Source organism: Burkholderia sp. Bp8998 (genome assembly GCF_003854235.1).
Classification (GTDB): Bacteria; Pseudomonadota; Gammaproteobacteria; order Burkholderiales; family Burkholderiaceae; genus Burkholderia.
Genome location: NZ_QTQF01000013.1, coordinates 113,846 through 162,502, shown reverse-complemented (window position 1 = coordinate 162,502; position 48,657 = coordinate 113,846). Strand labels below are relative to the sequence as shown.

The 48,657-nt window shown below is 65.5% G+C and carries 45 protein-coding genes and 2 pseudogenes (1 of these 47 running past the window's edge); 25 read left to right on the top strand and 22 right to left on the bottom strand.

Annotated features, from left to right (window positions below):
• Positions 1 to 239 (top strand): annotated as a pseudogene (locus DIE06_RS15695) (hypothetical protein); the annotation flags it as partial.
• A 455-nt stretch (positions 240 to 694) separates the two neighbouring features.
• Here DIE06_RS15695 and DIE06_RS15690 read toward each other — a convergent pair.
• Positions 695 to 2,086 (bottom strand): PLP-dependent aminotransferase family protein, encoded by a 1,392-nt coding sequence (locus DIE06_RS15690; protein WP_124662201.1) that lies wholly within the window; start codon positions 2,084 to 2,086, stop codon positions 695 to 697.
• Positions 2,087 to 2,465: 379 nt separating this feature from the next.
• On the opposite strand from DIE06_RS15690, the gene DIE06_RS15685 reads away from it, so the two are divergent.
• From DIE06_RS15685 to scpA, 10 genes are read left to right on the top strand one after another with little or no spacing between them, the layout of a single operon-like run.
• Positions 2,466 to 2,948, top strand: a complete 483-nt coding sequence (locus tag DIE06_RS15685; protein ID WP_006405208.1) for an MSMEG_0572/Sll0783 family nitrogen starvation response protein — start codon at positions 2,466 to 2,468, stop codon at positions 2,946 to 2,948.
• 19 nt (positions 2,949 to 2,967) lie between these two features.
• A complete protein-coding gene (locus tag DIE06_RS15680) occupies positions 2,968 to 3,990 on the top strand; it encodes a Nit6803 family nitrilase (protein WP_124662200.1) in 1,023 nt (340 codons plus the stop codon).
• Entirely contained in the window at positions 3,983 to 5,053 is a 1,071-nt protein-coding gene (locus DIE06_RS15675) for an MSMEG_0568 family radical SAM protein (RefSeq protein ID WP_124662210.1), read from the top strand. Before DIE06_RS15680 ends, DIE06_RS15675 begins: the two co-directional genes overlap by 8 nt.
• A 2-nt stretch (positions 5,054 to 5,055) precedes the next feature.
• Positions 5,056 to 5,616 (top strand): MSMEG_0567/Sll0786 family nitrogen starvation N-acetyltransferase, encoded by a 561-nt coding sequence (locus tag DIE06_RS15670; protein WP_124662199.1) that lies wholly within the window; start codon positions 5,056 to 5,058, stop codon positions 5,614 to 5,616.
• Positions 5,613 to 6,599, top strand: coding sequence for a sll0787 family AIR synthase-like protein (locus tag DIE06_RS15665; protein ID WP_124662198.1), 987 nt, complete (start codon positions 5,613 to 5,615; stop codon positions 6,597 to 6,599). Before DIE06_RS15670 ends, DIE06_RS15665 begins: the two co-directional genes overlap by 4 nt.
• Positions 6,596 to 7,780, top strand: a complete 1,185-nt coding sequence (locus DIE06_RS15660) for an MSMEG_0565 family glycosyltransferase (RefSeq protein WP_124662197.1) — start codon at positions 6,596 to 6,598, stop codon at positions 7,778 to 7,780. The genes DIE06_RS15665 and DIE06_RS15660 overlap by 4 nt, the downstream gene beginning before the upstream one ends.
• Positions 7,781 to 7,789: 9 nt before the next feature.
• On the top strand, positions 7,790 to 8,074 hold the full coding sequence (locus DIE06_RS15655; protein ID WP_124662196.1) for an MSMEG_0570 family nitrogen starvation response protein: 285 nt from the start codon (positions 7,790 to 7,792) through the stop codon (positions 8,072 to 8,074).
• A 56-nt stretch (positions 8,075 to 8,130) separates the two neighbouring features.
• Positions 8,131 to 9,432, top strand: coding sequence for an MSMEG_0569 family flavin-dependent oxidoreductase (locus DIE06_RS15650; protein WP_124662195.1), 1,302 nt, complete (start codon positions 8,131 to 8,133; stop codon positions 9,430 to 9,432).
• 5 nt (positions 9,433 to 9,437) lie between these two features.
• Positions 9,438 to 10,271, top strand: a complete 834-nt coding sequence (locus tag DIE06_RS15645) for a Pnap_2097 family protein (RefSeq protein ID WP_124662194.1) — start codon at positions 9,438 to 9,440, stop codon at positions 10,269 to 10,271.
• A complete protein-coding gene (scpA, locus tag DIE06_RS15640; RefSeq protein WP_124662193.1) occupies positions 10,268 to 12,400 on the top strand; it encodes a methylmalonyl-CoA mutase in 2,133 nt (710 codons plus the stop codon). Before DIE06_RS15645 ends, scpA begins: the two co-directional genes overlap by 4 nt.
• A gap of 314 nt (positions 12,401 to 12,714) precedes the next feature.
• On the opposite strand, the gene DIE06_RS15635 is transcribed toward scpA, so the two are convergent.
• On the bottom strand, positions 12,715 to 13,302 hold the full coding sequence (locus DIE06_RS15635; protein WP_124662192.1) for a TetR/AcrR family transcriptional regulator: 588 nt from the start codon (positions 13,300 to 13,302) through the stop codon (positions 12,715 to 12,717).
• A 164-nt stretch (positions 13,303 to 13,466) separates the two neighbouring features.
• Between DIE06_RS15635 and DIE06_RS15630 the strand changes: the two genes are divergently transcribed.
• The 4 genes from DIE06_RS15630 to cynR all read left to right on the top strand — a co-directional run bounded on the left by DIE06_RS15630 (position 13,467) and on the right by cynR (position 16,774).
• Positions 13,467 to 13,715, top strand: a complete 249-nt coding sequence (locus DIE06_RS15630; protein WP_060121138.1) for a hypothetical protein — start codon at positions 13,467 to 13,469, stop codon at positions 13,713 to 13,715.
• A 126-nt stretch (positions 13,716 to 13,841) separates the two neighbouring features.
• Entirely contained in the window at positions 13,842 to 14,321 is a 480-nt protein-coding gene (locus DIE06_RS15625; RefSeq protein ID WP_124662191.1) for a DUF1348 family protein, read from the top strand.
• A gap of 642 nt (positions 14,322 to 14,963) precedes the next feature.
• Positions 14,964 to 15,464, top strand: coding sequence for a hypothetical protein (locus tag DIE06_RS15620; RefSeq protein WP_124662190.1), 501 nt, complete (start codon positions 14,964 to 14,966; stop codon positions 15,462 to 15,464).
• A 422-nt stretch (positions 15,465 to 15,886) separates the two neighbouring features.
• Complete coding sequence (gene cynR, locus DIE06_RS15615; protein WP_124662189.1) at positions 15,887 to 16,774, top strand: transcriptional regulator CynR; 888 nt, start codon at positions 15,887 to 15,889, stop codon at positions 16,772 to 16,774.
• 266 nt (positions 16,775 to 17,040) lie between these two features.
• Here cynR and DIE06_RS15610 read toward each other — a convergent pair whose 3' ends face one another.
• The 4 genes from DIE06_RS15610 to DIE06_RS15595 all read right to left on the bottom strand — a co-directional run bounded on the left by DIE06_RS15610 (position 17,041) and on the right by DIE06_RS15595 (position 19,335).
• Positions 17,041 to 17,298, bottom strand: coding sequence for a DUF4148 domain-containing protein (locus tag DIE06_RS15610; RefSeq protein WP_124662188.1), 258 nt, complete (start codon positions 17,296 to 17,298; stop codon positions 17,041 to 17,043).
• Between the two features lie 220 nt (positions 17,299 to 17,518).
• Complete coding sequence (locus tag DIE06_RS15605) at positions 17,519 to 17,998, bottom strand: DUF1348 family protein (protein WP_010808884.1); 480 nt, start codon at positions 17,996 to 17,998, stop codon at positions 17,519 to 17,521.
• A 145-nt stretch (positions 17,999 to 18,143) separates the two neighbouring features.
• Positions 18,144 to 18,614, bottom strand: a complete 471-nt coding sequence (cynS, locus tag DIE06_RS15600) for a cyanase (RefSeq protein ID WP_124657387.1) — start codon at positions 18,612 to 18,614, stop codon at positions 18,144 to 18,146.
• 61 nt (positions 18,615 to 18,675) lie between these two features.
• Positions 18,676 to 19,335 carry a carbonic anhydrase gene (locus DIE06_RS15595; RefSeq protein WP_059463702.1) on the bottom strand — a complete coding sequence of 220 codons (660 nt, stop codon included), beginning with the start codon at positions 19,333 to 19,335 and terminating at the stop codon, positions 18,676 to 18,678.
• Between the two features lie 152 nt (positions 19,336 to 19,487).
• Here DIE06_RS15595 and DIE06_RS15590 point away from each other — a divergent pair.
• Positions 19,488 to 19,912, top strand: a pseudogene (locus DIE06_RS15590) (LysR family transcriptional regulator); the annotation flags it as partial.
• Between the two features lie 201 nt (positions 19,913 to 20,113).
• Here the strand turns inward: DIE06_RS15590 and DIE06_RS15585 are convergent.
• The 8 genes from DIE06_RS15585 to DIE06_RS15550 all read right to left on the bottom strand — a co-directional run bounded on the left by DIE06_RS15585 (position 20,114) and on the right by DIE06_RS15550 (position 27,419).
• On the bottom strand, positions 20,114 to 20,941 hold the full coding sequence (locus DIE06_RS15585) for an ABC transporter permease (RefSeq protein ID WP_124662187.1): 828 nt from the start codon (positions 20,939 to 20,941) through the stop codon (positions 20,114 to 20,116).
• The gene (locus DIE06_RS15580) at positions 20,934 to 22,124 is read right to left on the bottom strand and encodes an ABC transporter substrate-binding protein (protein ID WP_124662186.1); all 1,191 of its coding nucleotides are present in this window, start codon (positions 22,122 to 22,124) and stop codon (positions 20,934 to 20,936) included. Before DIE06_RS15580 ends, DIE06_RS15585 begins: the two co-directional genes overlap by 8 nt.
• Before the next feature lie 11 nt (positions 22,125 to 22,135).
• Positions 22,136 to 22,930: an ABC transporter ATP-binding protein gene (locus tag DIE06_RS15575; RefSeq protein ID WP_124662185.1), complete on the bottom strand. Its 795-nt coding sequence runs from the start codon at positions 22,928 to 22,930 to the stop codon at positions 22,136 to 22,138.
• Positions 22,927 to 24,042: an acyl-CoA dehydrogenase family protein gene (locus DIE06_RS15570; protein ID WP_124662184.1), complete on the bottom strand. Its 1,116-nt coding sequence runs from the start codon at positions 24,040 to 24,042 to the stop codon at positions 22,927 to 22,929. Before DIE06_RS15570 ends, DIE06_RS15575 begins: the two co-directional genes overlap by 4 nt.
• Positions 24,015 to 24,581, bottom strand: a complete 567-nt coding sequence (locus DIE06_RS15565) for a carboxymuconolactone decarboxylase family protein (protein ID WP_124662183.1) — start codon at positions 24,579 to 24,581, stop codon at positions 24,015 to 24,017. Before DIE06_RS15565 ends, DIE06_RS15570 begins: the two co-directional genes overlap by 28 nt.
• Positions 24,582 to 24,703: 122 nt before the next feature.
• Entirely contained in the window at positions 24,704 to 25,663 is a 960-nt protein-coding gene (locus DIE06_RS15560) for an AraC family transcriptional regulator (protein ID WP_124662182.1), read from the bottom strand.
• Positions 25,664 to 25,848: 185 nt separating this feature from the next.
• Positions 25,849 to 26,259, bottom strand: a complete 411-nt coding sequence (locus tag DIE06_RS15555) for a DUF934 domain-containing protein (RefSeq protein WP_124662209.1) — start codon at positions 26,257 to 26,259, stop codon at positions 25,849 to 25,851.
• 251 nt (positions 26,260 to 26,510) lie between these two features.
• Positions 26,511 to 27,419 (bottom strand): LysR family transcriptional regulator, encoded by a 909-nt coding sequence (locus tag DIE06_RS15550; protein ID WP_124662181.1) that lies wholly within the window; start codon positions 27,417 to 27,419, stop codon positions 26,511 to 26,513.
• A gap of 128 nt (positions 27,420 to 27,547) precedes the next feature.
• Here DIE06_RS15550 and DIE06_RS15545 point away from each other — a divergent pair, with 128 nt between their 5' ends.
• The 4 genes from DIE06_RS15545 (at position 27,548) to DIE06_RS15530 (ending at position 32,659) form a co-directional block, all read left to right on the top strand.
• Entirely contained in the window at positions 27,548 to 28,435 is an 888-nt protein-coding gene (locus tag DIE06_RS15545) for an NAD(P)-dependent oxidoreductase (RefSeq protein WP_409364505.1), read from the top strand.
• A 54-nt stretch (positions 28,436 to 28,489) separates the two neighbouring features.
• Complete coding sequence (locus tag DIE06_RS15540; protein WP_124662179.1) at positions 28,490 to 30,007, top strand: aldehyde dehydrogenase; 1,518 nt, start codon at positions 28,490 to 28,492, stop codon at positions 30,005 to 30,007.
• Between the two features lie 48 nt (positions 30,008 to 30,055).
• Positions 30,056 to 31,390: a DUF3100 domain-containing protein gene (locus DIE06_RS15535; protein WP_124662178.1), complete on the top strand. Its 1,335-nt coding sequence runs from the start codon at positions 30,056 to 30,058 to the stop codon at positions 31,388 to 31,390.
• A 78-nt stretch (positions 31,391 to 31,468) separates the two neighbouring features.
• Positions 31,469 to 32,659: a M20 aminoacylase family protein gene (locus tag DIE06_RS15530; RefSeq protein ID WP_124662177.1), complete on the top strand. Its 1,191-nt coding sequence runs from the start codon at positions 31,469 to 31,471 to the stop codon at positions 32,657 to 32,659.
• A gap of 132 nt (positions 32,660 to 32,791) precedes the next feature.
• On the opposite strand, the gene DIE06_RS15525 is transcribed toward DIE06_RS15530, so the two are convergent.
• The 3 genes from DIE06_RS15525 to DIE06_RS15515 form a co-directional block, all read right to left on the bottom strand.
• Positions 32,792 to 34,108 carry an aspartate aminotransferase family protein gene (locus tag DIE06_RS15525; RefSeq protein ID WP_260433625.1) on the bottom strand — a complete coding sequence of 439 codons (1,317 nt, stop codon included), beginning with the start codon at positions 34,106 to 34,108 and terminating at the stop codon, positions 32,792 to 32,794.
• Between the two features lie 125 nt (positions 34,109 to 34,233).
• Positions 34,234 to 35,328, bottom strand: a complete 1,095-nt coding sequence (locus DIE06_RS15520; protein ID WP_221624053.1) for a phosphotransferase — start codon at positions 35,326 to 35,328, stop codon at positions 34,234 to 34,236.
• Between the two features lie 143 nt (positions 35,329 to 35,471).
• Entirely contained in the window at positions 35,472 to 36,140 is a 669-nt protein-coding gene (locus DIE06_RS15515) for a haloacid dehalogenase type II (protein WP_124662206.1), read from the bottom strand.
• A gap of 347 nt (positions 36,141 to 36,487) precedes the next feature.
• Between DIE06_RS15515 and DIE06_RS15510 the strand changes: the two genes are divergently transcribed.
• From DIE06_RS15510 to DIE06_RS15490, 5 genes are all read left to right on the top strand, one after another.
• Positions 36,488 to 36,979: an Lrp/AsnC family transcriptional regulator gene (locus DIE06_RS15510; protein ID WP_124662176.1), complete on the top strand. Its 492-nt coding sequence runs from the start codon at positions 36,488 to 36,490 to the stop codon at positions 36,977 to 36,979.
• Between the two features lie 887 nt (positions 36,980 to 37,866).
• Positions 37,867 to 38,670: a transporter substrate-binding domain-containing protein gene (locus tag DIE06_RS15505; protein ID WP_124662175.1), complete on the top strand. Its 804-nt coding sequence runs from the start codon at positions 37,867 to 37,869 to the stop codon at positions 38,668 to 38,670.
• Between the two features lie 4 nt (positions 38,671 to 38,674).
• The gene (locus tag DIE06_RS15500; protein WP_124662174.1) at positions 38,675 to 39,409 is read left to right on the top strand and encodes an ABC transporter permease; all 735 of its coding nucleotides are present in this window, start codon (positions 38,675 to 38,677) and stop codon (positions 39,407 to 39,409) included.
• Positions 39,406 to 40,173: an ABC transporter permease gene (locus DIE06_RS15495; RefSeq protein WP_124662173.1), complete on the top strand. Its 768-nt coding sequence runs from the start codon at positions 39,406 to 39,408 to the stop codon at positions 40,171 to 40,173. Before DIE06_RS15500 ends, DIE06_RS15495 begins: the two co-directional genes overlap by 4 nt.
• A gap of 26 nt (positions 40,174 to 40,199) precedes the next feature.
• Complete coding sequence (locus tag DIE06_RS15490; protein WP_124662172.1) at positions 40,200 to 41,582, top strand: LLM class flavin-dependent oxidoreductase; 1,383 nt, start codon at positions 40,200 to 40,202, stop codon at positions 41,580 to 41,582.
• Positions 41,583 to 41,873: 291 nt separating this feature from the next.
• Here DIE06_RS15490 and DIE06_RS15485 read toward each other — a convergent pair whose 3' ends face one another.
• The 5 genes from DIE06_RS15485 to DIE06_RS15465 all read right to left on the bottom strand — a co-directional run.
• Entirely contained in the window at positions 41,874 to 42,704 is an 831-nt protein-coding gene (locus tag DIE06_RS15485) for an aldo/keto reductase (RefSeq protein ID WP_124662171.1), read from the bottom strand.
• 62 nt (positions 42,705 to 42,766) lie between these two features.
• Positions 42,767 to 44,545 carry an FAD-binding protein gene (locus DIE06_RS15480; RefSeq protein ID WP_124662205.1) on the bottom strand — a complete coding sequence of 593 codons (1,779 nt, stop codon included), beginning with the start codon at positions 44,543 to 44,545 and terminating at the stop codon, positions 42,767 to 42,769.
• A gap of 324 nt (positions 44,546 to 44,869) precedes the next feature.
• Entirely contained in the window at positions 44,870 to 45,712 is an 843-nt protein-coding gene (locus DIE06_RS15475; RefSeq protein ID WP_124662170.1) for a shikimate dehydrogenase, read from the bottom strand.
• Positions 45,709 to 48,264, bottom strand: a complete 2,556-nt coding sequence (locus DIE06_RS15470) for a branched-chain amino acid ABC transporter ATP-binding protein/permease (RefSeq protein WP_124662169.1) — start codon at positions 48,262 to 48,264, stop codon at positions 45,709 to 45,711. Before DIE06_RS15470 ends, DIE06_RS15475 begins: the two co-directional genes overlap by 4 nt.
• Positions 48,261 to 48,657 carry the 3' end of a branched-chain amino acid ABC transporter permease gene (locus tag DIE06_RS15465; protein WP_124662168.1) on the bottom strand. The gene runs 473 nt beyond the window's last position, so 397 of the gene's 870 nt are visible here — the last part of the coding sequence; the start codon falls outside the window, past its right edge — the gene reads right to left on this strand; its stop codon occupies positions 48,261 to 48,263. Before DIE06_RS15465 ends, DIE06_RS15470 begins: the two co-directional genes overlap by 4 nt.

The following is a 48,657-nucleotide window of genomic DNA, read 5'->3' as shown; positions in this document are numbered from 1 at the left end:
GGCTGCGGGCGGCATTCGAACGGGTTCGAATGCGAACGGCGAAGCGGCGGGCTTGGGTCCGCCGCTTGCGCATGGGGCGCACGGCGACCAATGTGCTGGGTAATGCCGTCGCCTCGGCCGCCGCCGCAAAATGGGACGTGCTCGCGCCGTCGTCCGCGGATGTTTCGGTCGATGATGCCGGCGGACATCACAACGACGGGATTCGCTCGGACGACGAGGGGGCTATTGCTGGAGTGTGAGGCGCTGCTCCAACCACTCTATAAGCGTAGGCTGCCGAAAAGGCTGCGTTGTGATCTGCTGTGACGCCCGCCTTCCGCTGTGGCTAGAGTGTTGATTTTCACGGAGCCTTAACCGACCCGGGTTCGCCCGTTGGGCTATCCGACGGAGAATTCTCTGAACGCGTGCTGTAACGAATTCGAGAAGAGCGGCGATCTGCAGAGGGGGTATGTTCGCGTAGAGCCGATGTACTCCGAAGAACATAGCACTCGAGCGTAACCTCATGAGGTTGCGAGCGGCGCGCGTCTACCGCTCAACGACGACCGGCGAAGTGACAACTTCACGTTGCAAATGGTGACGGCTTCATTCTGGTCTCAGGAACCCGATGCTGCTGTTCCGCGCCACACCGGCGGCATAAGCGGGCGGACACGTAGTACGGCGTCGGGTCCGTGCGTTCAGTCCGCCACGCGGGGCGCGGCTACATCGCCGCACTGTAAAGATGATGTGCGTCGGCCAGTGCATCGGCGACGAGTTGCAAGCCGTCCCGGCACCGCTCCCGGTCCTGCGGGCCGCCGAGGCAGATGCGGATCGCGGCTGGCGGGTCGCCGTCCGTCGAAAACGCCGCGCTTGCCACGGCGGCGACGCTTCGACTCCGCAGATGCTGCGCCAGATCCGGTGGTGTCCATAGGCACTCGCGCGGAATCGGCAGCCAGAGATGGAAACCGTCGGGATGGGCATCGAACGGCCACGCGCCGAGAATCCGGCCTGCAATCGCCTGCCGTGCATGCGCCTCCGATCGAATCGCGGCCAGCATCTCGCTTGCCGTGCCGTCGTTGACCCATTGAGTGGCCAGCAGCATCGTGAACGGGCTCGGCATCACGGTCGTGGCGCGCAATGCGCCGGCGATACGCTGTGCTTCACGTACCGTCGGCGCGTGCAGATACGCGATGCGCAACCCGGCGCCGAAGTTCTTCGACATGCCGGTCACGTAGTAGGTCAGTTCGGGCGCCAGCAACGCCAGCGGGGGCGGTGCGCTCTGCGGCAGAATCGCATACGCGTCGTCCTCGATGATCGGCACGTTGTAGCGCATCGCGACATCGGCCAGTGCTTCGCGGCGCCTGAACGGTATCGTGAGCGTGCTCGGATTCTGCAGGGTGGGATTGCAGTACAGCGCGGCCGGCCGTCCGCTTTTGCAGAGCGATTCGAATGCATGCGGCAACGGACCGTCGTCGTCCCGCGGCAGCGGCTGCAATTGCACGCCCAGTTGCGATGCGATTGCCTTGATGCCGGGGTAAGCGAGCGAATCGAGGCAGATCGCATCGCCGCGGCGCGCAAGCGTCGAGACGAGCGCGACGAGGGCGCTGTGGATGCCCGGGCAAACGAGCACGGTATCGCCGCGGCAGCCGGGCAGGCGATTGGCCAGCCACGCACGTCCGGCGGCGCGATCCGCCGGTGTGCCGCCGAAATCCTGGTATCGCATCAACTGGTAAGGATCCGCTCCATCGAACAACGCCGCCGCCGACTGTTGCAGCCGCCTGGCCATCTCGGGCGGTTCGGGCGGCATGTTCATCGACATTTCGATGCTGCTCCCGCCCGACAGTGGAATCGTTCGCGTCGGGCCGCGCACGAACGTGCCGCTTCCCGCGCGCGTATCGAGCAAGCCGCGTCGGCGAGCTTCCGCATATGCGCGGGCCACCGTCGTGTAGTTGAGGTTCAGCGCACTGGCGAGATCGCGCAGTCCGGGCAGGCGGTCGCGTGGTTTCAGATGGCCCGCGGCGAGATCTTCCTCGATGAGATCGGGAATCAGCAGGTACGCCGGTTTCCTGCCTTCAGATAGTCGCTTCGACCAATGATGGATTGCGTTATCCATACCTGTTTCCGGTTAATCGTTCCGCACGACGTTAGCATCGCGCAGTAATCGTAAATATATATATCGTCCGTTTGCGGGCAGGTGATTGCATTGATCGCATCGTGTATCGGATTGATGCATCGATGCACGGTCGATGCGCACGGACCCCTTCGCGCTGCATCAGTCCGGTGCGCTTCCCGCGCTGGGCGGCCGCTTCCCGTCCGAGCCCGATCCGGTCACGCAAGGATCGGACCGACGGCATCGTCATTTATCGATTGAATGATTGGAGAGTGATTGCATCGGGTGGGGCCCGATTGGCATATGCGTTGCGTTAATGAGTTCGCCCGGATTCGAAAGCGTTCGGGAACATCGTTCAACTCATTTTCAAACGGAGCGTGCCATGCCCGCAGTCAATCAGCCTCTGCACAAGAAGGGAGATTTCCTCGTCGATTACGAAGAAAAGGTTTTCGAAGACGTCAAGGCGGAACCGGGCGAGAAAGCGCTCGTGACGTTCCATACGGTTGCGTTCGAGGGATCGATCGGCTTCGTGAACCTGCTGCAGGCGACGCGCCTGCAACGCAAGGGGTTCGAGACGTCGGTGCTGCTCTATGGCCCCGGTGTGACGCTGGGCCTGCAGCGCGGGTTTCCGACACTCGGCGACGAGGCGTTTCCTGGCCACCTTAACTTCAACAAGCAACTCGTCAAGTTCATGGAAGAGGGCGGGAAGGTCTACGCGTGCCGCTTTGCATTGCAGGCACTTTACGGGCATGGCGAGGCGTCGCTGATCGAGGGCATTCGACCGATCAATCCGTTGGACGTGCTGGATATTCAGCTGCTTCACCGCAAGGAGAATGCGCTGGTCATCCATACCTGGACCGTTTGATCGAATGACGGGTGCCATCATGTCCGACAAACGCATCGTCCGGGCGGCAGCCGTCCAGATCGCTCCCGATCTGGAACGGGCCGGCGGTACGCTCGACAAAGTTTGCGCGGCGATCGACGAGGCCGCCGGCAAGGGTGTCCAGCTGATCGTCTTCCCCGAAACATTCGTGCCGTACTACCCGTACTTCTCGTTTGTGCGGCCGCCGGTCGCATCCGGCGCCGATCACATGCGGCTCTACGAGCAGGCCGTGGTGGTGCCCGGGCCCGTGACGCATGCGGTCGCCGAGCGCGCGCGCCTGCACGGGATGGTCGTTGTGCTCGGCGTGAACGAGCGCGACCACGGCAGCCTGTACAACACGCAGCTGATCTTCGACGTCGACGGACGGCTCGCGGTCAAGCGCCGCAAGATCACGCCGACGTTTCACGAGCGGATGATCTGGGGGCAGGGCGACGCGGCCGGGCTCAAGGTCGCGCAGACCGGTGTCGGCAGGGTCGGCGCGCTCGCGTGCTGGGAGCACTACAACCCGCTCGCCCGTTATGCGCTGATGACGCAGCACGAGGAGATTCATTGCAGCCAGTTTCCCGGATCGCTGGTGGGCCCGATCTTCGCGGAACAGATCGAGGTCACGATTCGTCACCACGCGCTGGAATCGGGCTGCTTCGTCGTCAATGCGACCGGCTGGCTCACGGATGTCCAGATCGAGTCGATCACGGGCGATCCGAATTTGCAGAAGGCCCTGCGCGGCGGATGCAATACCGCGATCGTGTCCCCGGAGGGTCAGCATCTGGCCGAGCCGCTGCGCGCGGGCGAAGGGATGGTGATCGCCGATCTTGACATGTCGCTGATCACCAAACGCAAGCGAATGATGGATTCGGTCGGCCACTATGCGCGTCCGGAACTGCTGAGCCTTGCCATCAACGATCGGCCGGCGACGACGGTGACCCCGATGGGGATCAGCGGGTCGGCCGCACGCGACTTCGAGGGAAACTGCCATGAGCGCGAATGCGAAACCGTCGGTGCAGAGCCGGCAATTGATGACTGAACTGCAGTCGGTCGGGCTGCGTCTCGCCGATCCACGCGTCGGCGCCGCGAGCCGGCGCGGCGGCGCCGGGCCGTCCGATCACAAGGCCGTGACGGTCGACGGCGTGACCATCATGGTGCCGGTGCACACGAGCACCGCGTGGGATTCGCCGTTCGTCGCGGCGGAGCCCGACGCGGCGGGCGTCAGCCAGCTCTCGCGCGGCGCCATCCCGATCGCGAGCATCAGCTTTCCGTCGAACCCGCGCTTCTACGCATTGCAGACACTGGAGGGCGTGCCGTATTCGCACATCGCGACGCTGCATGGTGCCGACGTGCTGGCGACCACGGTGTTGCAGACCTGCATTCGCTACGAGAGCCGGCGCAAGACCTGCCAGTTCTGCTCGATCGGCCAGTCGCTTGCAGCCGGCCGGACGATCGCCCGCAAGACGCCTGAACAGCTCGCCGAGGTAGCGCGCGCGGCGGTCCTGCTCGACGGCGTCAAGCACATGGTCTTGACCACCGGCACGCCGCCGACGCCGGATCGCGGCGCCCGCATCCTGTGCGAAAGCGCGTTCGCGGTCAAGGCGGCCGTCGATCTGCCGATCCAGGCGCAGTGCGAGCCGCCCGACGACGACGGCTGGTTCGACCGGATGAAGGCAAGCGGGATCGATACGCTGGGCATGCATCTGGAAGCCGTGACGCCGGCCGTGCGCGAACGGATCATGCCGGGCAAGGCGAGCGTGCCGTTGTCCCGGTATATGGCGGCGTTTCGCGCGGCCGTCGCCGTGTTCGGCCGCGGACAGGTCAGCACCTACATCCTCGCCGGGCTGGGCGACAGCGAGGCCGCGATTCTGGACATGTCGCGCGAGCTGATCGGCCTGGGCGTGTATCCGTTCGTCGTGCCGTTCGTGCCGATCAGCGGCACGCCGCTGGAGAGCCATCCGGCACCGTCGCCGGACTTCATGCGCGCGGTGCTCGCGCCGCTCGGCGCGATGTTGCGCGACGCCGGCATGCGCTCCGCCGACATCAAGGCCGGGTGCGGAAAGTGCGGCGCCTGCTCGTCGCTGTCGACCTACGAGGCGTGACCATGTACTGCGTAGAGATGGGGCTGGCCGACAACCTCGACACGTACCGGCCTGCCGAATACCGGATCAAATGGGCGGAGCTTCCGTGGGAAATCGACGAAGCGTACAAGCTGCGCCGGGCCGTATTCTGTATCGAGCAAGGGATCTTCGTCGGCGACGATCGCGACGATATCGATCGCCACGCGCAATTGCTGGTCGCGGTCAGCTGCTGCGCCGGGCTGCCGGAGCAGGTGGTCGGTACGGTGCGGATTCACGAAACCGTGCCCGGAACCTGGATGGGGTCGCGGCTCGCGGTGCATCCGGCGTTTCGCCGGCAGGGCAGGATCGGCTCGATGCTGATCGCGCTGGCCGTCAGCAGCGCGCATGCCGAAGGTTGCCGGACCTTCGTCGCACACGTGCAATCGCAGAACGTGCCGCTGTTTCGCCGGCTTCACTGGGATGCGCTCGGCGAAGAATCGTTGTTCGGACGTCCTCATCAACTGATGCAGGCCCAGCTTGCACACTATCCGCCGTGCGGCACGCCGTTCGAGGGTTTCGTCCTGCGCTCGGAGGTGCGGCCATGAGCGTCGAGGATCGGATCGCGACGCTGCGCGCAAGCCGCGGCTTCCGGCACAAGCACGACATCTCCGGCGTGGTGGCATCGCTCGCGGCGGCATTGCCGAACGGCGAACGGGATCTCGCACAGGCGGTTGCACTCGGCGACGACTGCGCGGCGATTCCCGACGCGGACGGCTACCTGCTGTTTGCGATCGAGGGCATGGTCGGCGATTTCGTCGAGTCGATGCCGTGGTTTGCCGGGTACAGCGGCGTGATGGCGAACGTCAGCGACGTCTATGCGATGGGCGGGCGACCGCTCGCCGTTGTCGATGCGTTGTGGAGCGACGGGATCGACGCCGCGCAGCCGGTGCTCGCCGGGATGGCCGCGGCTGCGTCGGCGTATGGTGTACCGATCGTCGGCGGCCACAGCAACACGCGCAGCGCGCACGGGCAACTGGCGGTATCGATCCTGGGCCGGGCCCGCACGCTGCTGTCGAGCTTCAGCGCGCGGCCGGGCGATCGCCTGATGATGGCGGTCGACCTGCGCGGCGCATTCGAGGAGCCGTATCCGTTCTGGAATGCGTCGGTCGGCGCGCCGCCGGCCCGGCTGCGCGGCGATCTCGAGATCCTGCCGACGTTGGCGGAAGACGGGCTGTGCGATGCCGCGAAGGATATCTCGATGGCCGGCGTGCTCGGGACGGCGCTGATGCTCGTCGAATGCTCGCGCGTCGGTGCGCGGATCGCGCTCGACGCGATCCCGCGGCCTCCCGGCGTCGACTTCGATCGCTGGCTGACGGCCTTTCCGAGCTACGGGTTCCTGATGGCGGCGCGGCCGGCGCATGCCGACGCGATCGCGGAACGCTTCGCTGCGCGCGGGCTCGCGTGCGCCGTGATCGGCGATATCGACGCAACGCGCGAGGTTGTCGTCGAAGAGGCGGGCGAAACGGCGGTGCTGTGGGATTTCCGGATCGAGCCGTTCATTACCGGCGCCGACGGAGGTGTTCGATGAGCGGCGATACGTTGCGCATCGCGCTGCTGACCCACTCGGTCAATGCGCGCGGCGGTGTCGTGCACGCACTCGAACTCGCGAGGGCGCTGCACGAAGCGGGAAGCGACGTCACCGTGTTCGTGCCGGCCGCGCCGGGCGAGACGATGTTCCGCGATGTCCCGTGCCGCGTCGTGCTGGCGCGCGTCGATGGCCGTCCGCGCGGCGTCGCGGAAATGGTGCGCGAGCGCATTGCCGCGATCGGGCACGCGTTGCTGGAGCACGATGCGGGCGGGTTCGACGTTCTGCACGCGCAGGACAGCATCACGGGCAATGCGCTGGCGGAACTGAGGCAGTCAGGCGCAATACGCGGATTCGTACGGACCGTGCATCACCTCGACGTATTCGACGACCCGCAGCTCGAACGCTGGCAGGAACGCGCGTGGAGCGAGGCAGACCAGGTGCTGTGCGTGAGCGCCGCGTGGGCGGCCACGATGCGCAAGACGTTCGGGGTGGAAGCGAGCGTGGTGCCCAACGGCGTGGACGTCGCCCGGTTCGCTCGCGCGAACCAGACGGAGATGCAGGCGGTGCGGCGGCGCTTCGGCCTGCACGGCGCGCCGGTCGTCCTGGCGATCGGCGGGATCGAGCAGCGGAAAAACTCGATCGCGTTGCTCGAGGCGTTTGCCCGGCTGCGCGGCACGATGCCCGACGCACGGCTCGTGATCGGGGGCGGCGCGAGCCTGCTCGATCACGACGCTTATGCGCGCCGCTTCGTCGCGCGCGCCGCCGCGCTCGGGCTGGGGATCGGCGTCGACGAAGCCGTCGTGCCGACCGGGCCGCTCGACGATGCGGCGCTGGTCGCGCTGATGCACTGCGCCGACGTGGTGTCGATGGTGTCGATCCGCGAGGGATTCGGTCTGGTCGTGCTCGAGGCGCTCGCGTGCGGCAAGCCCGTCGTCGTATCCGAAATCGAACCGTTTACCGAGTATCTGGACGAGCACGCGTGCGTGTGGGCCGATCCCGCCGACGTGGATTCGATCGCCGACGCGCTGCGCGACGCGCTCTCGGGGCGGCGGGCTCCCGATTTCACCCATGCCGTCCCCGCACTGCTGAGCCGCTTCACATGGGACGCAAGTGCGCGCAGGCATCTGGACATCTACCAGGACAGGCTGGCGCAGCGTGCGCAAGCATCGTCCGCCGAGTAAGGAGGCATCATGCCGGTCATGCATTTTCGGGTCCGTTGGCCCGACCAGTCGGAAACCAATTGCTATTCGCCGTCGACCGTGGTGGCTGAATTCTTCGCGCCCGACACGCAATACGCGCTTGACGATTTCGTCGAGCGCGCGCGGCGCGCACTGGGTATCGCGTCCGATCGCGTACGCGAGAAATACGGGTTCGCGTGCTCGGCCGCGATGGACGAGCTGTCACGGATCGAAGCGCATGCGGAACGATTTGCGCCGCAGGGCGACGCGACCGTGACCGTCATCGAGCTCGTTTAGGGCGTCCGGCACGCCGGAATCCATTGTCGTCTTCAACACACATTCAGGACTGCATCATGTCAAGCGAACCCGTTGTTTCATCCAGCCTCCCGGTTATCGATTCCCATCTCGGCGTAGTCGTCATCGGCGGCGGGCAGGCCGGCCTGTCGATCAGTTACTACCTGAAGCAGGCAGGCATCGATCATCTCGTATTCGAAAAGGAGACCGTGACGCACACGTGGCGCAGGCAGCGCTGGGACGCATTCTGTCTCGTGACGCCGAACTGGCAGTGTGCGCTGCCGGGCTATCCGTATCGCGGCGCCGATCCGCACGGCTTCATGACGAAGGACGAGATCGTCGAGTATCTCGACGGCTTTATCCGCAGCGTCGATGCGCCGGTGCTGGAACATACGGCCGTCGAGCGGGTGACGCGTGACGCGGACGGGCGCTATCGCATCGCGACGTCGCGTGGCACGTACACGGCGGATCAGGTCGTCGTTGCATCGGGCGGCTACCATCGGCCGATCGTGCCACGGATGGCCGAGCGGTTTCCCGCAACGATCGTGCAGATCCAGTCGTCGGAATACCGGAATCCGGCCGCCTTGCCGGACGGACCGGTGCTCGTGGTCGGATCGGGACAGTCGGGTGCGCAGATCGCGGAAGACCTCCACCTCGCCGGGCGAAAGGTGTTCCTCGCGGTGGGCGATGCCCCTCGCTGTGCCCGTTTCTACCGGGGCAGGGACGTCGTCGACTGGCTGGCCGACATGCAGTACTACGACATGCCGGTCGATGCCCATCCGCTGCGCGAAGGCGTGCGCGACAACACCAACCACTATGTGACCGGCCGCGACGGCGGCCGCGATATCGATCTGCGCCGCTTTGCCGCCGAAGGGATGGAACTGTACGGCCGGCTGGAGGATTTCGCGGACGGGCAGTTGCGATTTTCCGCGGATCTGTCGGCACAGCTCGACAGCGCGGACGATACGTACAACCGGATCAACGCTGGCATCGATGCCCATATCGAGAAGAACGGGATTGCCGCGCCGCCCGCGACGCGCTATGAACCCGTGTGGCGTCCGGCCGGCGAGCGCACGGCGCTCGATCTCGCGGCCAGCGGCATCGCCTCGGTCATCTGGTGCATCGGCTTCACCCCCGATTTCAGCTGGCTGGATGCGCCGGTCTTCAACGGTCGCGGCTATCCCGCGCACCGGCGCGGCGTGACGCCGGTGCCGGGACTCTACTTCGTCGGGCTGCCCTGGCTATACACGTGGGGTTCGGGGCGATTCTCCGGGGTGGCGCGCGATGCCGCCCATATCGTCGACCAGATCCAGGCCGAGATGACGGCCGCGCGGCGCTCGGCCGACAGCCTGGCCGCCTGACGCCGATGCATACCGCCATCCATCGCTATCGGGCCGGCATGCCGCAACTCGCGCACACTGGGCTCGCGGAAAACTGGCTGCTCAAGGAGTGCGGGCAGCGTCACTGGGACGCGCTGGCCGCGCATAGCGGCCGCGATGCACCCGAGTTCTTCGACGACGAGGGGCGGCGTGCATATGCGTCGTTCGTTGCGGTGCGCGTCGACATGAACGGCCGTCACGCGATTCGCGAGAACGACACGTTCGCGCTTCATGTCGCGCTTCACAGGGTCGGCCCGATTCGCCATTTCAGCGAACAGCGGATCCGGCACGGCGACGACGAAGTCGGTATCGTGCGGATGATGTCGACGTTCGTGACGCGCGAACACGCCGGCAGCAACCGCTCGGTGGTGAAGGCGCGAATGACTGGGATCGACGGCCGCACCGGCCCGGTCCCGGCCGATGCGCTGTCGATGGCGGAACGGGCGAAGAAGTTGCGGGTGCGGGATGCGTCGATCGTGCCGGCGCTCGCCGGCCTCGCGGAGGACGATGGCGCAAGCGTCTCGTTCCTGCCGTGCCCGAACATGGATTTCAATGGCGCGGACCTGCTTTACTTCGCCAGCTTCCAGGCATTCGTCGACCGCGCGGAATGGCAGCATTTCCGCTTCGGGCACGCACCGGTGCTGGCGGCGCGCCAACTGTACTTTCATGGAAATCTCGACATCGGCGATGCGTTGACCGTGCGTTTCGTACGGGCCCGGCCTGATGCGGGTGGCCTGTTGCACTGGAGCGAAATCGTGCGCGACAGCGACGGGACGAAGATTGCCGATGTGATCACGCAAAAGCGCTGGAGCCAGGCATGAACGAAGCGCCACTCATGGAGCCGGGCGCGGACGTGGAGTACGTCGCGTCGAATGGTCGAGGCGCGCGCGCGGTGCCGCTGCGGACACTCTACACGCAGCGCGATCTCGAAGCCGTCGCGCATCTCGACAGCATGCCCGGCGCGTGGCCCTACGTGCGCGGGCCGTACGCGTCGATGTATACCGATCGCCCATGGACGATCCGGCAATACACCGGGCATGCGGACGCGGCGGATTCCAATCTCGCGTTTCGCACGGCGCTCGAGGAGGGCGCGCAGGGACTGTCCGTGGCATTCGATCTGGCGACGCAGCGCGGCTACGACTCGGATTGCGCCGAGGCGCGGGCCGATGTCGGCGTGGCCGGCGTCGCGATCGATACGGTGGAGGACATGGCGCGGTTGTTCGATGGCATCGTGCTCGACCGCACGACCGTGTCGATGACGATGAATGGCGCGGTCCTGCCGATCATGGCAGCCTTCGTCGTGGCCGCCGAGGAGCAGGGCGTGCCGCCCGAGCGGATCGGCGGGACGATTCAGAACGATATCCTGAAGGAGTACATGGTCCGCAATACGTGGATCTTCGGGCCGGAGCCGTCGATGCGGATTGTCGCCGACGTCGCGCTGTGGCTGGCGCGGCATGCGCCGCGCTTCAATGCGCTGTCGGTATCGGGATATCACTTCCAGGAAGCAGGCGCCGATGCCGTGCTCGAACTCGCGTTGACGCTGTCGAACGCGCGTGCGTACGTCGACACGCTGGCCGCACGCGGCATGCCCGCGGATGAAGCCTGCTCGCGTCTGAGCTTCTTCTTCGGCGTCGGCAGCGATTTCTATACGGAAATCGCCAAGCTGCGCGCGGCGCGTCTGCTGTGGGCGGACATCGCACACGCGTGCGGCGCGCGTTCGCCCCGGGCGTGTGCACTGCGCATGCATTGCCAGACATCGGGCTGGTCGTTGACGGCACAGGAGCCGGAAAACAACATCGTTCGCGTGACGGCGCAGGCGATGGCCGCGGTGTTCGGAGGCACGCAGTCGCTGCACACGAATGCGTACGACGAAGCGCTTGCGCTGCCCTCCGCGGAGGCGGCGCGCCTTGCTCGCAACACGCAGCTGATTCTGCAGCATGAAACGGGACTGTGCGACACGGTCGATCCGTGGGCCGGTTCGTACATGATGGAGTCGCTGACGGACGGCATCGCGACACGCGTGCGCGCGGAGCTCGTTGCCATCGACGCGCAGGGCGGCGTGATTGCCGCGATCGAGTCCGGCTGGGTCAAGCGGCGCTTGCTGCGTGCCGCGGCCGCGACGCAGGCGCAGGTCGATTCCGGGCGCCGGACCGTGGTCGGCGTGAACCGTTTCGTCGCGAGCGATCCGACGGACGCGTTGATGGTGCGCGAGACGGACGGCCGTCACGTTCGTGCCGGGCAGGCGCGGCGAATCGCGGCCGTCAAGGCCGCGCGCGATCCGGCGCGGGTTGCGACGGCGTTGCAGCGGCTCGCCCACGCGGCTTGCGACGGCACCGGAAACCTGCTCGCATTGGCGATCGACTGCATGCGGGCACGTGCGACCGTCGGGGAGTGTACGCGCGCGCTGGAATCGGTGTGGCCGCGGCATGCCGCGGCGGTGAAGGCGGATGGCGAGGGTGCTTACGGCGACCATCGGCGAGGCGACGCCGCATGGCGGGCGGCGCAGGGCCGCGTCGACCGGCTGGCGAAGCGCGTGGGACGCAGGCCGCGCATCGTGATCGCCAAGCTCGGCCAGGACGGACACGACCGCGGTGCGGCCGTCGTTGCGGCAGCGCTTGAGGACGCCGGATTCGGCGTCCTGCGCCTGCCACTTTTTCAGCAACCTGCATCCGTGGCGGCGGCCGCGCAGGCGCATGGCGCCGATATCGTGGGCATCTCGTCGTTGTCGGGCGCCCATCTCGAACTCGTCGAAGGGCTGCTCGACGAACTGGCATTGCGTCGCGCCGGGATTCCGGTGGTGTTGGGCGGAATCTTTCCCGCTGCGGATGCGCGACATCTGAAGGCGAAGGGCATCGCGGCGACTTTCGGGCCCGGCACACCGCTCGACGCGATCGCACAAGCGCTGTGCGCATGTATCGAGCAGGTTCGGTGTGCACGCCCGGCGGATTGATCTCGGATCTTACGAACCGGCCGCCGAGGTGAAGGGCCATCCGCAGCGATTCCCTCAGGCACGACGTTGAGGCTGGGTGAGAACCCTTCAGGGGCATGAGACACGCGCTAGAGGACGGTAGCGTCGCTTTTCACCGCTGGCTACTGACGGCTTCCGGTCACCAGGCGACATTCGATCATCCCTTCGTTCGGACATGCAGACGTCGGCTCCTCGCTGCAAAGCGGACGAACAAGGAAAATTGGCTATGCAATCCCATACTGCAAAAGAGTGTCCCGACCGTGGCCCTCGCGGCGACTTTGCCCTAGGTGTCAGTGTCAGGCAGCTTTGGACCTGCGCCTTGTTGAGGCGCCTTCTTCGATTCTCGCCAGTACGCGCTTGCCCGAATCCACCACTGTCGAATCATGTGTCACCTGATAGCGCACAATCATGCCTTCCACGCAGAGCATCGCATCTGCGGCGACGGTAGCAGGCGACTGGAGCCCGAGGCGGCCAGCAAGTTCGGAAATGTACTGCTCAAGTGCGTGCTTATGGGATACGGCCTGCTGAAGGTGCCCCGGGTCTCCCGTCGATCCGGCTTCGGCGACCACATTGATAAAGGCGCAACCACGGAAGTCTTCCTGCTCGAACCATTCACCCAAGGCTTCCGCGATGACGGACAGCTCGGCACGCTGAGCAAAACGAGCCTCCACCTCTTCGACAAACCAGCCCATCCAGAACTCATGACGACGGTCCAGGAACGCTGCAATAAGCTCGCTCTTGGAGGCGAAGTGCCGGTAAAGCGACATTTTTGCGACGCCTGACTCGGCGATGATCTTGTCGATGCCCGTGGCACGGAACCCGTCCTGATAGAACAGGCGCGCCGCGGTTTCCAATATCCGGTCGCGTGCGGAGGGTTGTGACATTTCGGCCCCTTTTTTACGAAATCTAGCTTCCATTATGGCAGACAGACCTGTCTCTGCAAAGACATCGGGATGCACAGAAATTTCTTGACAGACAGACCTGTCTACACCAATATTGAGACAGACCTGTCTCAATCATTCAAGGTCGGTACGTCAAGGAGACTGTCATGTGCCCCTCGGATTGCGAAGTCACTGCCCTTCATCAAGCTCTGCAGGCCGATAAGTCGAATCCGGCCACATGGCGCTGGTACAGCGAGTTGGTCGACCACCAACGACTCGCGCTTCGCCTCAAAGAAGACCAGTGGGTCGTCGCGATTGACGGCAGCGACTTTGCATGCGCCGAGGGCCTGCACGCGGCCGTGCGTTGGGCGCACATCATGACGCACTCGGGCGGTTACATCACCTTCGCGGTGTAAGCGAGCGAAGTCCGCCATGCACACGGGCTAATCGCCAGACTAATCGATCGAGAACACGCAGCACTGCTCTTATCCACCCTTCGGCCCGGTATCGGGTCTTCATCCACCAGCCACTGAGGTAACACCATGTCGACTAACACTGAACTCCGTCCGCCGCTTCCTCCTTTCACACGCGAATCCGCCATCGAGAAAGTCCGTCTCGCGGAAGACGGCTGGAATTCGCGCGACGCCGCCAAGGTCGCGCTCGCCTATTCGCTCGACACGAAATGGCGCAATCGCGCAGAGTTCGCGAACAATCGAGCGGAAGCGCAGGCGTTCCTCGAGCGCAAATGGAAGAAGGAGCACGAGTATCGTCTGATCAAGGAACTGTGGGCATTCGGCGGCAATCGCATTGCCGTGCGCTACGCCTACGAATGGCACGACGACTCGGGCAACTGGTTCCGCTCCTACGGCAACGAGAACTGGGAGTTCGGCGAGGATGGCCTCATGCAACGCCGCTATGCGTGCATCAACGATATGCCGATCAAGGAATCCGAGCGCAAGTATCACTGGCCCCTGGGCCGTCGGCCGGATGATCATCCCGGCTTGTCGGATCTCGGCCTCTAATAGCTAGGCTGATCGTATCGCTTCAATTGGAAGCACGCGGGGAAACGAAGACAACGGTGAGGCAGTCTCTGCGACGACTGCCTCCCGAAGCTTGGTATGACGGAGCAACCCCACCCAGCTAGGGAATTTCAGGGTGTCTCGCTGTCCTTCTCACCTAGCCTGCCCTCTAGCGATTGCTGCCCACTCCATGTGGGCAGTAAGCCTTGCAGCCCTTGCTTCTGGAATCCATTGCGTCTCCTCGGGTGGATAACATACGGACTGAATGGCATCCTGTTTGCATTCGGAACGGAGAACCTTGGTGGGAAGGAGCTTCCGCGAACACCAGGCTTCGGCAGCGGGATGGCTTGTGGTGCTGGCCGTGCGAGTGGCAAGGCACAGGATGCGGGATACAGGCGGATGCACGCCCATAGACCCCACTCGCTCTCTCACTCGAATCCAAGGGTTGACCAAAAAGAGCGCAACGGGGCTTTTCGCACGTCTCCACAACAGCCGCTCAATGTCGCGCGTCGCTTTGCAGACGTCGCAAAACAGCAGGATAACGAAATAACGCGGCACAGCGACATTATGGTTGGTGCGTCCAAACTCGTGCAATACGGGTCGCGCCTTGCTTGCGCGGCGCGCTCTACTTCCGAGTCGGTATAGTTGGTGCCGATCGACTCAATTATGTCAAACGAAAATATTGAATCACCGCTCGACCACTTCCTTGGCTGGTACTCCTCACTGCCGACGGAACAGCAAGAAATCATCGCCTTGAGTGCGCATTTCATTCCAGGTTTCAAGATTGACGTCGCAGAAGCGATCGAAAAGAACAACGCAGCAGTTCTCTTTGCTGATCGTGTTGTGTCATATAGAGACCGTTCATCGAGCGAACGCTGTGCAGCAACGGTCCTTCACTTGTGCCTCGAACATATCGCGTTTGCTAACCAAGGCACCGGCAATTGGCGTGAGCAACAGGCAGCCCTTCGCGAGTATGCCGACGACTTTGGATATCCGGCGCTTCACGATGCAGCAAACGCTGCGCAATTTAAGCACGCGCAGTGGGTGCAAACTCGCAAGAAGTGGAATCAGCTGAAAGCGGGTCCGTTCTCCATTGATGCCATCTCCAACTTTCGGGTCTTCGGTCCAGGTGGAGCAGCCTCCTGAAACACCGGACACGGTCACCCACCTACGATAACGGGCAGGCATACGACTGTGGTTTTGACCAACACTGATGTAAGACTCGGGCAACACATCGCCCGGCGTTTCGCCGCCGAGCAAATGAACGATCGAAGATGCGCGCGACCGCACAACATCGAGCGGGAGGTCGATGGCAAGCAGAAAAGGCGGACACGATGATCGCTCGAACGAAGATCATTAGAAAAGCATACGAACAAAAAAATTTCCCTCAGCGCGAGCGTACTAACGGCCGGGTTCAACGTATCCGCAACACGTCGACGACCTCCCTCACGATCGGATCGGGTGCGGGAGTTGATTCGATGGATGAAGGATGAACGCGAATTTCAATAGCGCCCAAGACTGGTTTTCGATAGATTCGATAGGAATAGCCAATAGGTGAGGGGATTCCCGTGCTGCTACGTCATATCCGTTACTTCCTTGCAGTGGCAGAACAGAAGAATTTCACGCGCGCTGCCGAGGCCCTTCATGTGTCGCAGCCGACCTTGTCGCAGCAGATTCGGCAGCTCGAGGACACCTTGGGAACACAGCTGTTCGACCGTTCAGGCAGAACCGTTCAACTGACCGACGCGGGAGAGGCGTGGATGCGTTACGCCAAGCTCGCGCTACAGGACCTTGACGCAGGTGTGAGGGCGATACACGACGTGGCGGAACTGAGCCGGGGCAGCCTGCGTTTCGCAGTAACGCCGACCTATACGGCTTCCTTGGTCGGGCCGGTCGTCGATGGCTTCCACCAGCTGCATCCTGGCATCAGGATCGATATCCGCGAACTCACACAGGATCAGATGGAGGCGCAGCTTGCAGACGACAGGCTTGATATCGGTGTCGCATTCCATCCGGCCTTGTCGGTCGACATCGAAAGCCAACCCCTCTTCGCGGAAACGCTGAGCCTGGTGGTAGGCCGCAACCACCCGCGTGCCGCACGCCGCAAGGCACTCGCGGGGCCTGACTTTGGCAAGGAGCCGTTGGTCTTGCTGAACGACACATTCGCGACGCGCCGGTTCATCGATGAGCATTTTGCGCGTCACGCTATTCGACCGCTTGTCGCAATCGAAGTGGATACGATCGGTGCAATCGTTGAGATCGTGCGTCGCGGGCAGCTGGCGACGGTTCTCCCTGATCACATCGCACGCGTGCAAGAGGGCCTACATCCCGTGCCGCTCGATCCCCCTCTGCCAACGCGTACGGCTGCCGTCTTGGAGCGCAAGGGTGCGTATCGCACTGCGGCAAGCAGGGCGTTCTTACAACTGCTGACTGAGCGGTTTGGAAAGCCGACGTGACCACCACCGACATCGACGGCGTTGCGTAGTTGAGTAACTTGCTTCGAAGCTGATGCAGCGCGAGCGGATTGGCCCGCAACAGCGTCGGCGGCATCGGCAAAGCCGATATGGGCGGCGATCGAGGAAACGTTCACGATCGAATTCGACATGATCGTTGCCGCATTGGATGCTGCAACCGACGATCCGCCGGACATAAACACATCGAGGCGACTCCCCCTTTGTGAGGCGGCGTACGACTCGCTTCGTCGCAGCCGCTTGGTCTGGCGTCACGAGCCGTGGAAAACCGTATCGTCCAGGCGTTGCCGCGTACCGTCCTGCTCGGCCTGGATCAGCTCGTTGATCACGTCGCGGCGGGTCAGCGTGCGCTGAGCTTCCGGCGCCGCATTCCGCTGACTCAACGGCGCAGCGGAGTGGTAACCCGGTGAAGCGGCTTCTGCGGAGGACGCAGCAAACGCGGTCGTGGTGGAAGCAGCCAGCGTGAGTGCCGACAGGACGTAAGAAATGTGACGGATACTCTTGTTCATGGTGTTTTCCTTTCCTTGTTTCGATATAAATTAAATAGTACTAACGGTAATGATGTCGCGGTTCAAAGTTTCTGCTGGCCGAATCACCGGACGAGATTCGCGCACCACCCGACACAACTAGCAGTACCAGTGAACTTCAATACACGCCCAACAATCCGTCGTTCTTCGCAACCGGATCGTTGGGCGCGAGCCGCTCATCGCGGCTGTAACGATCCGGGCTTCAAAGCCCCAATTCGCTCAGTCCCGGATGATCGTCCGGCCGACGGCCCAAGGGCCAGTGATACTTGCGCTCGGATTCCTTGATCGGCATGTCGTTGATGCACGCATAGCGGCGTTGCATGAGGCCATCCTCGCCGAACTCCCAGTTCTCGTTGCCATAGGAGCGGAACCAGTTGCCCGAGTCGTCGTGCCATTCGTATGCGTAGCGCACGGCAATGCGATTGCCGCCGAACGCCCACAGTTCCTTGATCAGACGATACTCGTGCTCCTTCTTCCATTTGCGCTCGAGGAACGCCTGTGCTTCCGCTCGATTGTTCGCGAACTCTGCGCGATTGCGCCATTTCGTGTCGAGCGAATAGGCGAGCGCGACCTTGGCGGCGTCGCGCGAATTCCAGCCGTCTTCCGCGAGACGGACTTTCTCGATGGCCGTCTCCAGCGTGAACGGGGGAAGCGGCGGGCGAATTGCTGCGGGTGAAGTCATTTCGGATCTCCTTGTGGAGGACAGCGCGTTGTTGGTGCTCGACGTGGAGCGCGGCCCCGTCATTGTGCAACCCGAGAGCGCAAGGCCGCCCGAAGCAAGCGCGGCACCGGTGCTCAGTAAGAATTTTCGTCTTTGCATCATGGGTTCAGAACGGCTTGGTCGGCAGATACTTGCCGTTGAGCGTGATGACGGCACGCTCGCCGCCTTCCGGGTCCGGAACCTTCTGGATATCGAGTTTGAAGTTGATCGCGCTGATGATGCCGTCGCCGAATTTCTCGTGAACCAGCGCCTTCAACGTCGAGCCGTACACCTGCACCATTTCGTAGAAGCGGTAGACGGTCGGATCGGTCGGCACGCCACCCGGAATGCTGCCCCGCACGGGAATGGTTTGCAGCAGGCGCACGGCGTCGTCGTCGAGCCCGAGGCGTTCGGCGACGAGCTTCGCCGCATTCTCCGGCAGCGCATGCTGACCGAGCAGCGCGGCTGTCGTGTATGCGAGGCTCAGGCCCGTGCCTTCGTTGATGGCTTCGAACGTGAGGTTCTTGCGCACCTTCGCGTCGACGATCGTTTCCGTCAGAGCTTCGCGTGCGTTCGGTGTGACTTGCGATTGGGTCATGATGTTGCTCCTTGAGTAAATCAACCTAGTGAGATCGGCAGTCGGTGTGACGAGCCGGGAATCAGAGCGCAGCCACGCACTCGGCGGGCGTCGCGGTGACATCGGGATGCGCGGCGAGCGGCACGAACTGGCGAGTCGCGGCGTCGAGCGCGTCGATCGAGCCGGATTCGATGTCGTAGACCCATCCGTGCAAATTGAGGCGGCCTTGCGCAAGTCCCAGTGCAACGGAGGGATGGGTCTTGAGGTTGTCGAGCTGTGCGATGACGTTCTCGCGCACCATCGAGTCGACGCGCTCGCGCTCGCCTGCATGTTCACGCGCCTGGTTGACGAGCTTCGCCGAGTCGGCGTAGCGCAGCCAGTTGGCGACAGCGGGCATATGGTCGAGGCATTTGCACGTCGCGACGGCCGTCATCGCTCCGCAGTCCGAGTGGCCACAGATCACCACATCCGTCACACCGAGCGCGGCCACTGCATATTCGACGGTAGCCGACACACCGCCCGGCTCGGGACCGAACGAAGGCACGATGTTGCCGGCGTTGCGGATCACGAACAGATCGCCCGGTTCGCGCTGCGTGACCAGTTCGGGAACCATGCGGCTGTCGGAACAGGAAATGAACAGGGTGCGCGGCGTCTGGCTGGTGGCCAGCTTGCGGAACAACTCCCTGCGCGCGGGCATGATGTCCCGTTGAAATTTCAGAAAACCGTCGATGATCTCTTGCATGGTCAGCTCCATTCAGTCTGGCGTTCGTCGCCGCGTCGGTCAGTGCGATGCGTTGAACAGAGAATGGACCTGTTGCGTCATAGTGTCCAAGACGGGTTTGTGATGCTAACCATAGGCGAAACCAATTGTTGTCGGGCACGAGGGAATTCGCCGTGCTGTTGTGTGATGTCCGTTACTTTCTGGCCGTCCCGGAACACCGCAATTTCACGTGCGCCGCGGAGGTGCTGCACGTTTCGCAGCCCATGCTGTCGCAGCAGATACTGCAACTGGAAGACAAGCGGCGCACTCAGTGGCTGGACCGTTCGGGCGGAACGTGCAACTCATGGATGCCGGCGCGGCGTGGATGCGCTATGCGAAGCTCGCGCTAGAGGATCTGGATGCGGGCGTGCGGGCGATACATGACGTCGGCGAACTGAGCCGCGGCAATCTGCGCGTTGCCGTGACGCCGACCTTCACGGCGTATCTCGTGGGGCCCGTGATCGATCGCTTTTATGGGCTGCATCCTGGCATCGTGATCGACATTCAGGAAATCACGCGGGATCAGATCGGAGCGCAGCCCGTTGATGACAGCCTCGACGGCCGTCGACGGTGTCGTGGCGCGAGGCATTCGCGGACATCTTCGCGATCGGCTATCGGTGAATGGCGCCTGTTTACGCGACGAGAAAACGATCGGGGGGAGGGCCGCGCAGAATCTGGCACCGAGTCGACCGCTCCAATCCGGCGCCAGCCCACGGGACCTTTCGATGCTTTTCATGCTCCTGCGGCTGCGGTCGAATCGCTAGCGATCGGTCGCGAGCACGGCCCGCGCCAGAAGGCGGGCGGTACCGTCGAGCGCGAACCCGAGTGAGCCGATGACGAGAATGACTGCCGTCAGTTCGGAATACGCGAGCCGGTCGCGCGTATCGAGGATCAGGTAGCCGAGGCCCGCGTTGACGCCGAGCATCTCGGCCGGCACGAGCACGATCCACAGGATGCCGATCGCGAGCCGGATGCCGTTGAGCAGCGGCCCCGCGATGGCGGGCAGCACGATATGCGCCAGGAGCTCGCGGCGGGTGGCCGCGAGGCTTGCGCCGAGCTGCAGCCAGCGCCGGTCGATCTGCGTGACGCCGGCCGCCGTGCTCATCAGCACCGGCCACAACGCGGCGAACCCGAGCAGGAAGTAGATCGCGCGATCGCCGATGCCGAACGACATGACCGCGAGCGGCATCCACGACAGCGGCGACACCATGCGCAGAAACTGGAACGTCGGCGACAGCATTCGCTCGACCCATTGCACGCGGCCGATCAACAATCCGAGCGGGACGCCGGCCAGCAGCGCCGCACCGAGCCCGACGCCGATGCGTCGCAGGCTGACGAGCGCGTGTTCGACGAGATGATCGTCCGCGCACAGCGATCTCAGGCTGGCGAACGCGCTGTCCGGCGCGAACTGCCGGCCGAGCGAGCCGGGCTCGGTCAGCACGTGGATCGCGGCCCACCAGACGGCGACCGTCGCCACGAGCCCGGCGACGCCGAGCCATCCCGCGGCAACGCGTGCCGGGTAGCGGGAGCCGCCGCTCCGGCGCGTGTCGGGTGCGGACGAGCGGCGGGTGGCGAGCGCGTCAGACAACGATGATCTCCTCGCGCTGGAACGCACCCGACTGACCGAACGCGGTCAGCCCGCCGACCGCGTCGATGCTCCTGCGCACGAACCGGTCGTCGACGAGATCGCGGGCCGCGAACGCCGGGTCGAGCGACGCGAGGAATGCGCTGTCGCCGTCGACCACCGTGCGCTTCAGCCGCTGAACCAGCTCCTCGGTATAGCTCGGGAACGGATACGGCTGGAAGTCGATTCGCTTCGCGTGCCAGTCGGCATGGCGGATCGCGCCGCTCGCCCGATAGGTGTCGGCCAGCGACGACGACGGCACCAGCACGCGGTCGAGCGACGCGAGCGTATGCGGCGAATAGCGGTGCGCGCCGTCCTTCGACAGCAACTGCGCGGTGTCCTGCGGATGTGCGCGCGCCCACAGCTGCGCCTTCACGATCGCGTTGACGACCTTTTGCGACCACGCGGGGCGCTGCGTCAGATCGTTCTCGTGCATGAACACGACGCAGCACGCATGGTTCTTCCACACATCGCCGGTGAAGCGCAGGATCTTGCCGATCTTCATCAATTCCGCGGTCGCGTTGAACGGCTCCGCGACGATGTACCCGGCGATCTGGCGCGCGGCGAGCGCGGGCAGCATGTCCGACGGCGCCATCACGACCAGGTTGACTTCGTTCGCCGCCGGCGTGCCGCGCCGCTTGAGCACGGGGACGAGCCCCTGCTGGCGCAGCATGTCCTGCAGCACGACGTTGTGAATCGAATACCAGAACGGAATCGCGACGGTCTTGCCGCCGAGATCGCGCAGCGAATCGATGTCGGGTGCGACCGTGAGCCCGGAGCCGTTCACGTGGTTCCACGCGACCACCTTCGCCGGCGCGCGGCTGCCGTAGCGTGCCCACAGCGTCATTGGCGACAGCAGGTGCACGACGTTGACCTGGCCGGACAGGAACGCTTCGACGAGCTGCGCCCAGCTGCGCAGCAGCTTCGGTTGCTCGACCGTCAGCCCTTCGGACGCGAAATAGCCGTTGTTGTGGGCGACCAGCAACGGCGCTGCGTCGGTGATCGGCAGGTAGCCGATGCGAACCGGCGCATCCGGTTCGGCCGCGGCGTGCGCGTTCGCCATCGACAGCAACGGGGCGGCGCCCGTCGCGGTGAACAGGGCCGCAAGCTTCAGCCATTCGCGGCGCGACATCGGAATCTGGCACATGGATAGACAGGTCAGTTCAAAGGATGGAGTTCGGACGCATGCGGGCGCTTCATGCCGGCCTGCAACGCCTTCAGGATGTCGATGCGCATCGCGCCGAGTTCGCTGACGAACGCGTCGCGCGGATGCGGGAAATCGACGTGCCACGCGTCGATGAAGCGGCCTTGCGTGCCGAGCAGCACGATGCGATCGGCCACCAGCAGCGCCTCGTCGATATCGTGGGTCACGAGCACCGTCGCGCAGCGCGTCGTCGATACGATGTTCACCAGCAACTGCTGCATCGCGGCGCGTGTGACTTCGTCGAGCGCGGAGAACGGTTCGTCGAGCAGCATCGCGTGCGGCTGACGCGCGAGTGCGCGCGCCAGCGCCGCGCGCTGCGCCATCCCACCGGAAAGCTGGGCCGGACGCAGCGACGCGGCGGCTTCGAGTCCGACCACATGCAGCGCCGAGCGGACACGTTCGCGTTGCTGTTCGCGTGTGAGGCGCGCCTGATGTTCGAAGGCGAGCCCGAATGCGACGTTCCTTTCGGTGGACAGCCACGGCAGCAGGCACGGATCCTGGAACGCGATCGCGATCCTCGGGTGCGGGCCCTGCAGCGTCGTACCGTCGATCGACACGGTGCCGGATTGCGGCCTCTCCAGGCCCGCCAGCGCCCGCAGCAGGCTCGACTTGCCGGTGCCGCTCGGGCCGATCAGCGCGACGATTTCGCCGCGCTCGACCGACAGCGAGACATCGGCAAGGACGGTATTGCGACGCTTGCCGTCGTAGCCGAGCGTCAGATGGCGCGCGTCCAGCAGCGGGGGCGTCATGCGGCGATGCTCCGCGTCTGTGCGGTGAGTTGTGCCTTCAGCTGCACCACGCTCGGCGTGACGATCGGAATGAACGCCGCTTCGCGCCAGCGTCGCTCGAAGCCGAGCCCCGCATCGCGCAGATAGCCGCGGCCGCCGCTTGCTTCGAGTTCGAGGTTCACGGCGCTGGCCACGTGCGTCGCGAGCGCGATGCGCAGCTCGAACAGGCGGTTGGGATGCAGGCGCAGGCTGCCGTCGGCGATGCCGGACGACAATTGCGCGCATGCGGCGGCCAGTTCGGCCGCGCAGGATTCGACTTCGGGGCCGAGAATGCCGCGCGTCGTTTCCGCCGCGCGCCGCGCTTCGGCCAGCGCACGCCGTGCGAGCCCGATCGACAGCCCGCACTGCAAGCCGAGGAACGCCGGTCGCACGGCGGGCAGGAAGATTTGCGCATCCGGATGGATCAGCCACGCGGTGTCGCTCGGCACGCCGTCGAGATGCAGCGCGGCGGTGTTGCTGCCGCGCAGCGCGATCAGGTCGAGATCCGAGCTGCGGGTCAGGCCGGGCGCGTCATCCGGGATCGCGACGATCGCGGAGGGACGGCCATCGTCGAACGCAACCGCGGCCGCGACGACGAACCGTTCCGCGCGCAGGTTCGTCACCCACGCCATCCTGCCCGTCAGCCGCCAGTCGTCGGCGCTTTCCGCGTGCGGCGTCGCGTCGATCTGAAGCGACTCGATGCCGGACAGGTACTTCATCGCGTTCGACAGGCCGCTGGCGCCGGCGCAACGGCCGTCGAGCAGCGCCGGCAGCCAGCGTTCGCGCAGCGCGGTGTTCGGGCTTTGCAGCAGATATTCGATGAAGCTGCGCTGGCCCCACAGCACGAAGGCCGCGGTCAGCGAATGCTCGGCCACCGCGGCGATGCCGGCAATGGCGTCCGCGGTCGTGCCGCCCGCGCCGCCGAGGCTCGCCGGCACGCCGGTCCGGAACAGTCCGGCGGCCGCAAGACGCGACACGACGTCCGCTTTCAGCGCGGCGCTCGTGTCGAGCTGCGTGGCGTTCGCGTCGAGCCAGTCGGCGAGCGACGCGTCGAGTGCGGGCGCCGTCAGGCGGCCTGTGTCCGGGGTTCCCATCGGTATGCCGCCAGTTCGGGGTTGAGTTCGTTGCGCGACAGATTGTTCGCGAAGTTGCACAGCGTCGCGAGGCTCACGCCCAGCACCACTTCGAGCGCGTTCGCTTCGGTGAAGCCGGCGGCCAGGAACGCGTTCAGTGCGTCGTCGGTCACGCCGCCGCGCGTCGCGATCACGGCGCGCGTGAAGGCGGCGACGGCGTCGAGCCGCGGATCGGCGACGGGCTCGCCGTCGCGCAGTGCGTCGACGTCGGCGTGATCGACATGGGCTTTTTTCAGTGCCGCCGCGGTGTGTCCGGCCACGCAGAACGCACAGCCGTGGACGGCGGCCGCGGTGATCTGAACGGCTTCGCGCTCGGCGAACGTCAGGCCCGCGCGGCTGTTGATCTCCGCGACGGTCAGATAGGTTTCGAGGGCGACCGGCGCGTTCGCGAGCGAGCGCACGAGATTCGGCAGGAAGCCGTTCGCGCGCTGCGATTTTTCGAGGAACGGCTGGCTGGCCGCGGGGGCGGTTTCGACGGTGGGCAAGGGCAGGCGGCTCACAGGATTCTCCGGAGGGGCAGTGAGTTCATTGTCGAGGCGGCGCTGCCGCCGGACAATGCGCGAACATCCGCGATTCCTGTGCGTTCGTCCCGCGCCGCGCGTCGCGACGTCGCGCCGGCCGGCTAGTGCAGGCGAGCCGCCGATTGCGACGCGTTGTCGCGGTCGCGACGCCACGCGCCGGGTTGCATGCCCATCGTGCGCTTGAACGCATGCGCAAACGCCGACTCCGACTGATAGCCCACGAGTTCGCCCGCGCGCGAAATGGGCAGGCCTTGCTGCAACAGGTCCGCCGCGAGTCGCATTCGCACCATCGTGACGAACTGCATCGGCGGATGTCCTGACGCTTCGCTGAAGTGCCTGCAGAACGCCGTGCGCGACATGTTGGCGAATGCGGCCATCGATTCCGTGGTCCATGCGTCGGCAGGCGCGTCGATGATCGCGGCGACGAGCATGCCGAAACCGGTCCGCTGCATCAGCGACGCGAGCCCGCTGGCGACGGTATCGTGCCCCGCGGCGTCCCGCACCGCATAGAACAGCAGCAGCTCGACCAGCTTGTCGATCAGCGGGGACGGCGCATCGACGCCATGACGGCCTTCGGCGCGAATCAGGTCGAACAGCCCATGGATGCCGCGATACGCGTCGTCGCCGCGCCGCACGATCAGGTATTCGGGAAAGAGCGACACGATCGCGCGCGACACGGTGGAGTGGAATTCGATGAAACCGCACGCAAGGCCGACGCTGCCGTCGACCGACGGGTCGAGCGGTTGCATCGACCCGCGTCGCTCGAGCGGGTGGACGCCAGCGACGGCGCAGGCCTGCGGGTTGACCGGGCTCGGCGACAGCCCGTGCGGCACGTCGCGCAACAGAAAGACGGCTTCACCTTCGGCGACCGGGATGCTGTCGCGCCCATCGGCGAAGTGAAGCCATGCCGATCCATGCAGGATGACGTGGAAGCTCGCTTTGGCACGGCCGGCGGTGGACGCCTGCCAGTCGCCGCAGTACTGGCCGACATGAAAAAGCTGGCTTTTCGGCTCCAGGCTGGACAGCAGCCAATGGACGACCTTGTCTGTTTGCGCGGACATTCCGATGCTGGAGGATGGGTGACGCGCCCATGCTACGGGCTGCGCCGCGCGGCTCAAACCAACGATTCGTGAAATGCATTTTCCCGCCAGGACCACGCCGGTGTCGAACTGAAGGACGTCTGGTAGGCGGAATATCCCATTACTGATTGATGTCGCGCCGCGAACGCACATGAAGCAGTAGTCGTTCAGCGATCCACGTCGTTTTCACGACAAGGTGCTGCTCGCGCGACATCGCCCTGATAGAACGCCGCGAATCGTTCCAACTGCCGCCGGGCGGCTTCGCTGTCGGAGCCTTCCCTCAGTACCGCACTCGAAAAGCCCATGCGTTTCATCTGCTGCAATTGATCGACGAGAACCTCACCAGTGGCCCGCAAGTCGCCCTTGAAGCCGAGCCGTCGGCGCAGGTAATAGGCCTGGCTATACGCGCGTCCGTCAGTAAACGACGGGAAATGCAAATCGACGCGCGTCGCGGTCGCGATCTCGAGCGCGTACACGCGCGGGTCGGCATCGTTCGACAACGCGAGTACGGATGGGGCAGCGTGGTCATGCGTTAAGCCCCGGCCATCTGGCCCACGATGCCGTTGTCGCTCGCGCATGGCGAGCACCCGCTCGCCCTGTGCCGGCGCGTGGCCGTCATAGCGAATCAGCCCAGCCAAGCCGCACATCAGACGGTCACGCCCAGTTGAACGGGGGCGAGCAACAGCGTGGTCCACTGTTGTTGCAGAGCGAAGTGACATTTTTGCTTCGCGAACGTGACAATTTTATTTTTGTCTATGGCCGGCGACACCTGAAAAAACTCATTTTGTTAAGACCTCTTAGCCCGGTTTCGCGTCGCGGGAAGGAGCCGTTAGCGGAACGCCCGCATCTGCCCCGTCATCATCTGCAGCATCTTGTTGGCGGCCACCGAGAGCTTGCGCCCCGCGCGCGTGACCATGTGCGCCTCGGCATTCACGAGGATCGGATGCGCGATCTCGAGCGCGAATAGATCCTTGGTCTGCAGTTCGGCCGCCACCGCGAAGGCTGGCATCACCGCGATGCCGAGTCCCGATTTCACGAACTCCTTGAGGATCGCGAATGAATTGGTGGTGATGATCGGCGCGAGCCGTACGCGCTCGGCGTATTCCACGGCCTCCATCATCTGTCGCGTGCCGTAGGACGGGTGAGTGGCCGCCAGCGGGTAGGTGGAGAGCTGCTGCACTGTCAGCACCTTATGGCTGCGGCGGGGGAAGTCGGGGCCGACGATTGCCATCATCGGCTGCCGCTTCGAGGCGCGCGACACCAGCTTGGGCTCGGCGGGAGGGTTGTAGACCAGGCCGATCTCGCCCTCGTCGTTCGAGATTTTGCGGATCACGTCGTTGGTGCTCCCCACGTCGAGGTTGACACGGATCCCGGGGAATTGCCGGCAGAACTGCTGCATTGGCCCGGCCAATAGATCCGACACGAAGCCCTCGCCGAGCACCAGGCTGACCTGGCCGGTCTTGAGCCCGCGCAGCTCCTGCAAACGCGAGATCAGATCGTCGCGGTGCGCGAGCTGCTCGCGGAAATACTCGATCACGCAGCGTCCCGCCTCGGTGGGCGTCACGCCGCGCGCGTGGCGCTCCATCAGGGTGGCGTCGAGCTCCTTCTCCAGCAGCCCGATCTGGCGGCTCACGGCCGAGGGCGCCACGTCGAGCCAGTCGGCCGCGGCGCGGATCGTGCCGCAGCGCACGGCCTCGTAGAAATAGACGATCCGGCTGTCGGTAAGGGTTTCGCTCATGATCCTGGTGTTCTAAAAAAGAGAACAATATCAATATTGGCGTTGATTGATTATACGGGTCGGCGGACGGAACATCGTTGGCATGCAAGGCGGGCGCATGCTGGCGCGCCAGCCTCGAACCAACAGCTATCAGGAGTCGTCGGATGAAAACGGTGGGCGTGATCGGTCTGGGCAACATGGGGAGTGGCATGGCGGGTTCGCTGCGGCGCGGCGACTACACAGTGCTCGGCTATGACGCGGCGCCCGGCGTGGCGCTCGAGCTGGCCGGGCAGGCGGTGTTGTCGGCGCGCGATTCGGTAGCCGAGATCGCGCGCGACGCCGACGTGTTGCTGCTGTCGCTGCCGACCTCGGCGGTGGTCGAGGCGGTGGTGCTGGGCGCGGGTGGCGTGCTCGAGAACGCGAGGCCGGGCAGCATCGTGATCGATACCACCACGGCCGATCCGGACAGCACGCGGCGCGTGGCGGCGGCCCTGGCCGAGCGCGGCATCGGCTTCGTCGACGGCCCGGTGAGCGGTGGCCCGAAGGGCGCGGCCACCGCCACCATGACCATGGTGCTGGGCGGCTCGGACAGCGATATCGCGGCCATCGAGCCGATCCTCGCGGTGATCAGCGCCAAGCGCGTGCATGTGGGCCCGGTGGGCGCCGGCCACGTTACCAAGCTGCTCAACAACCTGCTGACCGGCGTGCACCTGCTGGTCGCCAGCGAGGCGATGCGCACCGCGCGCGCGGCCGGCGTCGATCCGGAAAAGCTGGTCGAAGCGCTTAACGGCGGCTCCGGCCGCAACAGCGCGACGCTGACCAACTACCCGACCTGGATCTTCAACGGCAAGTTCGATTCCGGTTTCACCATGAAGCTGATGCGCAAGGACGTGCGGCTCGCGCTGGGCCTGCTTGACCAGTTCGACAGCGTCGCGCCGGTGGCGCGCGAGGCGGCGCGCGTGTGGGCCGCCAGCGAGGGTTCCGTCGCCGACGCAGAGGACTTCAACCGCATCGTCGACTTCCTCGACCCTGCCTGAGGCCGGGCAGCCCGCGCCACGATCCCGCTCGACTCACCTATACGGAAACCTGACATGACCCAGCACGCAGACCAGTTGCTCGTCGCCTTCGCGCATTTCTTCCCCGGTGCCGCCACGATCGGCTCGTATATCGACGGCGAGCTCGTCGCCGGCCAGGGCGACACGATCCAGCTTTACGATGCGGCGACGGGCGAGGCCACGCTCGCCTATCGCGACGCCGGCGCAGCCGTGGTCGACCATGCCGCCGAAAGTGCGCGCCGCGCGCAGCGCGAATGGTGGGCGCTCACGCATGCCGCGCGCGGCCGCGTGATGCAGGAAGTGGCGCGCGCGATCCGCGCCGAGGCCGAGGCGATCGCGCGGCTGGAGGCGCTGGGCTCGGGCAAGCCGATCCGCGACTGCCGGGGCGAGGTGGCCAAGGTCGCCGAGATGTTCGAGTACTACGCGGGCTGGACCGACAAGTTCTACGGCAGCGTGATCCCGGTGCCGACCTCGCACCTCAACTACACGCGCCGCGAGCCGGCCGGCGTGGTGCTGCAGATCACGCCGTGGAATGCGCCGGTGTTCACCTGCGGCTGGCAGGTGGCGCCCGCGGTGGCGATGGGCAACGGCGTGCTGCTCAAGCCCTCGGAGCTGACGCCCTTCACCTCGCTGGCGGTCGCCAGGCTCGGCGAGGGGGCCGGGCTGCCGCGTGGCCTGGTCAACGTGCTGGCCGGCTTCGGTCACACCGCCGGGCAGGCCGCGATCGCGCATCGCGTCGTGAGCAAGGTGGTGTTCGTCGGCTCGCCGGCCACCGGCGCGCGCATCGCCGAGGCCGCCGCGCGCCGCGTGCTGCCGTGCGTGCTGGAGCTGGGCGGCAAGTCGGCCAATATCGTGTTCGCCGATGCTGACCTCAAGCGCGCCGCGCTGACCGCCCAGGCGGCGATCTTCGCCGGCGCAGGCCAGAGTTGCGTGGCCGGCTCGCGTCTGCTGGTACAGCATGCCGTCTACGACGAATTCATCGCGATGGTGGCTGCAGGGGCGAAGAAGATCCGTGTCGGCGCGCCGCTCGACGATGCGACCGAGGTGGGCCCGATCAACAATCGCAAGCAGTACGACCACGTGATGTCGATGATCGCGCGCGGCGTGGCCGCTGGCGCCACGCTTGCCTGCGGCTCGGCCGAGCGCGTCGAGGAAGGCCGCGGCGGCTACTTCGTGGCGCCCACCGTGCTGGCCGGCGTGTCGAACGCGATGGAAGTGGCGCGTACCGAGATCTTCGGGCCGGTGGTGGCCGCCATCCCGTTCGACACCGAGGAGGAGGCGATCGCGATCGCCAACGACACCGACTTCGGCCTGGCCGGCGCGGCCTGGACCACCGACGTGGCGCGTGCGCATCGCGTGGCCGCGCAGGTGAACGCCGGCACCTTCTGGGTCAACGGCTACAAGACCATCAACGTGGCGTCCCCGTTCGGCGGCTACGGCATGAGCGGCTACGGCCGCTCGAGCGGGGTCGAGGCGCTGTACGAATACACGCAGACCAAGAGCGTGTGGGTCGAGACGGCCGAAGCGCCACCCACCGCGTTCGGTTATCTGTAACCACCGGCCCGCATTCGACGGCAGCCGGGCTTCAAGGGGAGATTCGTCATGGAACACGCACTGGGTATCGAGCGCCGCGCGCTGGGCGGCGCGGCGACCGCCAAGGTCCTGCTTTACGCGGCTGGCATCCTGCTGGTCGCCGAATGGATCGGCTCGTTCACGTTCAAGCTCGGACCGGGCAAGGTCGTGCTGCTGCCGATGATCTGGGCGCTGCTGCTCGGTGCCGCGGTGGGGCTGGCCAGCGCGCGCTGGAACAGCAGCGCGCGCCTGAGTGTGCCCGACCAGTTCTTCGCGGCCGCGATCCTGCAGCCGGCGCTGCTGCTGTTCGTCTCCAAGCTCGGGCTGATGGTGGGCAGCGCGCTGCCCAAGCTGGCGTCGGCGGGCTGGGCGCTGGCTTTCCAGGAATTCGGCCACTTCGTCGGCACCATCCTGCTCGGCCTTCCGCTCGCGTTGCTGCTCGGCATCAAGCGCGAGGCGATCGGCGCGACCTTCTCGGTGGGCCGCGAGCCGAGCCTGGCGATCATCGGCGAGAGGTACGGCATGGATTCGGCCGAGGGCCGCGGCGTGCTGGCCGAGTACCTGACCGGCACCGTGTTCGGTGCGGTGTTCATCGCCGTGTTCGCGGGTTTCGTGAGCAGCCTCGGCATCTTCGATCCGCTCGCGCTGGCGATGGGCTCGGGCGTCGGCTCGGGCAGCATGATGGCGGCCGCCTCGGGTGCGATTGCCGCGCAGCAGGACCCGGAGACGGCGAAATCGGTGCTCGCGTTCGCCGCGGCCAGCAACCTGATCACCACCACCATCGGTACCTACTTCACGCTGTTCATCTCGCTGCCGCTCGCGGTCTGGGGCTATCGCGTGCTGGAGCCGTTGATCGGCCGCACCACCAAGGCATCGGCGCAGCCCGAGGCGGCCAGCCCGTCGCTGGGCGAAGTGCGGACCGAGGCGCCCGCGCTCGGCTACGGCGGCAAGCTGCTCGCCTGGATCGTGACGGCCGTGATGGCGCTGGTGTGCGACTGGATCGCCCACGGCACCACACCGCTGGCGGGACTGCCGGGAATCGCGATCATGGTGTGCGCGACGATCGTCGGCGATGCGCTGGCGCATGTGACGGGGCGGCGGATTCCGGCGGTCTGCTGGGTATCGGTGGTGGCGATGTTCCTGACTTCGCCGTGGTCCCCGTGGGCTTCGCAGATCGCCGCGCTCAGCTCGCACAACGATTTCCTCGGAGTGACCACGCCGATGCTGGTGTTCGCGGGGCTGTCGATCGCCAAGGACATCCCGGCCTTCCGCCGGCTCGGCTGGCGCATCGTGCTGGTGTCCTTCGTGGCCAATGCCGGCACCTTCATCGGCGCGACCCTGGTGGCGCAGCTGTTCCATATCTGATGCCTCGCGGCGCGGCGGCGGGCGGCATGGACCGACTAGCCGCCGCGCGCGACGACCGACAAAAGTGCTCCCCTCCGCATGAACCTGATCGATTCCATCGTTGCGCACGCCGACGAACTGACGGCGATACGCCGCGATATCCACGCCCATCCCGAGCTGGGCTACGACGTGTTCCGCACCGCCGAACTCGTCGCCGAGCGGCTCGAGCAATGGGGTTATGCCGTCACGCGCGGAGTCGGCCGCACCGGCGTGGTCGGCACCTTGAAGCGCGGCGGCAGCGCGCGTGCGATCGGCCTGCGCGCCGACATGGATGCGCTGCCCGTGCAGGAGGCCAACACCTTCGCGCATCGTTCGACGGTGCCCGGCACGATGCATGCCTGCGGCCACGATGGGCACACCACCATGCTGCTGGGGGCCGCGCGCCATCTGGTGCGGCATGGCGAGTTCGACGGTACCGTGCAGTTGTTCTTCCAGCCGGCCGAGGAGGCGGGCGGCGGCGCGCGCGCGATGATCGAGGACGGCCTGTTCGAGCGTTTCCCGGTGGATGCCGTGTTCGGGCTGCACAACTGGCCCGGCATCGCGGCCGGCGATTTCGCGGTGCGGCCGGGGCCGCTAATGGCCTCGACCAGCCTGTTCCGGATCAACTTGCGCGGCGCCGGCTGCCACGCGGCCATGCCGCATCTGGGCCGCGATCCGGTGTTCGCGGCGGGGCAGGTGCTGAGCGCCCTGCAGGGGATCGTCACGCGCAACCGAAATCCGATCGACGGCGCAGTGCTGTCGGTCACGCAGGTGCATGCGGGCGAGGCGATGAACGTGGTGCCGACCGATGCCTGGCTCGGCGGCACGGTGCGGACTTTCTCCGATGCGACGCTCGACCTGATCGAGACGCGCATGCGCGCCGTGGTGGCCGCGACAGCCGCGGCCTTCGATTGCCGGAGCGAGGTGGATTTCCAGCGCCAGTATCCGGCTACCGTGAACGACGCCGAGCAGACAGCGGTGGCGGTGACGGTGATGCGCGAGTTGGTGGGCGAGGCGCATGTGAACGCGGCCGTCGATCCGACCATGGCGGCGGAGGATTTCTCGTTCATGCTGCGCGAGAAGCCAGGTTGTTATGCGTTCCTCGGGAATGGGGTGGGCGATCATCGCGTGCATGGGCATGGCGGCGGGCCTTGCCTGCTGCATAACGCCAGTTACGACTTCAACGATGCGTTGCTGCCGGTGGGGGCGAGTTATTTCGTAAGGTTGGTGGAGCGGATTTTGCGGCGGTAGAGCGGCGGTGCCGACTTTTCTGCGGTCGACATTGAGCCGTGGTGCACGCCTATGTCGCGCTCAGGCGGGCGCCTGAGCGATTTCATGCGCCACCCGGAGCGGCCCACTGCGTCGAGTGCCAAATGCAACCGACTAGCACGCGGAGAGCACCGCATCCAGTTCCGTCAGCAGACGGTCGGCGTCGTTGGTCCCGAATACCAGCGGCGGCCGGATTTTCAGCACGCTCGCGTCCGGTCCGGTTGCCGAAATCAGCACGCGACGCTGCCGCAAGCCATTGACGATCTTGAGTGCGGTCGCGATGTCGGTGTCCTTTTTCGCGCGGTCGCGTACGATCTCGACGCCGAAATACAGGCCCGTGCCGCGCACGTCGCCGATACATTCGTATTTTCGTGCCAGCGTGTTCAATCCCTCCAGCATGATCGCACCGACCCGTTGCACGTTGTGCAGCACCTGTTCGTCGCGCAGCACGTCGAGCGTGGCCTGCGCGGCAGCGATTGCCACCGAATTGCCGCCGAACGTGTTGAAGTAGCGCATGTCCTGGCCGAATCCGGCGACGATCTCGGGGCGCACGACCAGGCCAGCCACCGGATAGCCGTTGCCCATCGGTTTGCCCAGCGTGACGATGTCGGGCTCGACCGAGTGACGCTCGTGCCCCCACATATGCGTACCGCTGCGGCCGAAACCCGACTGCACCTCATCCGCGATGAACAGGCCGCCGGCGCGGCGTACGACTTCGGCCACCGGCGCCAGCACGTCGGTCGGGTAGGCGAATACGCCATCCGACGAGAAGAACGAGTCGGCGATGAACGCTGCCAGGCCCCCTCCGTGGCGGCGGATGTCCTCGATCTGCAACGCGACCTGCTCGGCCATGCGCTGGCCGATCTCGCGCAGCGGCACCCGGTAGGAGTCCGGAGCGGGCACCGTTCGCACATAGGAACCGAGCAGGGCCTTGCGACCCAGCGAAGGCGAAAAGCCCGACGTGAGATGCGAGTTGCCGTGATACGCCTCGCTGGTCACGATGACGCCTGTTTTGCCGGTGTAGTGCATCGCGATGCGCATGGCCAGGTCGTTGGCTTCGGATCCCGTGCAGGTGAACATCATCTGGGCATCGCGAATCGACGTATTGAATGTCGCGCGCAGGGCATCGACGTAGTCGAGGATCGGCTCTTGCATGTAGCGGGTGTGCGTGCAGAGCGTCGAGAGCTGACGGGCAATAGCGTCGACGATGCGCGGATTGGCATGCCCGACGCAGACGACGTTGTTGTAGGCATCGAGATAGTCGTTGCCTTGATCGTCGTACAGATAGACCTTCTCGCCACGCACGATCTTTACCGGCTCGGCGTAGAACAGCCGATACGACGGGCTGAGCAGCCGTAGCCGGCGAGCGATGTGCGCCTGCGTGGCGGCGTCGAGGTGAGAGATCGCAGACGGATTGAAGCCGTTCGGCATGTCGCCGCGCAGCGCGTCGGGGGCTTCGCACGTATCGGCGGTGTCGGTCGGCGTTGTCGGTTTCGATGTCGGGGTCGTGTTCATAGGGCAATCGGGGCGGGTGAGGTGAGCGGGCGAAGGGAGAACTAGAACAAGGCACGCGAAACAGTTTCGTGGTCGCGCTGCATAAACCAGCGCAGATGCTCCCATCCGGGCCGAGTGAAACGCAGGATGTAGGCTTCGTTTTCCGGAAACAGCATCGCACGCCATGAAGTGAGCAACGCGCGCGCCGCGACGCGCGCCATGGCCAGATGGGGAATCAGGGCTAGTTCTTCGGCACTGAGTCGAGCGTGCGCGAGATACCCACGCAGGAGTTCGCGCGCCTGAATGAACAGGTCGTGCGGCGCATCGGCGTCGAAGTCGAGCGGAAACTGGTTCATGACCGCGGTGGCGACGTCGACGGCGACCGCGGTGTACACGGTGTCGCCGAAGTCGATGATCCCGTTGACGAACCGCGGGCCGCCAGGGTTTGCGACGATGTTCGAGCGGTTGAAGTCGTTATGGACGACCTGCGTGCGGCAGCTCCGAAGAGCAGGCTCGATCGTCGCAAAGCGGGCGAATGCCTGCTCGATCAGCGAGCGATGCAACGGGTCGGCGATATGTGTCTGCAGCCCTTTCAGACTCGACAAGTGCTTGACGTCCCACGCCAGTACCCGGCGCTCGTTTGGATGATGGAAGCTGGCGAGGGCCAGTTGCAACTGCGCCAGCACTTCGCCGATCTCGTAATAATCGACCGTGCCGGAATTCAGCTTGTCGAGCGGCATGCCCTCGAGGTAGCTGTAGAGCCTCGCCGTCCGATGCGGATGTGCCGGTAACGCGAGCGATACGACAAGCTGCCCTTCCATACCGGGTATTACGCGCGGTACCGGCAACTGCGGCGCGACCGCGCCGACGTGGCGCATCGCGGCGACCTGCAAATCCAGTTCTTCGGCTGTCTCGCCGGGGTTGGAGACTTTCAGTACGTACCGTGCGCCGTCGCGGGCATCGATGCGAAAGGTGTCGTCCTTCTCGGTCGAGAACCGTGTGGCCGATCCGTCGATGCCGTAAATGCGGCGTGTGATCGCGACCGCGTCGGATTCGTCCAGACGTGTGAAGCCCACTGACAGGCCGCTGCCCGGCAGTGTATCGGCGGCAGCCGAGGCCGCGCGGTTCGTGCCGCCGGAAGCAGGGGACGGGGACAACGGCGACTCCATGCAAGAGAAGTGGACGACAGTAGTGCGGGACATTTTCGACGAGCAATCGGCCTGGGGAACGGCATCATTGGAAAAGTGCGATGCGACCCCACGGCAACCGTCGGAGATGGCGCAGGGGCGGTACGACTTGCTCACAGGCCGAGATGCTCGGCCAATTCGATAATGCTCCTGACGGGCGTGTAACCGTATTCCGGCGCTTCCGGCTCATGGCCGCGCAGCACATGTGCCTTGTGGACGATACCGAGGTCATGTGCGGTCATCAGGTCGTAGCGCGGGCTGGACGAGACATGCAGGATTTCGTGAGGCTGCACGTCGAGCTTCCTGAACATGTATTCGAACCCTTGCATCCTCGGTTTGTAAGCGCCGGCGTCTTCCGCCGTGATGACGGCGTGAAACGGCGCGCCGAGCTTCTCGATGTTGCTCATGATCTGCGAGTTATCCGCGTTGGTCAGACCGACCAGCCTGTATTTCTTCGCGAGGCGCGCGAGCCCTTCGGGCACATCCGGATGCGGTCCCCATGACGGCACCGCCAGATAGAAGTGTTCGGCCTCGCGTTCGACGAAGGTCACGCCGGTGCGCTCGCACGTGCGGCGCACCGAATTGACGACGACGTCGCGAAAGGGTTTCCATGCGCCGAGCACTTCGTCGCGCCGATAGGCGGCGAACAGCTTGACGAAATTTTCCATGGCGTCGTCGCGAAGACGATCGCCGTAGATTTCCCGCGCCGTGTCGGCCATTCGGAAGTTGACGAGGGTGCCGTAGCAATCGAAGGTTATGAACTTCGGCTCGAAGTCGATCATGTCGTCAGTCTCGATGAGTGGCGAATCCCCAGGGGACTCTTCAGTAAAGGGGTTGCCGCGAGCCGCTTCGGGCAAGCACCGATGGCAACCTCGGTACGTGAAATTTAAACAGGAGCGACTTCGCTATTACGCTGAATTGGTCGGCGCGAAAAACAAGATTTCATGCGTTTTCGAGACGATTGACGGCAGCTTCTGCGGTGTGAAACGGCACGATGCCGGGCACCGGGGACAGAACATGAGATCGCAATATCGTCATGCTGGCGGGGTGGGCTACTATCCAACCTGGCGAGGAGGGGTGCGAGGGCACTCATCCAGAGGCAACCCGACTGAACGAAGGCAGGGCGGAGATGAAAGCGGACTGCATACTTGACCGGCTGGACTTGCGCATTCTGGCCGAGTTGCAGAGTCACGGTCGCATGACCAATGTGGAGCTGGCGGACGCCGTTGGGCTTTCGCCCAGCCCGTGCCTGACGCGCATCAAGCGGCTCGAGAACGCTGGATTCATTACGGGCTACGGCGCAACAGTGCGGATCGAGAAGATCGGCGCGTTTCAAATCGTGTTTGCCAAGATCACGCTCACCGACCATCGTCGTGACGACTTCGTGCGTTTTATCGACGCCATCAGCGACGTCGAAGAAATCATGGAGTGCCATCACGCGACGGGTGGCTACGATTATCTGCTCAAGTTCGTCACACGCGACATCGACCACTTCCGTGACGTGATGGATGGGCTGGTGAAACGCGATATCGGTATCGACAAGTATTTCAGCTACGTGATCATTGCGTCGCCAATCGTAAAGAGCGGTTTTCGTCTGGATGCAGTCTCTCGGGCGGATTGAAGCGAACGGCTGCGCGCCGCCGGAATGGGACGGCCCGACGGAGCATGATGGTCATCGAACACGCAGCGCGTGAGCCGCGGCTGCTTGAGCGATACCAAAATAGGACGGGCAGATTTAAAGCGCCGTCGCGCGACGATTCGCGTGGCCCGGAATGCAGAGCGCCCAACCCCAGGATTCTTCTTAGACTTCTGTTCTTCCGTCCCGGAACGGGTGGGCGAGCTGATGTTCGCGTAGATCTAGGAAGATTTATGGTTGAAACATGTGAAAAACGGAAGATATATGGTTTAGCTGACGCTAATTGGTGCCGGTTCCACTTCCTGTTTCAGCCGAAAAGTGGAAGATATTTGGTTAATTCTCCGGACGCCAATTGAGTTCCTCCACACTCCAAACCCGGGCATCGATTCGTGTAACGGGGTCACGATCTCCCGATCTTCCTGACGGCTTCCGCGACTAACGACCACGCGTTATGACGGCACGATTCATGATTTCGGTCTGCTGAACGTGCTGGCCTCGGACGCGCCGACGAAGGCTGCGAAGCCTTCGCCCTCATGGATTGCGTGTTGCGCACATGCACTTTCCTTTACGGCTCCATGCTGCCGGACGTTGCTGCGACGATCCGCGCACGACCCTGGTCAAACGTACGAATTGTGCCGACGATCACGCCATGCTGTCGTTGCACCACCATCCGAAGAAGGGGACGCGAGGATATCAGAGCGATGCATTGTCCAATTCGTCTTCGACACCGCATGCCGCCGGGCGCATATCTCGCAATCGGATATCTATCGAAAAAATAACCATTTGGTACACGCATCGGCAGGCACTACAGTCACGCATCCCGCTGCCGGTGCGACACCGGCGATATCGACGTTATCCGAGAAGCCTGCCAAATGAATCGTTTGATGCCCTCGACGGTCCGCCGCGCCGCGGTCGCGCTGTTCGTAATCGGTCTCTTGCCAGCCGCCCACGCGGCGCAACCGACGCTGCGCGTCGGCATCGACGCCGAGTCGTACCCGCCGTTCTTCTCGAAGGATGCAACCGGCAAGTGGAAAGGCTGGGAAGTCGACCTGCTCGACGCAGCGTGCGGCAAGCTCAATGTGCGCTGCGAACTCACCGACATCGCATGGGACGGACTGATCCCGGCGCTGCAGAACCGCAAGATCGACGTGATCTGGTCGTCGATGACGATCACCGGCGAACGACAGAAGGCGATCGACTTCAGTCGCGCCTATTATGAATCGCCGACGGTTTTCGTCGGCGCGAAAAGCGATCGGCGTCGCGTCGATTGCGCAGTGCCTGCAACCTTCAAGGATCGCGTGATCGGCGTGGAGGCCGGCACGAACTTCTCGGCATTCCTCGATGCACGCTTCAAGCGCGACGCCCAGATCAAGGCCTTCGACAAGTTCGACAACGCGCTCGCGGACCTGGTCTCCGGACGGGTCGACTACGTGCAGGAAGCGAAGGGCCTGTTCACGGCGTTCCTGTCGTCGCGCGACGGGAAGGATTTCGAGGTCAAGGCCACCTGCGCGGATAACCCGGTGCTGGGTCTCGGCATCGGTGCGGGCGTGCGGCAAGGCGATGCACTGCGCGGCCGGTTGTCGACCGCGATTGCGCAACTGCAGCAGGACGGCACGTGGGATGCGATCACCGCACGCTATCCGAACCTGAAGGGCACGATCGAGAAGGGGCGTTGAGCCGATGGCCGCGGACGATTCGCTGCTGGCATTGCTTGCGTTCGGCGACGGCGGCTACGGCCGCATCTTCGCCGGCGCGTTCGCATTGACGCTCGGCGTCGCGTCTGCGTCGTTCTGCGCCGGGACGCTGCTCGGCATCGCCGGCGCGCTCGGCAAGCTGTCGCGGCACGCGCCGCTCGCGTGGCTGGCACGGATTTGCACGACACTCGTGCGCGCGCTGCCCGAACTGTTGTGCCTGCTGCTCGCGTTCTATGCGGTCGCACCTGCGCTCGAGTCCGTCCTGCACAGCAGCGGTCTGGTGCCCGACGGCTTCGCATTCGATCCGTTCATCGTGGCCGCGTTGTCGCTCGGCTTCATCCAGGGCGCCTATCTGACCGACATCTTCCGCGCGGCGCTCGTCATCGTACCGGTCGGGCAGATCGAGGCGGCGCACGCGTACGGAATGAGCCCGTGGCAAACCTTGGTTCGCGTCCGGCTTCCGATTGCGGCGCGGCTTGCGTTGCCTGGCGTCGGTAACGTGTGGCTGAACGCGACCAAGGATGCGTCGTTCATCAGCGTACTCGGCTCCTTTACGGATCTGCTGAAGGCGAGCCAGCTCGCCGCCGGTGCGACGCGGCATTACGTTTTCTTCTACCTGGTCACGGCCGCGCTGTTCCTGTTGTTGAGCATCACGTCGACGGGTCTTTTCGCTGCGCTCGAACGGTACGTGAATCGTGGCACGAGGCGCGCCTGCGCATGAGCTTTTCGCTGACGTTCCTGCTCGAGACGGTGATGCCGAAGCTGTTCGCGGCGGTGCCGACGACCCTGGCGCTGTTGCTGTTGTCCGGCATCGCCAGCGTGGTGATCGGCATTCCGCTCGCGCTTGCGGCAAGCTCGCGTCACGCACCGTACCGCTGGTCCGCACGCGGCTGGACCATGCTGATTCGCGGTACACCGCTGCTGGTGCAGCTCTATCTGCTGTATTACGGCTTCGGCCAGATCGTCCCGCGCGAATGGATGCGCGACAGCTGGGCGTCGCCGCTGTTGCGAGATGCGTTCTGGTACGCCGTCGTCGCGTTGAGCGTGAACGAGGGCGCGTATGTCGCGACGATCCTGCGCGGCGCGATTGCCGGCGTGCCGGCCGGCGAGATCGAGGCTGGCCATGCATACGGAATGACGCGGGCGGGTGTACTGCGCCGGATCGTCGGTCCGCGTGCGTGGCGACTCGCGCTGCCCGCGCTCACCGGCGAAGCGATCCTGCTGCTGAAATCGACCGTCCTCGCGTCGACCGTCACGGTGTTCGATGTGATGGGGACCGCCAATACGCTTCGTTTCGAAACATTGCGAGTTTATGAACCGCTGGCCGGCGCGGCGATCGTCTATGTCGTGCTGGTCGCGCTGCTGACGATTCCTGCCGCCCGTCTCGAGAAACACCTCAACCGCTACCTGACGCGCGAGCCCGACGATCGCATGCCCGCACGGCGCCGCGGCGCATCGTCCGGCGCGTGGGCGGCACCCAACTGATTCCTGCTTTTGCACTGAACACGACGATGTCCGATCCTCGCCCCTTGCTGTTTTCCCTTTATGAACAAGCCAGTGTCGGCTGCGGCGGCGCGCCGAGCCTCTGGACCCATCCCGCCGACGAACGGCTGCGCGCGAATACGCTCGCGTACTGGTCGGATCTCGCGCGCAAGGCCGAGCAGGCCGACCTCGACATGCTGTTCTTCGCGGACGTGCTCGGTCTGTATGACGTTTATGGCGGCTCGGCCGACGCGGCGCTGCGGTGGGCGGTGGAGTCGCCCGCGAACGATCCGATGATGCTGATCCCGGCGCTCGTCGCGCAGACCGAGCGGCTCGCGTTCGGCGTGACCGCGAGCACGACGTATGAACATCCCTTCGCGCTCGCGCGGCGCTTCAGCACGCTCGATCACCTGAGCAGCGGCCGGATCGGCTGGAACATCGTGACGTCCTACCTGACGAGCGCGGCGCGCAATTTCGGGCTCGACCGGATGATCGGTCACGACGAGCGCTACGCGCGCGCGGAGGAGTTTCTCGACGTCGTGTACAAGCTGTGGGAGGGGAGCTGGGCGGACGACGCGGTGGTCGCCGACAAGCGCGAGCCGCGCTACGCGCGCGGCGATCGTGTGCGGCCGATCGCGCACGAGGGCACGCATTATCGCGTGCATGGCCCGCACGTCTGTGCGCCGTCGCCGCAGCGCTCCCCGGTGCTGATCCAGGCTGGCTGGTCCGGGCGAGGGCGCGAATTCGCGGCAAAGCACGCCGAAGTGGTGTTCGTCGCGAAGTCGAATCCACACGAGATCCGCACCGGCCTCGATGAAATCCGGCGGCTGGCGGTCGAAAACGGCCGTGCAGCGGAGGATGTGAAGGCGCTCACGGTGCTGCGCATCGTGACTGCGCGTTCGTCGGCCGACGCGAAGGAGAAGTACCACGCGCTGCAGCAGCACTATCACCTGCAAGCTCAACTCGTCAGCTATGCGGGCGACACCGGCATCGACATCGATCGCTATGCGGACGACGAACCGCTGACGACGCAAACGGAAGGACTGACATCTTACGTGGTGCGACCGGACGGCAGCGGCAAGCCGCTGACCGCCGGTGACGTGCGGCGCAAGTTCGCGAGCGTCACGCGCGGCACCGACCTGATCCTCGTCGGCTCGCCGGACGAAGTCGCGGACCAGCTCGCCGAGCATGCGCGGCAATCGACGACGAGCGGCTACATGCTCAATCCGCTGATCAGCCCGGGTACGCTCGATGATTTTGCCGAACTGATCGTGCCGGAACTGAAAAAGCGCGGCTTGTACCGGACGACGCCGCAGGCCGGCACCTTCCGCTCGCGACTCGGCGGCGGCGATCGTCTGGCGGACAGCGCTTATGGTGCGTCATTCAGGCAATCTGGGGCGACTCGGTGTTGACGGCGGCAGCATTTCGTTGAAACGCGGCGGTTGCCTGCCGGCTTGTCGGCCAGGGCAGCGCGCCCTCCACATGGCAGCACTGTTTGCCACACCGTTGCGGCTTTTGGGGCGCGCACCGAACGTAACAGAAACCGCGAGGGCAACCTTTGAGGATGTTTGCGCAGATTGCTGATTTCGCAGCGATTCGTGGGTAACGGCATGCTTGCGGTTTCCGCCACGGCTCCGCGCAATCTCCCCATGAAGCATGGGTAGCGGGTCGGGCCGGGCGTGCGTGATGCCCGGCCCGGTTCTTCACTCAGCCTCGTCCCACTGCGGCGCGAAAGCCGGACTGACGAGGCGCTGATTCTTCGGCAGGCCGTCGATCAGCGCACGATCCGCGTCGTCCAGGTGCACGCCGAGCGACGCCAGGTTGGCGAGCTGATTGCGTTGCCCGGCCGCCTTCGGCACGGCGGCTACATTCGGCTGGTCGAGCAGCCATTTCAGCGCGACCTGGGTCGGCAGCACGCGATGCTTGTCGGCGATCTGCTGCAATTCCGGAATCTCCGACACGCGGTTGCGCGCGAGCGGGCTGTACGCGATCAGCGCCATGTCGTGCTCGCGCGCGAACTGCAGCAGCTTCGCCTGACCCAGCAGCACGTGGTACTCGACCTGGATCGCGGCGAGCGGTGCCTGCTTCCGTTCGACGACGTCGCGCAACAGCGGCAGCGGAAAGTTCGCGACGCCGATCGCGCGGGCGCGCCCTTGCTCCTTGAACGACACGAGCGTGTCGATCGTCGCGGCAAGGTTCCAGTCGAGTGCCGGCCAGTGGATCAGGAACAGGTCCACGTAGTCGGAACGCAGCGCGCGCAACGTGTTGTCGAGCGATTGCCGCATGCGCTCGGGGCTCAACTGGTCCCACCACACTTTGCTGGTCACGTGAATCTGCTCGCGCGGGACGTTCGACGCGGCGATGGCTGCGCCGACCGCCGCTTCGTTCTCGTACGCGGCTGCGGTATCGATGTGCCGATAACCGGATTCCAGAGCGAGCGCGACCGCGCGTGTGCAGTCGTCGCCGAGCATGGGCCACGTGCCGAGCCCCAGTTTCGGCATGTTCAACGCGTGGCGGTTGACGATGCATTGCATGAACGATTCCTCCTCGATGGGTTGAGCCGGTACGGCCTGCGCATGCCGTGCCGGCGCGTTCGTCAGCCGTGGGCGCTATCGCAGGTCGAGCGATGCGCGGCGGTCGCGGCCACTTCGCCGTTGGATGCCGCACCGCCGTGTGCGACGAACTTCGCGATGCGCCAGCCGAATACGATGGCCGGGCCGAGCGTCGTGCCGGGGCCCGGATAGGTGCCGCGGAAGATCGACGCGAGATCGTTGCCGCACGCGAACAGGCCGGGAATCACGCGCCCGTCGACGTCGACTACCTCGCCGTTCGCCGTGCCGCTCAGCCCCGCGCTGCACGCGAGGTCGGCGGGCCATACGGTCAGGGCATAGTAGGGCCCGGCGCCGATCGGGCGAATGCACGGGTTCGGCTGTTGCGCCGGGTCGCCATTGAAGCGGCTCATCGGGCTGCTGCCGCGCTGGAACGCCGGATCCTCGCCGTTGACGGCGTCGCGGTTGTAGGTCGCGACGGTACGCGCCAGGCCGTTCGCATCCACCTGCAATTTCGCGGCCAGCTCGGCCAGCGTCGCGCCCTTGACCAGATAGCCGGCACGCTCGAACGCCGCGATGCGCGCCGCGCTGCGCGCCGGCATCAGCAGGCCGAGGCCATAGGTCCGGATGAACGCCGCATCGACGATCAGATGGGCGGGCACGCTTGGCCCGTCGCCGCTGTCGCGCAGCATGCCCATCACGAAGTCGTGATACGAGTCCGACTCGTTGACGAAGCGCTCGCCGCGGCTGTTGACCGCGATGAGGCCGGGTTTCGCGCGATCGAGAATGATGTGCGGCCAGACGCTGTCGCCGTCGCCGCCCGATGAGCGGCGGATCGAGCACGGCATCCATAGCCCGGGGCTGTCGCCGCCGTTTTCGACCCGTGCATTGACGCGCTGTGCGCGGTCGACGCCGTCGCCGGTATGCGACGTCGGCGACAGCGACAGCGGCCGTGCCGCGGCGGGGAAGAGCTGCTGGCGCAGCGACGGATGGCGCGTGATGCCGCCGGTCGCCAGCACCACGCCGCGCCGCGCGCCGATTCGCCTGCGGCCGCCGTCCGGCGTCGTGACGATGGCGCCGGTGACGCGGCCGTCGTCGCGGACCAGTTCGAAGAGTGGCGTGTCGAAGCGAATCTCGACCTGGCGCTTGAGCAGGCTGTAATACAGCCGCGCGGCGAGCGCGTTGCCCATCACGAGCTGCGTGCCGCGCGGAAAACGCAGGCGGTCCATCGCATAGCGGCCGACGACCGCGATCGTGCGTTTGAAGTTCGCGACCGACGCGAATGGCGCGAGCAGTGCATTAAGATCGGCGCGCGCGACCATCATCCCGCCGAGCCCCATGAACTCCTTGCGCGGCGGGCGCACGCGCGCGAACGCGCGGCCGAGCACGCGCGCATCGAACGGCGCGGGCACGAGCGCCCGCCCGCCATAGGCCGCGCCGGGGCCGTTCACGTAATCAGGATGCGCGGCCGCGGCGACGAACTTGACTTCGCTGATGCGCGCGAGCTCGTCGATCGCATCGGGGCCGCTTTGCAGGAAGGCTTCGCGCGCGTCGTCGCCGCCGCGTGCGCCGACCACCGACTGCAGGAAGCGGCGCGCATCGTCGATGCTGTCGGGGACGCCCGCGTCGACGCTCAGGCGGGTGCCCGGCACCCACGTCGTGCCGCCCGACGTGGACGTGATGCCGCCCACCGCGGCCGTTTTTTCGCAGACGAGGACCGCAAGCCCCTCGTGATGCGCGACGAGCGCGGCGGTCATGCCCGCCGCACCCGCGCCGAATACCAGCAGGTCTACTTCCTCGTCCCAGTCCCGATGCACCGCGCCCATGTTCACGTCTCCTTCATGTCGTTCCGCCGCGCGTGCGGATGCCATGCGCGGCGGAAGATGCTCCGATAATTGTGGAATTGTATTCCAATAAATATAAAAATGGAATGATGTTCCAAAAATGAAATGGGGCGCCGTGCGGCGGCGTGCAGAAGCGGTGCACGATGCCGACGCCGCCCGCGAACCGGGTGCGCGTGGACGACGGCGCCGAGTTGAAGCCGTCGCCGCGCGCGGTCTAGCTGCTGTGACAGGCGATTCCGTTGTCACGACGTCGTAGAGCGTGACGCTCGACTGCGCGCACGGCGCTCGCGATCCGACCGCACGCGCTCAGGCGGCGGTATCGATCAGGAATGCGACCATCCGGTCGCAGACCCGCGCGAACATCTGCGTGCCCGTGACGGTTCGGCAGCCGCGGGCGCGCGCCGCTTCGATGAATGGCGTGAGCGGCGGCTTCGTGACGACGTCGCCAACGAAGGTCGTGGCCGGCACGCGCGACACGTCGACGGGCAGCGGATCGTCCGCCCGCATGCCCATCGGCGACGCATTGACGATCACGTCGAACGACTCGGGTGCGACGTCCGCGGCGGCGACGCGCACCGTGCCGCGCTGCAGCGTCGCCAGCCGGTCGACCAGCGATGCGGTGCGGGCCGCATCGTTGTCGCGCACGTCCAGCGACGCGACGCCCGCCATCACCAGCGCATGGCCGATCGCCGAGCCCGCACCGCCCGCGCCGACCAGCAGCGCGCGCTTGCCGCGCAGGTCGCAGCCTTCGTCGCCGAGCGCGGCGACGAAGCCCGTACCGTCGAACATGCCGCCGTGCCAGCCGCCGTCGGCGGTGCGGCGCAGCGTATTGGCCGCGCCGAGGAACGCGGCTTCGTCGGACAGGCTCGTGCAGAACCCGGCGGCGCTGAATTTGTGCGGCACCGTGATGATCACGCCGTCGACGTTGCGCATCGGCGTGATGCCCGCGAAGAAGGCCGCAAGATCGTCCGGCGCGACGTGCGCGGGGACGACCAGCGCGTCGAGTCCGGCCTCGCGCAGCGCGGCCGTCACGCCCTTGGGCGAACGGACCTGCGCGATCGGATCGCCGACGATGAAATGGACGCGGGTCGCACCGCTCAGGCCTTCGTCGAGCGAAACCGGCGTGGTCGGGGTCAAGGGGGCAGTCATGCTGTTTTCATCTCCTGGGTGGAACCGGCCTCGTCATGTACGATGCCGAGCAATTTCGCCTGGGTGGCGGTGTCCTGTTCGAGCGCGACCGCGCTGCTTTCGTGCGCGACGCGGCCGTTGACGAGCACGTACGCGCGATCGGCGATCGGCAGCACCATGTCGGCCTGGTGCTCGACGATCACGACGCTGGCGCGCTCGCGCAGCTTGACGACCGCGTCGAGCACTTCCTGCACGACGGCGGGGGCGAGCCCTTCGAACGGTTCGTCGAGCAGGATGGCCTTCGCCGGCGCCATCAGCGCACGGGCGATCGCCACCATCTGCCGTTCGCCGCCGGACAGGTGTTCGGCGCGCGCGTCCTTGCGCGTCGCGAGGCGCGGGAACAGCGCGAACATCTCGTCGACGCTCGCGCCGCCCTTGCGCGCGGCGAGCCGCAGGTTCTCGGCAACCGTCAGGTTGGGGAACAGCCGGCGGCCTTCGGGCACCATCGCGAGGCCGAGACGATTGATCTCGTGCGCGGGGCGCCCGGTGATGTCTTGGCCGTCGAACACGATGCGCCCGGCCGTGACGTCGGCGACGCCGGTCGCGGCGCGCAACGTCGTCGTCTTGCCGACGCCGTTGCGGCCGAGGATCGCGATCACTTCGCCTTCGTGCAGCGTGAGGTCGATGCCGTCGAGGATCGTGTTGCCGGTGTAACCGGCCTTCACGCCTTCGAGGCGCAGCAGCGGGCGTCGCGCCGGCGCGGCGTCTTCGTGCGGCGCGCCGCGTCGTGCGGCCAGCCGCGCATCGACCGGCCGCTCGCCCTTCGCGTGGCCGAGATAGGCTTCGACCACCTCGGGATGGCGCGCGACTTCGGCGGGCGAGCCGTCCGCGATCAGCCGGCCGCGATGGAGCACGCTGACGCGATCGGAGATCGTCAGCACGCGATCGATGTCGTGCTCGATCAGCAGCACCGCATGATGGTTGGCCAGCTCTCGGATGATCGCCGCCACGCGCACGCGATCGGCCTCGGCCAGCCCCGCGAGCGGCTCGTCGAGCAGCAGCAGGCGCGCGCGGGTCGCGAGCGACAGCGCGATTTCGAGCAGGCGCTGCTCGCCATGCGACAGGCTTTCGCAGCCGTGCGCCGCGCGATCGTCCAGCCCGACAGCCGCGAGCAGCGACCAGGTCAGCGCATTCTGTTCGCCGAGCGTGTGCGCGTCGCGCCACATGCCGAGGCGATCGTGCTGCGCGGCCTGTACGGCCACCCGCACGTTCTCGAACACGGTGAGGTTGCGGAACACGCTGAGGATCTGGAACGAACGGCTCATGCCGAGCCGCACGCGGCGGAACATCGCAAGCTTGGTCACGTCCTTGCCGTCGAACGTGATCGTGCCGGCCGTCGGCGACAACACGCCCGTCAGCATGTTGAAGAACGTGGTCTTGCCCGCGCCGTTCGGGCCGATGAAGCTGTGCAGCCGGCACGGATGGACGTCGAGGTCGATCTGTTCGGCGGTCACGAGCGAGCCGAAACGCTTCGACAGCCCGCGTACGCTCAGCACGGGCTTGTCCGAATCGGTGTCGATGCCGCCGGCGCGATACGGCGCGATCGTGTCGGGGCGCGCGGGAATCGTGTCGCGCACGAGGGTCCAGCGCGGGCGCCGCAGCAGGCGCTGCACGATGCCGTGGATGCCCTCGGGCGAGAAGAACGCGAACGCGATGATGATCGGCGCGAAGATCAGCCACCAGTGCTCGGTCAGGCTGCTGAGCTTGTCCTCGAGCAGGATGAACGCGATCGCGCCCCACAGCGGCCCGAGAAACTGGTGGACGCCGCCGAGCACGGTCATCAGCAGGCTGTCGCCCGCGTGCTCCCAGCTCAGGTTGTTCGCATACGCGCCTTGCAGCATCAGGCACAGCAGGCCGCCCGCGTAGCCGATCACGGCGGCCGAGATCACGAACGCGCGCAGCTTGAGCCGGTACGTGTCGTAGCCGAGGCTCGCCGCGCGCTGCTCGTTGTCGCGCAACGCCTGCAGCGCCCGCCCGAACGGCGCGTGCACGAGGCGCCACAGCAGATACGCGATGGCGATCACCGTCACGCACGCGAACACGTGGAAGTCGACGGTCGTCGGGAAGGTCGGGCGCGGCACGTTCTGCAGGCCGTTTTCGCCGCCGGTCACATCGGTCCACTTGAACGCGATCTCGAACGCGATCTGCGAGCAGGCGAGGGTGAGCAGCGAGAAGTACAGCCCGCGCCGGCGCAACACGATCGCGCCGATCAGCGCGGCCAGCACGGTCGTCACGATCACGCTGGCCGCCAGCGCGAGCAGTTCGTTGCCGAGCACGCGCAGCAGCGACACGGCGACCAGGTACGTGGCCGTGCCGAAGAACACCGATGCACCGAACGGCACGAGCCCCGTGTACGCGACCAGCAGGTTCACACCCATCCCGTAGAGCGTGTAGATCGCGATCTGGGTCGCGCGCTCGAGCGGCGTGCCGGTCGCGGTGAGCGCGAGCGACACGAGGACGAGCGCGGTGGTCAGCACCGCCACCGGGTGGCGGGTCAGATAGGCGAGTTTCATTCGAAGCGCTCCCAGCGTTCACCAAACAGCCCGCGAGGGCGCACGAGAAGGACGAGTGCCATCAGCACGTACATGGCGACCGACGAGCCCTCCGGAAAGAACTGGACGGCCAGCGCGGTCACGACGCCGACCAGCAGGCCCGCGACCACGGCGCCGGCGAACGAGCCGAGCCCGCCGATCGTCACGATCACGAACGCGGGCATCACGGCGGTCGTCGCCATTCCCGGCGTGACTGTGACGAGCGGCGCGGCGAGCACGCCGGCGGCGCCCGCGAGCAGCGCGCCGAGCGCGAACGCGCCGGTCAGCACGCGCGGCAGGTTGATGCCGAGCAGCCCGACCATTTCCGGATCGCGGCTGCCGGCGCGCAGGATCCGCCCGTACGGCGTGTAGTTC

What these genes read in the sequence shown, in the direction of transcription:
- DIE06_RS15555 (WP_124662209.1), bottom strand. Translation starts at nt 26,259, where the DNA reads ATGCGCGAGCGACAACGGCATCGTGGGCCAGATGGCCGGGGCTTAACG.
- DIE06_RS15560 (WP_124662182.1), bottom strand. Translation starts at nt 25,663, where the DNA reads ATGTCCGCGCAAACAGACAAGGTCGTCCATTGGCTGCTGTCCAGCCTG.
- DIE06_RS15660 (WP_124662197.1), top strand. Translation starts at nt 6,596, where the DNA reads ATGAGCGGCGATACGTTGCGCATCGCGCTGCTGACCCACTCGGTCAAT.
- DIE06_RS15665 (WP_124662198.1), top strand. Translation starts at nt 5,613, where the DNA reads ATGAGCGTCGAGGATCGGATCGCGACGCTGCGCGCAAGCCGCGGCTTC.
- DIE06_RS15690 (WP_124662201.1), bottom strand. Translation starts at nt 2,086, where the DNA reads ATGGATAACGCAATCCATCATTGGTCGAAGCGACTATCTGAAGGCAGG.
- DIE06_RS15530 (WP_124662177.1), top strand. Translation starts at nt 31,469, where the DNA reads ATGAACCTGATCGATTCCATCGTTGCGCACGCCGACGAACTGACGGCG.
- DIE06_RS15685 (WP_006405208.1), top strand. Translation starts at nt 2,466, where the DNA reads ATGCCCGCAGTCAATCAGCCTCTGCACAAGAAGGGAGATTTCCTCGTC.
- DIE06_RS15580 (WP_124662186.1), bottom strand. Translation starts at nt 22,124, where the DNA reads ATGTGCCAGATTCCGATGTCGCGCCGCGAATGGCTGAAGCTTGCGGCC.
- DIE06_RS15625 (WP_124662191.1), top strand. Translation starts at nt 13,842, where the DNA reads ATGTCGACTAACACTGAACTCCGTCCGCCGCTTCCTCCTTTCACACGC.
- DIE06_RS15610 (WP_124662188.1), bottom strand. Translation starts at nt 17,298, where the DNA reads ATGAACAAGAGTATCCGTCACATTTCTTACGTCCTGTCGGCACTCACG.
- DIE06_RS15470 (WP_124662169.1), bottom strand. Translation starts at nt 48,264, where the DNA reads ATGAAACTCGCCTATCTGACCCGCCACCCGGTGGCGGTGCTGACCACC.
- DIE06_RS15655 (WP_124662196.1), top strand. Translation starts at nt 7,790, where the DNA reads ATGCCGGTCATGCATTTTCGGGTCCGTTGGCCCGACCAGTCGGAAACC.
- DIE06_RS15540 (WP_124662179.1), top strand. Translation starts at nt 28,490, where the DNA reads ATGACCCAGCACGCAGACCAGTTGCTCGTCGCCTTCGCGCATTTCTTC.
- DIE06_RS15505 (WP_124662175.1), top strand. Translation starts at nt 37,867, where the DNA reads ATGAATCGTTTGATGCCCTCGACGGTCCGCCGCGCCGCGGTCGCGCTG.
- DIE06_RS15485 (WP_124662171.1), bottom strand. Translation starts at nt 42,704, where the DNA reads ATGCAATGCATCGTCAACCGCCACGCGTTGAACATGCCGAAACTGGGG.
- DIE06_RS15575 (WP_124662185.1), bottom strand. Translation starts at nt 22,930, where the DNA reads ATGACGCCCCCGCTGCTGGACGCGCGCCATCTGACGCTCGGCTACGAC.
- DIE06_RS15490 (WP_124662172.1), top strand. Translation starts at nt 40,200, where the DNA reads ATGTCCGATCCTCGCCCCTTGCTGTTTTCCCTTTATGAACAAGCCAGT.
- DIE06_RS15510 (WP_124662176.1), top strand. Translation starts at nt 36,488, where the DNA reads ATGAAAGCGGACTGCATACTTGACCGGCTGGACTTGCGCATTCTGGCC.
- DIE06_RS15535 (WP_124662178.1), top strand. Translation starts at nt 30,056, where the DNA reads ATGGAACACGCACTGGGTATCGAGCGCCGCGCGCTGGGCGGCGCGGCG.
- DIE06_RS15525 (WP_260433625.1), bottom strand. Translation starts at nt 34,108, where the DNA reads ATGCCGAACGGCTTCAATCCGTCTGCGATCTCTCACCTCGACGCCGCC.
- DIE06_RS15635 (WP_124662192.1), bottom strand. Translation starts at nt 13,302, where the DNA reads ATGTCACAACCCTCCGCACGCGACCGGATATTGGAAACCGCGGCGCGC.
- DIE06_RS15645 (WP_124662194.1), top strand. Translation starts at nt 9,438, where the DNA reads ATGCATACCGCCATCCATCGCTATCGGGCCGGCATGCCGCAACTCGCG.
- DIE06_RS15475 (WP_124662170.1), bottom strand. Translation starts at nt 45,712, where the DNA reads ATGACTGCCCCCTTGACCCCGACCACGCCGGTTTCGCTCGACGAAGGC.
- DIE06_RS15670 (WP_124662199.1), top strand. Translation starts at nt 5,056, where the DNA reads ATGTACTGCGTAGAGATGGGGCTGGCCGACAACCTCGACACGTACCGG.
- DIE06_RS15675 (WP_124662210.1), top strand. Translation starts at nt 3,983, where the DNA reads ATGACTGAACTGCAGTCGGTCGGGCTGCGTCTCGCCGATCCACGCGTC.
- DIE06_RS15630 (WP_060121138.1), top strand. Translation starts at nt 13,467, where the DNA reads ATGTGCCCCTCGGATTGCGAAGTCACTGCCCTTCATCAAGCTCTGCAG.
- DIE06_RS15550 (WP_124662181.1), bottom strand. Translation starts at nt 27,419, where the DNA reads ATGAGCGAAACCCTTACCGACAGCCGGATCGTCTATTTCTACGAGGCC.
- DIE06_RS15650 (WP_124662195.1), top strand. Translation starts at nt 8,131, where the DNA reads ATGTCAAGCGAACCCGTTGTTTCATCCAGCCTCCCGGTTATCGATTCC.
- DIE06_RS15495 (WP_124662173.1), top strand. Translation starts at nt 39,406, where the DNA reads ATGAGCTTTTCGCTGACGTTCCTGCTCGAGACGGTGATGCCGAAGCTG.
- DIE06_RS15515 (WP_124662206.1), bottom strand. Translation starts at nt 36,140, where the DNA reads ATGATCGACTTCGAGCCGAAGTTCATAACCTTCGATTGCTACGGCACC.
- DIE06_RS15500 (WP_124662174.1), top strand. Translation starts at nt 38,675, where the DNA reads ATGGCCGCGGACGATTCGCTGCTGGCATTGCTTGCGTTCGGCGACGGC.
- DIE06_RS15570 (WP_124662184.1), bottom strand. Translation starts at nt 24,042, where the DNA reads ATGGGAACCCCGGACACAGGCCGCCTGACGGCGCCCGCACTCGACGCG.
- DIE06_RS15480 (WP_124662205.1), bottom strand. Translation starts at nt 44,545, where the DNA reads ATGGGCGCGGTGCATCGGGACTGGGACGAGGAAGTAGACCTGCTGGTA.
- cynS (WP_124657387.1), bottom strand. Translation starts at nt 18,614, where the DNA reads ATGACCCAATCGCAAGTCACACCGAACGCACGCGAAGCTCTGACGGAA.
- DIE06_RS15680 (WP_124662200.1), top strand. Translation starts at nt 2,968, where the DNA reads ATGTCCGACAAACGCATCGTCCGGGCGGCAGCCGTCCAGATCGCTCCC.
- DIE06_RS15595 (WP_059463702.1), bottom strand. Translation starts at nt 19,335, where the DNA reads ATGCAAGAGATCATCGACGGTTTTCTGAAATTTCAACGGGACATCATG.
- scpA (WP_124662193.1), top strand. Translation starts at nt 10,268, where the DNA reads ATGAACGAAGCGCCACTCATGGAGCCGGGCGCGGACGTGGAGTACGTC.
- DIE06_RS15605 (WP_010808884.1), bottom strand. Translation starts at nt 17,998, where the DNA reads ATGACTTCACCCGCAGCAATTCGCCCGCCGCTTCCCCCGTTCACGCTG.